Origin of the sequence: Actibacterium sp. 188UL27-1, assembly GCF_016901225.1 — a bacterium.
GTDB lineage: Bacteria > Pseudomonadota > Alphaproteobacteria > Rhodobacterales > Rhodobacteraceae > 188UL27-1.
On the sequence record NZ_JAFEUL010000014.1, the window covers coordinates 56983 to 113420 of the forward strand.

Annotated in this window: 54 protein-coding genes, 1 tRNA gene and 1 pseudogene (1 of these 56 running past the window's edge); 31 read left to right on the forward strand and 25 right to left on the reverse strand. The window is 62.0% G+C overall.

From position 1 onward, the window contains the following. Positions 1-33, reverse strand: the 5' end (the start) of a protein-coding gene (locus IU397_RS23980) for a Gfo/Idh/MocA family oxidoreductase (RefSeq protein WP_204415981.1). 183 nt of this gene lie to the left of the window's left edge; the window shows 33 of its 216 coding nt (coding positions 1-33); its start codon is at positions 31-33; the stop codon falls past the left edge of the window. A 335-nt stretch (positions 34-368) separates the two neighbouring features. On the opposite strand from IU397_RS23980, the gene IU397_RS16600 reads away from it, so the two are divergent. Further along, positions 369-1427, forward strand: a complete 1059-nt coding sequence (locus IU397_RS16600; RefSeq protein ID WP_204415889.1) for a bifunctional transcriptional activator/DNA repair enzyme AdaA — start codon at positions 369-371, stop codon at positions 1425-1427. A 1-nt stretch (position 1428) separates the two neighbouring features. Then, positions 1429-2199, forward strand: coding sequence for an isocitrate lyase/phosphoenolpyruvate mutase family protein (locus IU397_RS16605; RefSeq protein ID WP_204415890.1), 771 nt, complete (start codon positions 1429-1431; stop codon positions 2197-2199). A gap of 58 nt (positions 2200-2257) precedes the next feature. Here IU397_RS16605 and rpoH read toward each other — a convergent pair whose 3' ends face one another. Next, the gene (gene rpoH, locus IU397_RS16610) at positions 2258-3151 is read right to left on the reverse strand and encodes an RNA polymerase sigma factor RpoH (RefSeq protein ID WP_204415891.1); all 894 of its coding nucleotides are present in this window, start codon (positions 3149-3151) and stop codon (positions 2258-2260) included. A 211-nt stretch (positions 3152-3362) separates the two neighbouring features. After that, positions 3363-4394: an RluA family pseudouridine synthase gene (locus tag IU397_RS16615; RefSeq protein ID WP_204415892.1), complete on the reverse strand. Its 1032-nt coding sequence runs from the start codon at positions 4392-4394 to the stop codon at positions 3363-3365. Here IU397_RS16615 and IU397_RS16620 point away from each other — a divergent pair. From IU397_RS16620 to IU397_RS23985, 3 genes and pseudogenes are all read left to right on the forward strand, one after another. Then, positions 4393-4704, forward strand: a complete 312-nt coding sequence (locus tag IU397_RS16620; protein ID WP_204415893.1) for a DUF6476 family protein — start codon at positions 4393-4395, stop codon at positions 4702-4704. The two genes, IU397_RS16615 and IU397_RS16620, sit on opposite strands and share 2 nt — an antisense overlap. Positions 4705-4767: 63 nt before the next feature. Continuing rightward, the gene (locus IU397_RS16625; RefSeq protein ID WP_204415894.1) at positions 4768-5721 is read left to right on the forward strand and encodes a glycosyltransferase family 2 protein; all 954 of its coding nucleotides are present in this window, start codon (positions 4768-4770) and stop codon (positions 5719-5721) included. 151 nt (positions 5722-5872) lie between these two features. Beyond that, positions 5873-6139, forward strand: a pseudogene (locus IU397_RS23985) (glycosyltransferase family 2 protein); the annotation flags it as partial. Positions 6140-6796: 657 nt separating this feature from the next. Here the strand turns inward: IU397_RS23985 and IU397_RS16635 are convergent. Then, positions 6797-6873, reverse strand: a tRNA-His gene (locus tag IU397_RS16635). 59 nt (positions 6874-6932) lie between these two features. Beyond that, positions 6933-7436, reverse strand: coding sequence for a GNAT family N-acetyltransferase (locus IU397_RS16640; protein WP_204415896.1), 504 nt, complete (start codon positions 7434-7436; stop codon positions 6933-6935). A gap of 42 nt (positions 7437-7478) precedes the next feature. Between IU397_RS16640 and IU397_RS16645 the strand changes: the two genes are divergently transcribed. Continuing rightward, positions 7479-7670, forward strand: a complete 192-nt coding sequence (locus tag IU397_RS16645) for a DUF6324 family protein (RefSeq protein WP_204415897.1) — start codon at positions 7479-7481, stop codon at positions 7668-7670. Here the strand turns inward: IU397_RS16645 and IU397_RS16650 are convergent. Further along, positions 7667-8653: a hypothetical protein gene (locus IU397_RS16650; RefSeq protein WP_204415899.1), complete on the reverse strand. Its 987-nt coding sequence runs from the start codon at positions 8651-8653 to the stop codon at positions 7667-7669. The two genes, IU397_RS16645 and IU397_RS16650, sit on opposite strands and share 4 nt — an antisense overlap. Before the next feature lie 126 nt (positions 8654-8779). Continuing rightward, positions 8780-9673 (reverse strand): LysR family transcriptional regulator, encoded by an 894-nt coding sequence (locus IU397_RS16655; protein WP_204415901.1) that lies wholly within the window; start codon positions 9671-9673, stop codon positions 8780-8782. Positions 9674-9764: 91 nt separating this feature from the next. Here IU397_RS16655 and IU397_RS16660 point away from each other — a divergent pair, with 91 nt between their 5' ends. The 12 genes from IU397_RS16660 to IU397_RS16715 all read left to right on the forward strand — a co-directional run bounded on the left by IU397_RS16660 (position 9765) and on the right by IU397_RS16715 (position 26556). After that, positions 9765-10172, forward strand: coding sequence for a RidA family protein (locus tag IU397_RS16660; RefSeq protein WP_204415903.1), 408 nt, complete (start codon positions 9765-9767; stop codon positions 10170-10172). Positions 10173-10377: 205 nt separating this feature from the next. Next, entirely contained in the window at positions 10378-11631 is a 1254-nt protein-coding gene (locus tag IU397_RS16665; RefSeq protein ID WP_204415905.1) for a sarcosine oxidase subunit beta family protein, read from the forward strand. 56 nt (positions 11632-11687) lie between these two features. Next, positions 11688-11942, forward strand: a complete 255-nt coding sequence (locus IU397_RS16670) for a sarcosine oxidase subunit delta (RefSeq protein WP_204415907.1) — start codon at positions 11688-11690, stop codon at positions 11940-11942. Further along, complete coding sequence (locus tag IU397_RS16675) at positions 11939-14854, forward strand: sarcosine oxidase subunit alpha family protein (RefSeq protein WP_204415909.1); 2916 nt, start codon at positions 11939-11941, stop codon at positions 14852-14854. Before IU397_RS16670 ends, IU397_RS16675 begins: the two co-directional genes overlap by 4 nt. Next, on the forward strand, positions 14847-15389 hold the full coding sequence (locus IU397_RS16680) for a sarcosine oxidase subunit gamma family protein (RefSeq protein WP_204415911.1): 543 nt from the start codon (positions 14847-14849) through the stop codon (positions 15387-15389). The genes IU397_RS16675 and IU397_RS16680 overlap by 8 nt, the downstream gene beginning before the upstream one ends. A gap of 47 nt (positions 15390-15436) precedes the next feature. Continuing rightward, positions 15437-17380, forward strand: coding sequence for a DNA primase (gene dnaG, locus IU397_RS16685; protein WP_204415913.1), 1944 nt, complete (start codon positions 15437-15439; stop codon positions 17378-17380). 118 nt (positions 17381-17498) lie between these two features. Beyond that, positions 17499-19490: an RNA polymerase sigma factor RpoD gene (gene rpoD / locus IU397_RS16690; RefSeq protein WP_204415915.1), complete on the forward strand. Its 1992-nt coding sequence runs from the start codon at positions 17499-17501 to the stop codon at positions 19488-19490. A 411-nt stretch (positions 19491-19901) separates the two neighbouring features. Further along, on the forward strand, positions 19902-20252 hold the full coding sequence (locus IU397_RS16695; protein ID WP_204415917.1) for a hypothetical protein: 351 nt from the start codon (positions 19902-19904) through the stop codon (positions 20250-20252). Between the two features lie 473 nt (positions 20253-20725). Continuing rightward, entirely contained in the window at positions 20726-22156 is a 1431-nt protein-coding gene (xrtT, locus tag IU397_RS16700) for an exosortase T (RefSeq protein WP_204415919.1), read from the forward strand. A gap of 19 nt (positions 22157-22175) precedes the next feature. Then, positions 22176-24233, forward strand: a complete 2058-nt coding sequence (locus IU397_RS16705) for a VIT and VWA domain-containing protein (protein ID WP_204415921.1) — start codon at positions 22176-22178, stop codon at positions 24231-24233. A gap of 95 nt (positions 24234-24328) precedes the next feature. Continuing rightward, positions 24329-25015, forward strand: coding sequence for a response regulator transcription factor (locus IU397_RS16710; protein WP_204415923.1), 687 nt, complete (start codon positions 24329-24331; stop codon positions 25013-25015). Beyond that, the gene (locus tag IU397_RS16715; protein ID WP_204415924.1) at positions 25000-26556 is read left to right on the forward strand and encodes an ATP-binding protein; all 1557 of its coding nucleotides are present in this window, start codon (positions 25000-25002) and stop codon (positions 26554-26556) included. The genes IU397_RS16710 and IU397_RS16715 overlap by 16 nt, the downstream gene beginning before the upstream one ends. 153 nt (positions 26557-26709) lie before the next feature. Here the strand turns inward: IU397_RS16715 and IU397_RS16720 are convergent, their stop codons facing one another. The 10 genes from IU397_RS16720 to IU397_RS16765 all read right to left on the reverse strand — a co-directional run bounded on the left by IU397_RS16720 (position 26710) and on the right by IU397_RS16765 (position 38723). Continuing rightward, on the reverse strand, positions 26710-28095 hold the full coding sequence (locus IU397_RS16720; RefSeq protein ID WP_204415925.1) for a carnitine 3-dehydrogenase: 1386 nt from the start codon (positions 28093-28095) through the stop codon (positions 26710-26712). Next, positions 28092-28739, reverse strand: coding sequence for a GDSL-type esterase/lipase family protein (locus tag IU397_RS16725; protein WP_239479879.1), 648 nt, complete (start codon positions 28737-28739; stop codon positions 28092-28094). Before IU397_RS16725 ends, IU397_RS16720 begins: the two co-directional genes overlap by 4 nt. Further along, positions 28736-29644 (reverse strand): 3-keto-5-aminohexanoate cleavage protein, encoded by a 909-nt coding sequence (locus IU397_RS16730; RefSeq protein WP_204415926.1) that lies wholly within the window; start codon positions 29642-29644, stop codon positions 28736-28738. Before IU397_RS16730 ends, IU397_RS16725 begins: the two co-directional genes overlap by 4 nt. Before the next feature lie 153 nt (positions 29645-29797). Continuing rightward, positions 29798-30844 carry a lipocalin-like domain-containing protein gene (locus IU397_RS16735; RefSeq protein ID WP_204415927.1) on the reverse strand — a complete coding sequence of 349 codons (1047 nt, stop codon included), beginning with the start codon at positions 30842-30844 and terminating at the stop codon, positions 29798-29800. Continuing rightward, positions 30834-33251, reverse strand: a complete 2418-nt coding sequence (locus IU397_RS16740; protein ID WP_204415928.1) for an ABC transporter permease — start codon at positions 33249-33251, stop codon at positions 30834-30836. Before IU397_RS16740 ends, IU397_RS16735 begins: the two co-directional genes overlap by 11 nt. After that, a complete protein-coding gene (locus IU397_RS16745; RefSeq protein WP_204415929.1) occupies positions 33248-33904 on the reverse strand; it encodes an ABC transporter ATP-binding protein in 657 nt (218 codons plus the stop codon). Before IU397_RS16745 ends, IU397_RS16740 begins: the two co-directional genes overlap by 4 nt. A gap of 126 nt (positions 33905-34030) precedes the next feature. Continuing rightward, positions 34031-35749, reverse strand: coding sequence for a methionine--tRNA ligase (gene metG / locus IU397_RS16750; protein ID WP_204415930.1), 1719 nt, complete (start codon positions 35747-35749; stop codon positions 34031-34033). A gap of 101 nt (positions 35750-35850) precedes the next feature. Continuing rightward, a complete protein-coding gene (locus tag IU397_RS16755; RefSeq protein ID WP_370541714.1) occupies positions 35851-36513 on the reverse strand; it encodes an MFS transporter in 663 nt (220 codons plus the stop codon). A gap of 464 nt (positions 36514-36977) precedes the next feature. Then, positions 36978-37505 carry a group II intron maturase-specific domain-containing protein gene (locus tag IU397_RS16760; protein ID WP_204415932.1) on the reverse strand — a complete coding sequence of 176 codons (528 nt, stop codon included), beginning with the start codon at positions 37503-37505 and terminating at the stop codon, positions 36978-36980. A gap of 648 nt (positions 37506-38153) precedes the next feature. Beyond that, positions 38154-38723 carry a YceI family protein gene (locus tag IU397_RS16765; RefSeq protein WP_204415934.1) on the reverse strand — a complete coding sequence of 190 codons (570 nt, stop codon included), beginning with the start codon at positions 38721-38723 and terminating at the stop codon, positions 38154-38156. 143 nt (positions 38724-38866) lie between these two features. Here IU397_RS16765 and IU397_RS16770 point away from each other — a divergent pair, with 143 nt between their 5' ends. Then, positions 38867-39910: an aldo/keto reductase gene (locus IU397_RS16770; protein WP_204415936.1), complete on the forward strand. Its 1044-nt coding sequence runs from the start codon at positions 38867-38869 to the stop codon at positions 39908-39910. Between the two features lie 272 nt (positions 39911-40182). Beyond that, positions 40183-41907, forward strand: a complete 1725-nt coding sequence (locus IU397_RS16775) for a hypothetical protein (protein WP_204415938.1) — start codon at positions 40183-40185, stop codon at positions 41905-41907. On the opposite strand, the gene IU397_RS23405 is transcribed toward IU397_RS16775, so the two are convergent. Together IU397_RS23405 and IU397_RS23410 are read right to left on the reverse strand one after the other, a co-directional pair. After that, a complete protein-coding gene (locus IU397_RS23405) occupies positions 41897-42193 on the reverse strand; it encodes a LysR substrate-binding domain-containing protein (protein ID WP_239479880.1) in 297 nt (98 codons plus the stop codon). The two genes, IU397_RS16775 and IU397_RS23405, sit on opposite strands and share 11 nt — an antisense overlap. Continuing rightward, a complete protein-coding gene (locus IU397_RS23410) occupies positions 42193-42528 on the reverse strand; it encodes a LysR family transcriptional regulator (protein ID WP_239479881.1) in 336 nt (111 codons plus the stop codon). The genes IU397_RS23405 and IU397_RS23410 overlap by 1 nt, the downstream gene beginning before the upstream one ends. 422 nt (positions 42529-42950) lie before the next feature. Between IU397_RS23410 and IU397_RS16785 the strand changes: the two genes are divergently transcribed. Both IU397_RS16785 and IU397_RS16790 read left to right on the forward strand, forming a co-directional pair. After that, a complete protein-coding gene (locus tag IU397_RS16785) occupies positions 42951-43160 on the forward strand; it encodes a hypothetical protein (RefSeq protein ID WP_204415939.1) in 210 nt (69 codons plus the stop codon). After that, entirely contained in the window at positions 43157-43975 is an 819-nt protein-coding gene (locus IU397_RS16790) for a siderophore-interacting protein (protein ID WP_204415941.1), read from the forward strand. Before IU397_RS16785 ends, IU397_RS16790 begins: the two co-directional genes overlap by 4 nt. 159 nt (positions 43976-44134) lie before the next feature. Here IU397_RS16790 and IU397_RS16795 read toward each other — a convergent pair whose 3' ends face one another. Continuing rightward, the gene (locus IU397_RS16795) at positions 44135-44995 is read right to left on the reverse strand and encodes a helix-turn-helix domain-containing protein (RefSeq protein ID WP_204415943.1); all 861 of its coding nucleotides are present in this window, start codon (positions 44993-44995) and stop codon (positions 44135-44137) included. 108 nt (positions 44996-45103) lie between these two features. Here IU397_RS16795 and IU397_RS16800 point away from each other — a divergent pair, with 108 nt between their 5' ends. Together IU397_RS16800 and IU397_RS16805 are read left to right on the forward strand one after the other, a co-directional pair. Further along, a complete protein-coding gene (locus IU397_RS16800) occupies positions 45104-46021 on the forward strand; it encodes a fatty acid desaturase (protein ID WP_204415945.1) in 918 nt (305 codons plus the stop codon). 35 nt (positions 46022-46056) lie between these two features. Continuing rightward, on the forward strand, positions 46057-46956 hold the full coding sequence (locus tag IU397_RS16805) for a DMT family transporter (protein ID WP_239479882.1): 900 nt from the start codon (positions 46057-46059) through the stop codon (positions 46954-46956). Positions 46957-46996: 40 nt separating this feature from the next. On the opposite strand, the gene IU397_RS16810 is transcribed toward IU397_RS16805, so the two are convergent. Then, on the reverse strand, positions 46997-47530 hold the full coding sequence (locus tag IU397_RS16810) for a hypothetical protein (RefSeq protein ID WP_204415947.1): 534 nt from the start codon (positions 47528-47530) through the stop codon (positions 46997-46999). Between the two features lie 168 nt (positions 47531-47698). Between IU397_RS16810 and IU397_RS16815 the strand changes: the two genes are divergently transcribed. Next, on the forward strand, positions 47699-48574 hold the full coding sequence (locus tag IU397_RS16815; RefSeq protein ID WP_239479883.1) for a 1-acyl-sn-glycerol-3-phosphate acyltransferase: 876 nt from the start codon (positions 47699-47701) through the stop codon (positions 48572-48574). A gap of 23 nt (positions 48575-48597) precedes the next feature. On the opposite strand, the gene IU397_RS16820 is transcribed toward IU397_RS16815, so the two are convergent. Both IU397_RS16820 and IU397_RS16825 read right to left on the reverse strand, forming a co-directional pair. After that, positions 48598-49281 carry an NUDIX hydrolase gene (locus IU397_RS16820; protein WP_204415949.1) on the reverse strand — a complete coding sequence of 228 codons (684 nt, stop codon included), beginning with the start codon at positions 49279-49281 and terminating at the stop codon, positions 48598-48600. 35 nt (positions 49282-49316) lie between these two features. After that, positions 49317-49721: a DUF983 domain-containing protein gene (locus IU397_RS16825; protein WP_204415951.1), complete on the reverse strand. Its 405-nt coding sequence runs from the start codon at positions 49719-49721 to the stop codon at positions 49317-49319. A 592-nt stretch (positions 49722-50313) separates the two neighbouring features. On the opposite strand from IU397_RS16825, the gene IU397_RS16830 reads away from it, so the two are divergent. From IU397_RS16830 to IU397_RS16845, 4 genes are all read left to right on the forward strand, one after another. Next, positions 50314-50901 (forward strand): RNA polymerase sigma factor, encoded by a 588-nt coding sequence (locus IU397_RS16830; protein WP_204415995.1) that lies wholly within the window; start codon positions 50314-50316, stop codon positions 50899-50901. Next, positions 50898-51281: a hypothetical protein gene (locus tag IU397_RS16835; protein WP_204415953.1), complete on the forward strand. Its 384-nt coding sequence runs from the start codon at positions 50898-50900 to the stop codon at positions 51279-51281. Before IU397_RS16830 ends, IU397_RS16835 begins: the two co-directional genes overlap by 4 nt. Positions 51282-51285: 4 nt before the next feature. Beyond that, positions 51286-51807 carry a periplasmic heavy metal sensor gene (locus IU397_RS16840; protein WP_204415955.1) on the forward strand — a complete coding sequence of 174 codons (522 nt, stop codon included), beginning with the start codon at positions 51286-51288 and terminating at the stop codon, positions 51805-51807. A gap of 82 nt (positions 51808-51889) precedes the next feature. Then, positions 51890-52414: an ester cyclase gene (locus IU397_RS16845; RefSeq protein ID WP_204415956.1), complete on the forward strand. Its 525-nt coding sequence runs from the start codon at positions 51890-51892 to the stop codon at positions 52412-52414. A 138-nt stretch (positions 52415-52552) separates the two neighbouring features. Here the strand turns inward: IU397_RS16845 and IU397_RS16850 are convergent, their stop codons facing one another. Further along, on the reverse strand, positions 52553-53995 hold the full coding sequence (locus IU397_RS16850; RefSeq protein WP_204415959.1) for a hypothetical protein: 1443 nt from the start codon (positions 53993-53995) through the stop codon (positions 52553-52555). A gap of 61 nt (positions 53996-54056) precedes the next feature. After that, entirely contained in the window at positions 54057-54272 is a 216-nt protein-coding gene (locus IU397_RS16855) for a hypothetical protein (RefSeq protein ID WP_204415960.1), read from the reverse strand. Positions 54273-54445: 173 nt separating this feature from the next. Between IU397_RS16855 and IU397_RS16860 the strand changes: the two genes are divergently transcribed. Further along, entirely contained in the window at positions 54446-56011 is a 1566-nt protein-coding gene (locus IU397_RS16860; protein ID WP_204415962.1) for an alkaline phosphatase, read from the forward strand. Positions 56012-56128: 117 nt separating this feature from the next. After that, positions 56129-56398 (forward strand): DUF2312 domain-containing protein, encoded by a 270-nt coding sequence (locus IU397_RS16865; RefSeq protein ID WP_204415964.1) that lies wholly within the window; start codon positions 56129-56131, stop codon positions 56396-56398. The last annotated feature ends 40 nt before the right edge of the window (positions 56399-56438 follow it).

A 56438-nucleotide genomic window follows, 5' to 3' on the forward strand; every position in this document is an offset into this window, starting at 1 on the left:
CCAGCCCGCATGCAGATGGTTCGGCAGGGGGATGTAGACCGCATCGACCCCGCGTTGGCCGACAGGGCATCATAGCTGCCATGGATCCGCAGATCGGGTCGAAAGGCCTTAACGCCAGCGATATTCTCTGGGTTTGACGTGGCAAGTGCAACAAGATCAGCATCTTTTGCCGTGTGAATGGCGGGGGCATATGCTACCGCGCAAATTTGGCTGCACCCAAAATGCCCCAGCGGATTGTCCGTGTCATGCCGTCCCCCTTGCGTTTGCGGCAGGCTATCCAAGCGGTTGACCGCCCCCAACCGGAAAATCCCGAAATAGCTGCCCGTTTTCCGGCGGACGGCATCCCGCGCGCGCGTTAAGGTCTGGCCATGCTGTTTGTCTTGCCCAGTGATGACACGCTCTATCAGGCGCTTTTGGATCGCGACCCGAGTTATGACGGGCGTGCCTATGTGGGCGTCACGACCACGGGCGTTTTTTGCCGGCTGACATGTCCGGCGCGCAAACCAAAGCGCGAAAACAGCGTTTTCCATGAAACCGTTGCTGCCTGCATGGAGGCCGGGTTTCGCCCCTGCAAGCGGTGTCAGCCCCTGGCCGTTTCCGATCAGCCCGTGGTCACTGATCTGATCGGGGCTTTGCAGGAGAACCCGGCCCATCGCTGGCGCGAGGGCGACATCGCCGCCCGCGGCCATGATCCGTCAACGGTGCGGCGGGTGTTCAAGCGTCAATTCGGGATGACCTTTTTGGATATGGCGCGATTAACCCGCCTGCGCCTGGGGGCCGAGGCGCTGACCGAAGGTGGGCGGGTGATCGATGCACAATTGGATGCCGGGTTCAGTTCCGCCAGCGGTTTTCGCGCGGCGTTCGCCCAGATGCTGGGGGTGCCGCCGGGCAGCTTGCGGGACGATGCGATGCTCAAGGCCGATTGGATCGACACGCCGCTTGGGGCGATGATTGCCGTTAGCGACCGCCATGCGCTGCATGTATTGGAATTTCATGGGCGCAAGGCGCTGCGCACCGAATTGGCCACCTTGCAAACCCGCAATCGCACCAAGATCGGGGTCGGGCGATTTGGCCCGACCGATCAGATCGCGGGTGAGTTGGAGGCGTATTTTGCCGGGCGCTCTGCCGCCTTTGATACCCCACTGGCCCTGTCGGGTACGCCTTTTAACCGCACCGTCTGGGATGCTTTGCGGCAGATCCCGGCAGGGCAAACCTGCAGCTATGCCGAACTGGCCCAGGCCATTGGCCAACCCACCGCCACCCGTGCGGTGGCCCGCGCCAATGGTGCCAATCAGATTGCCATCGTTATTCCCTGTCACCGCGTCATTGGAACGGATGGCACGCTCACGGGTTATGGCGGTGGGCTGTGGCGCAAACGCTGGCTCAATGATCACGAACGCACATTCACCACGCAAAAGGCCCCCTGAGATGACTTTGAAAGAAAATGCCGAAGCGCTGTCCGCCCTCCATGTCAAAGGCGATCCGCTCGTTTTGTACAACATCTGGGATGCGGGCAGCGCCCGTGCGGTCCAGGCGGCAGGCGCCCGCGCGGTTGCCACAGGCAGCTGGTCCGTGGCCGGGGCGCAGGGCTTTGACGATGGGCAGACCCTGCCGATTGAGATGTTGATCCTGTTGGTCACGCAGATCACCCGGGTCAGCGATGTGCCTGTCACGGTGGATTTCGAAGGTGCCTATGCGACCGATCCACAGGGTTGCGCCGATAATGTGGTTCGCCTGATGCAAACCGGCGCCGCCGGGATCAACTTTGAGGATCAGGTTGTGGGCGGTACGGGGTTGCACAGCATTGATGAACAGGTCGCCCGCATTGCAGCCATTCGGCTGGCTGCGGACGGGCAGGGTGTTCCGCTGGTTTTGAATGCACGCACCGACCTGTTTTTGAAAGAGCCGGATCCGGCCAAACATGCCGGTCTGATGGGGGATGCCCTGACCCGCGCCTCTGCCTATCAGGGGGCCGGGGCAAGCTGCTTTTTCGCGCCCGGTTTGACGGATGACCGCCTGATCGCCGCTTTGTGCGAAACAGCGGGTCTGCCGGTCAACGTCATGAAGGGCCCAAAGACATCGGATATCGCGACCCTGGCCAGCCTGGGCGTGTCACGGGTCAGTTTTGGCCCCGGACCATTCAGATCGGCGATGAAGACCTTGGAAGCCGATGCAAAGGCAGCGTTGGGCATGTCCTGACAGCCCGATGGGCCGATCACATTGTCGAGGATGATCCGACCGGCCCAGCCAATCTTTGTCAGGCGACCGCCATGCCCTTTTCAGAGGCGAGGTCCCGCATCCGTTTCTGCAGCTTTTCAAAGGCGCGCACCTCGATCTGGCGAATGCGCTCGCGGCTGACATCATATTCCCCGCTCAGCTCTTCCAGCGTCATCGGGTTATCGCGCAGGCGGCGCTGCTCCAGAATGTTGCGTTCCCGCTCGTTCAACACATCCATGGCGTTGGCCAGCAGTTCGCGGCGCACGGTCAACTCGTCGGCCTCTTCATAGGCGCCGGCCTGATCGGCATCTTCATCTTCCAGCCAATCCTGCCACTGGGTTGTCGTATCCCCGTCTGATCCGACGGTCGCATTCAGGGACGCATCCCCACCCGACAACCGCCGGTTCATGGAGATCACTTCCTGCTCGGTCACGTTCAGATCGTTGGCGATCTTTTGCACATGTTCGGGCCGCAAATCCCCGTCTTCCAATGCGCCTATGCGGTTCTTGGCCTTGCGTAGGTTGAAAAACAGCTTCTTTTGCGCGCTGGTCGTGCCCAGTTTCACCAGGCTCCACGAACGCAGGATATATTCCTGGATCGAGGCGCGGATCCACCACATCGCATAAGTGGCCAGGCGAAAGCCCTTTTCCGGGTCAAACCGCTTGACGGCCTGCATCAAGCCGACATTCGCCTCGGAAATCACCTCGGCCTGGGGCAGGCCATAGCCACGATAGCCCATGGCAATCTTGGCGGCCAAACGCAGGTGGCTGGTCACCATCTGGTGGGCGGCGTCGGTATCCTCACGCTCAACCCAGGCCTTGGCCAGCATATATTCCTGCTCGGGCTCCAGCATGGGGAACCGGCGGATCTGTTGCATATAGCGGGATAATCCGCCTTCGGGTGTGGGGGCGGGAAGTGTCGAATAATTACCCATCTGATCCCTCCTTACTTTCTTCGTTAACTATTAGCTAGGTAACTGAACTGCGCCGTTCAAGTTACGTGTCGTAACTTTCGGCATCTTACGGTATGCAATGCTCAGAAATCCTGAAGAAACCCTGAATGTTTCAGGGCCGCGCGAGATTGTGCGAAAGATGACCAAACGGGCAGGGGGCTGCCCGCGGTCACGTCAGCAGATCGCCAGACGTTTAATCGGCCAGGGCGGCGATCAAATCGTCCATATCCCGGGGCAATGCCGCCTCAAACGCCATTGCCGCACCACTGACCGGGTGGATGAACCCAAGCGATGCGGCATGCAGCGCCTGACGGGCAAACCCTGCGGCAGCCGTAACGCCCGCAGCCCCCACTGCCTTGGCCGACAGCTTGCGCCGCCCGCCATAGACCGGATCGCCAATCAGGCCGTGGCCGATATGGGCCAGGTGAACGCGGATCTGATGGGTGCGCCCGGTTTCCAACCGACACGCCACCAATGCGGCCACAGCAGGCGTGCCGAACCGCGCGACCACACGCAGCCGCGTCACGGCATGCCGCCCGCCCGTCCACAGCACAGCCTGCCGCTGCCGGTCGGTTTTGTGGCGGGCCAGTTGCGTGGTGACCCGCAACATATCCCCGCTTTCCCAATGGGTGCCGCGCAGGCCGCGGATGCGGGGATCGGCGGCCTCCGGCACGCCATTCACGACCGCCAGATATTCGCGGTCGACCGTGTGGGCGGCAAACTGGTCAGTCAGACCGTGATGGGCCGCATCCGATTTGGCCACAACCAACAGGCCGCTGGTATCCTTGTCGATCCGGTGGACGATGCCGGGGCGCTTTTCCCCGCCGATCCCGCTCAGATCCCCGCCGAAATGGTGCAGCAGCCCGTTGACCAACGTGCCGGAGGGGGAGCCTGGCGCCGGATGCACCACCATCCCCGCGGGCTTGTTCACCACCAGCAGGTCGGGGTCTTCATGCACGATCTCCAGATCCATGGCCTCGGCCACGGTCTCAACCTCCGCGGCGCCGGGTACGGCAATCTCGATCACGTCGGCTTCGTTCACCCGGATCTTGCAATCGGTTAGCGCAACCCCGGCGCGCGTGACCACGCCGTCTTCAATCAACCGTGCCAAGCGGGTCCGGCTCAGCGCTGCCGCCTCTGGCACATCCCGCGCCAGCGCCTTATCAAGGCGCGCGGGCGGGTGCGGCCCGATCACGATTGTGACGATGCGACAAGGGGGCGGCATGGCAGACACTCCGGACGATGGCCCCACACCGGGCACCCTTCGCTTTCTCAAGGTTCTGGTCACCGGCCTGACGGCCATCATGGCCCTTGGGATGGTAACGCTGGTTGTGCTCTTTATCACCCGGTTTCCCGGGGTGCAAAGCGTGCCGCTGCCAGACACAATCACGCTACCGGACGGCGCCACGGCTACAGCCTTCACGACCGGTCCGGATTGGTACGCTGTCGTGACGGCACAGAATCAGATCCTGATCTTTGACCGCCAGACCGGCGCGATGCGCCAAGAAATTACCATCCGACCGCAGACAGACTGATTTTGTGAAAATAGTTTCGCGCCCCGGCACGTAGATCCCGCAGGGGTTTGACAAGGTGCGATTATGACAGAAACCGATTTCACGGTCGTCGTGATGATGCGAGAGCCGCGCGATATCGCGGCGCGTTTCATTGAATATTATTTGCGGGCGGGGGCGGCAAAGATCCGTCTGTTTTTTGACGGCGATCCGGTCGCCTTGCGGGATCTGGCCACGGATCGGGTGGAGATCACGGCCTGTGACGATCAGTTATGGCAAAAGATCGGTGTCAAACGGCGCAGCTCGGTCGAGGAGCGTCAGTGGGACGTGGCCTACCATGCGTTCAAAACGCTGCAGACCGATTGGATGCTTTTCGTTGATGCGGATGAATATGTCTTTGGGGACCGGCCGATTGCCGATTTTCTGGCCGCGATCCCGACGGGCCATGACGTGATCCGCCTGCCGACGGCAGAGGCGGTCTGGTGCCGCGCCGACAGGTCGAATGACCCATTTTCAAGCACGGCCTTTCGATGCGCGCTCCCGTCAAAATGGGCGCCGCTGCGGCGCCTGATCTATCTGCGGTATTACAGCTTTTTCTCTTGGCGCGGCCTGATCGGACATGCGGAAGGCAAGCAATTCATCCGTAAAGGAGCAAAGATCGACGGGTTGACCTGTCACCAGGCGCGGCTTGGCTCCCAGATGGTTGGCCTGTGGGCGCCCGAGATCGGGCCCGACTTTCATCATATTTATCTGGGTCATTTCGATGCGATCGGTCTGGATCACTGGCGAGAGAAGTGGCGGCGCAGGCATTCGGGGGAGGCGATCTATATCACCCTCTCCCCCGCGCGGCGGCGGCAGATGGCCACGGTGGAACGGGCCGGGGCGGAAGGCACCGATGCCTTTCGCCGCCTGTTTCGCAAGCTCTATGGCCTGTCGTCGTTTCAGTTTGCGGCGTTGCGGCTTTTGGGCTGTGCGTTTCGCCGCGACGTCTTTGGCGAGATTGGGATGGGGCACCAGTCCCGCACCGAGACGACGATGTAGACGGCCTGTATAATGGGCCAATCCCGCCCGGATCTGCCCCGAATTGACCCCTTTTGCCGCCTTTAGGTGCCATATTCGGTTGCTTTGCTATGCGGAACGTAGGCAGCACAAGCAGGTCAATATGGGATCGGAATTCAGCATTGTGGTGATGATGCGCGAAACGCGCGAGATCGCAGAGCATTTCATTGCTTACTATCTTCACCTCGGCGCTGCGCGGATCCGGATCTTTTATGATGGTGATGCTGATGTTCTGCAAGGTCTGGCCGGGGACCGGGTGCAGATCACCACATGTGATAGCTCCTTCTGGCACAGCATCGGCACCACCGCGGATGCTGGGTTCAAGACGCGCGCCTGCGCCGTGGTCAACCATGGCTTTCGCACACTCGACACGGATTGGATGCTGGCGGTGGACAGCGATGAATTCGTCTTTGGTGGCCAGCCCATCGCGACATTGCTGAAATCCTTGCCCGACGAGGTTGAGGTCATGCGCCTGCCCGTGGCAGAGGCGGTGTGGCGGCCAGGTGATGCGTCTGACGCGGCCTTTTCCAGCACTGCCTTTCGCGTGGCCTTGCCTTCCGGTTTGACGGCCCTGCGCCATGCGCTTTACCCGCGCAATGCCCGGTTTCTCACCCGGCACGGCTTGTTGGGCCATGCGGAAGGCAAGCAATTCATTCGCCGCGGGGCGCAGATCGACCGGCTGACATGTCACCGTGCCTATCGGGGGGACTGCGCGGTGGGGGAGTGGGCACAGCGGATCGATCCCGGCCTGCGTGATCTTTATGTCGGGCATTTCGATGCGATCGGTTTGTCTCGTTGGACCCAGAAATGGCGCAGCCGATCCTGCAGTGATACCGCCCATGACCGGCTGTCCCCGTCCCGCACCCGGCAGATGCACGCGATTGCGGCGGCGACCCGCAGCGGTGCGACCTCGCCCCGTCAGATGTTTCGCGACCTCTACCGGCTATCCAGCTGGCAATATGCGGTCTTGTCCATGCTGGGATGCGCGTTCCAGCGGTCGATCTTTGCAGACCTGAACGTCGCTTCGCCGGATGGGGCGCTTAAAGATGTAGGTTGGTGGTACCACCTCCCCGGCTCGAACGGGGGACCTCTTGATCCACAATCAAGCGCTCTAACCTACTGAGCTAAGGCGGCACAGGTTTGTGAGATAAACCGCCCATTGGGCCAATGCAAGTCACTTTGCTCAAGGAACGTCACCGGTCCGTCAGGTCAATCTCCCAACGCTGTTCGATCAGATCGCAGCCAAAAGAGTGTACCGCCTGCTCGGCCAACATCGTAAAACCGTTGCGGGCATAAAGCGCGCAGGCTGCCTGGTGGCTCTTGTGAGTCCAGAGTGTCAGCCGCTGAAATCCCGTGTCCCGCGCATGGTCCAGACAGGCATCCAACAGACGTTGCCCAAGGCCCAATCCCCGTGCCGCAGGTTCCAGCAGGAACAGGCGCAACTTTGCCGTTTGGGCATCCTGGCGCACGCAAAAGATCGATCCCAAACGCTGCGCGCCGCGCACCGCAATCCAGGCCCGCTCCACGCGGTGATCGCGGTTGCGCAGGAAATCCACCAGGATCTCTGCCACCAGCGGCTCGAACGTCCAGTCAAACCCCTCGTCATCGGCATAAAGCTCCCCGTGCCGCATGATCAGCCAGCCCGCATCGCCAATCTCGATATCCCGAAGGCGCACAGCCTCTTGTCCCCGTTCCATCGCCGCGCTACCCCGATTGTCCAATGACAACAGAGGTGACCCATGGGCATCAACAAGGAAAGCGATATTTCGGCCAACCTGCAGATCGGCCCAACCAGCCAGGGCATGGTGCGCCTTTATATCGAAGGTGACGGGATCGAAATCCCCCTAGACTTCGACCCCGACGAGGCCCGCGAGATCGCGGAAGAGATCCTGGCTGCCGCAAAAACGGCCGAGGCGGGGACCAAACGCTAATCTCGGCTGTCATAGATGATGTTGCAGGTCGCCCCGTCGCGCACCAGCATCACATCGTTGTCCCAAGGGTGCTGGCCTGCATCTAGGTTTCGCATCATCCGGGCCATGTATTGCAGAGAAAACGCCGTCATCCCGGCAATCGTCTCCTCCACCGCCTGGTCCATCACAGCATCGGTGACCGTTTCGCCACTGGTGGCGGCATCGATCACCGCGGCCCCGTGCAGAAAATACCTGACCCGGGCATCTGTCTGGGCATAGAGGTCCGGGGTCATCCCCTTTTGCCCCACCAGTTCGACCTTGGCGTGAAAATATCCAGCACAGCGCAGCAGACTGTCATTCTGGCTGATCTTCCCGTCCCGCCAAAGCTGGGTCAGGTCGGTCAGTTGGCCGCGGGCGGTGGGATCTTCGACAACCACATCCAGCGGCACTTCCAGTTCCACTTGCTTGTCCGGCGCGCGGGTCTTGTCCAGAAACACGAACCCCACCGAATAGCGCCCCGGCGCAGGCACCCGGGCCGACACCGTATAACGGTCGGTGAAGTAATCCTGCTGCAGCGGATCCTGCAACACCTGCGTGGCCCGAAAGGTGTGAACGGGTTTGGCGTGAAAAACGACTTCCCCCGCGGGATTGCGGATGTTGATGTATAACTCCATCTCCTGCGCGTTCTCGGGCAGGCCCGGATGATGCTTGCCGACATTGGTCAACCGGATCACCGCGTCGATCTGCTGGCCCACTAGATAGATTTTGCCGGGCCGTTCGCTCCAACCACCCCGGGCGTTGCGGGGCAGGGTCTTGTCGACCACATAGGCCTCTATCAGCCGGATCGGATCCATGGTGGCCTGGGCGTCCTCCAGGGTCATATCGTGCTCCTCCAGGGTGATGGTTTGCCCGTCGCGTTCAATCTGTTGCGCGTAAAGTTCCGTGGCGGCGATTACATCGAGGGCGCATGCGGCGGTGACGAGGGTGTGACGTAGTCCAATCATGAAATCGTCTCCAAGTTGTCGCTCTCGCATACCGAGATACATATTTGAACAGCGTTCATATTTCAGATGCGGCGCATCCTGTCAATGCAAATGAACGCCGTTCAAAAAATCTCAATGGGAACCGGCTCACGTCAGTGTTTCCACCAGCAGATCCAGAAATCGCCGTACCCGGGGCTCCAGCAGGCGTTTGTGGGGGTAAAGCGCAAACAGCGACACCTCACCGCAATCGGTCTGCGGCAGAACCTGTTCCAATCGCCCGGTGCGCAGGTCTTCGGCCACCAGGATCTGCGGCAGCAATGCAATTCCCAAGCCGCGCAAGGCCGCGTCCCGCAACCCTGCCGCACTGTCGATGTATAGACGGTTTTGCCCCGTTGCACGGGCCCATGCCCCATCTGCGTCCTGCAGCCGCCATCCCTGCCGCGCGCCCTGGCTGGCAAATTGCAAGACAGTGTGCCGGGTCAGGTTTTCAATTCGGGCGGGACGATCGTGATCAGCCAAATAGCCTGGTGCCGCGCACAGCATGGTCGCCCCGGCCCAGATCCGCCGCGACACAAGGCTGGTATCGGGCAGGACCGTCCCGATGCGGATCGCGATGTCAAATCCGTCTTCGACGATGCTGTCGACCCGGTCAGACAAGCTCAACGCCACCCGCATGTCAGGCCATTGCGCCAGAAACGCCTGCACAACGGGCAAGATCAACTGACGCCCCAGGGCATCGGGCGCCGATACGCGCAGGGTTCCGCGGGGCGCACCGGTGCCTGCGGCCAGGCTCGCATTGGCCGCTGCGATGGCGTCCCGGATCTCAACGCCGCGATCAAATAGCACCCGGCCTTCCTCTGTCATATCCAGGGACCGGGTCGTCCGGTTCAACAGGCGGGTGCCGTATCCCGCTTCCAGCCGCGCGATTGCCTTCCCAGCGGCAGAGCGGGACAGGCCAAACCGCCGCCCGCCTGACACAAAGCTACCGGCCTCAACCACGGCCAAAAACACCATGATGTCATCAACACCTGATCCCTTCATCGCCAGGCCCCTCTCGTTCGCTTCAGTGTAGAACGTAAATCGTCAATGGTTCGACATAGATGCTCTCCACCACCAGAGAAAGGGACCCCCCATGTCGACTGCCATCCAACGCTTGAACCCGCCTGCATTGCCCGATGCGGGCAAAATTGGATATTCCCAGATCTCAATCGCGGATCCGGCGCGGATTGCTTTCGTCTCTGGGCAGGTCGCTTGGCCTGTAGACGGATCAGCGACGCCTGCCAACCTGGCCGATCAGACCACGCTCATGATCGCTCACCTCCGGTCGGCGCTTGCAAGCCTCAACGCCCAGCCGTCGGATATCCTGAACTTGCGTCTTTATCTGACCGAGATCACGGAAGAGGGCCAGCAGCAGGTCATGGGCCAACTCCTCTCGTTCCTTGACGGCGCCCGGCCCAGCCTCACCGGCATCGGTGTCAAGGCCCTCGCCGCACCGGACCTGAAGATCGAGGTGGAGATGGTGGTTCAGGTCCCTGCCTAACCCGTATTTCTGTCCCTTCAGTGGCGGCTCGATGTTTAACGCCCTCTGATCGCATCGCACGGTGCGTATGTATGCTTTGTGCATGGGTTCTGCATACGCTGTGTAGCGCTTGTCGGTCACAGGCAGGGGCGTGTCGCGACAGGGCCTTGCAAGCCAGGGCTGAGCTTGGTTTGCTCAAAAGAACAGACCGGGAAAGGCGCGGCGCATGCGGTATAACGCACTCAACATCCTACGCGAGGGGCTGCGTGGTAATCGCGGCTGGCGCCCCGCCTGGCGCAAGCCCGAGCCGCGGGGCAGCTATGACATCATCATCATCGGCGGTGGCGGCCACGGGTTGGCGACGGCCTATTATCTTGCGGCTAAACATGGGCTTAGCAATATCGCCGTGCTTGAAAAGGGTTACCTTGGATCGGGCAATATCGGGCGAAATACCACGATCGTACGGGCCAATTACATGCTGCCCGGCAATTCTGAGTTCTACAGCCATTCCCTCAAATTATGGGAGGGGCTGGAGGAGGAGTTGAACTACAATGTCATGCATTCCCAGCGGGGGATCATCAATCTATTCCACTCCGACGGACAGCGCGACGAATTTGCCCGGCGCGGCAACATGATGATCAGCCAAGGTGATGATGCCATTCTGCTGGATCGCGGTGGCGTGTGCGAAATGCTACCCTATCTGGACTATGAGCAGACCCGTTTCCCTGTATATGGTGGTCTTTATCACCCCCGTGGCGGCAATGCGCGCCATGACGCCGTCGCCTGGGGCTATGCAAGGGGCGCTGACAGCCGGGGTGTCGATCTGATCGAAAATTGCCAAGTCACTGGAATCGATATCGAAAATGGCCAGGTGACCGGTGTGCAAACCACGCGCGGCCAGATCCGCGCACGCAAGGTTGGCATCGTCGTGGCAGGCCGCTCCAGTCAGGTCGCGGCGATGGCCGGGATGCGGTTGCCGATTGAGAGCCATGTTTTGCAAGCCTTTGTTACGGAGGGATTAAAGCCCTGTATCGACCATGTGGTGACCTATGGGATGGGCCATTTCTACATCAGCCAATCCGACAAGGGGGGGCTGGTTTTTGGCGGCGATCTGGATTTCTACGCCTCCTATGCTGCCCGTGGAAACCTTCCCATGGCCGAACATGTGGTCGAAGCGGGCATGACCCTCATGCCCATGATCGGCAAGGCCCGGGTGCTGCGCTCTTGGGGCGGGATCATGGACATGTCGCCCGACGGCTCTCCGATCATTGATCGCACTGATATCAAAGGGCTTTATCTGAATTGTGGCTGGTGTTACGGCGGGTTCAAGGCGGTGCCGGCCTCGGGCGATTGCTTTGCGCACCTGCTCGCCACTGATCAGCCGCACAGGGTCGCGACGCGCTACCGCCTTGACCGGTTCGAGACGGGTATTGGCCTGATGGACGAGGAGGCGAGCGGTGCGCAACATAACTTACACTAAGCCGGATAACCGATTGGTTTTAAACAGTTTATTGATCAAAGCCAAAGGCATACGTGATGCGGATTAACTGCCCCCTTTGCGGTTTGCGGGACCTGCGGGAATTCTCGATCAAGGGGGACGCCGTGGCGCTCGACCGCCCGGCCGAAGATGGCGATTGGCATAGCTATCTGCATCTGCGGGACAATCCATCGGGGGAGACCCGCGAGCTGTGGTTCCATGGCCAAGGCTGCGGGGCCTGGCTGGTGGTGCACCGGGATACGACGACCCATGCGATCAAATCGGTCACGTTGGCCGCAGAGACCACACCATGAGGGTGGTCGGCAAGGGCCGGGTGGACCGGGACGCCCCGCTGAATTTCACCTTCGACGGCAAAGCCATGCGCGGATTTCAAGGCGATACGCTGGCATCCGCTCTCATGGCCAACGGTCAAAAGCTCGTCGGGCGGTCATTCAAGTATCATAGGCCCCGCGGTATCCTGACCGCCGGATCCGAAGAGCCCAATGCCCTGATGGAGATCGGGGCCGGGGATGACTGGATCCCCAACACGCGCGCCACGGTTCAGGAGTTGTATCAAGGGCTTACGGCGCGCAGCCAGAACCGTTGGCCCTCGCTTGATCGTGATGTGTTAAGCGTGAATGACCTCTTTGCGCCATTCCTGGGCGCCGGTTTCTATTACAAGACGTTCATGTGGCCCAAGACCTTTTGGGAAAAGGTCTATGAACCCACGATCCGCAAGGCGGCTGGGCTGGGGATGCTGCCGCAGGCCCATGACCTGATCCGCCATGAAAAGGCATTTGCCCATTGTGACCTGCTGGTGATCGGTGCTGGCCCGACCGGCTTGATGGCGGCGCGGGCCGGGGCCGAGGCGGGCGCCGACGTGATCCTGATCGATGATCAGACCGAACCCGGCGGGCGGCTTTTGTCAGAGATTGAGGAAATCGACGGGCTGCCGGGCTGGCGCTGGGCGCGGGAGCAGGCAGCGGAGTTGCGCCAGATGGGCGTGCAGATCATGCCCCGCACCACTGTCACTGGCGCCTATGATGGTGGGGTCTATGGCGCGTTGGAATTGGTCGGGCATCACTTGGCGGAGCGACCTGAACACCTGCCGTTGGAATGTTTCTGGCGGATCACCGCGCGGGCAACTGTCCTGGCGGCGGGGGCACTGGAGCGGCCCATCGCCTTTGCCAACAACGACCGGCCGGGCATCATGATGGCCGGTGCCATGCGCAGCTACCTGCACCGCTGGGGCGTTGTCCCAGGGCAGGATGTGGCAGTGTTCGGCAGCACCCAAAGCGCCCGCCGCACGGCGCGGGATCTTGTCGAGGCAGGCCTGAATGCGACGCTGATCGACCCGCGCGAGGAGGCCGGGGCGCCGCCAGACGTGCGCCTGATCGCAGGGGCGCAGATCAGGGACACGAATGGCCGCAAGGGCGTGACCGGCATCCACTTGACGACGGGCCGGATGATCCCGTGTGATGCCGTGGCGATGTCTGGCGGATGGACACCGTCGGTGCACTTGACCTGCCACATAAACACGCGCCCGGTCTGGCAGGAGGATATCGCCGCCTTTGTCCCGGCCCCCGATGCCGTGCCCGGCCTGATTGCCGCCGGGGCCTGTAACGGGACCTATGACACAGGCGGATGTCTGGCCGCGGGGCTGGAAGCGGCGGGCGTGGCTGTGGAGAAGCTGGGATTGCGTCCCTCATTCACCGATCTGCCGAAGGTCGAGGGGACGCCCGCACAGGATCACCCGATCTGGCATGTGGCGGGGCCGGGGCGGGCGTGGCTTGATTTCCAGAACGATGTGACGACCAAGGATGTGACCCTGGCGGCACAGGAAAACTTCGTGAGCGTCGAACATATGAAGCGCTACACGACGCAAGGGATGGCGCCGGATCAAGGCAAGAACTCGAATATCGGGGCGCTGGCTGTGCTGGCGGACGTGACGGGGCGCAGCATCCCCGAGACGGGAACGACGACCTATCGCCCGCCTTTCGTGCCGGTGACCCTGGGCGCCATGGGAGCAGGGGCCCGTGGCAAGGGCTTTGCGCCGGAGCGTCTGACCACCAGCCATGCCAGTAGTGTGGCCCGGGGTGCGCCGATGATCGAAGCGGGGCTTTGGTATCGCCCGTCCTATTTCCCGCAGGCGGGGGAGACCACCTGGCGGCTGTCTTGCGACCGGGAGGTTGGGTATGTGCGGCAGGCCGTCGGGATCTGTGATGTCTCGACCCTCGGCAAGATTGACATCCAAGGGGCGGATGCCGGTGCGTTTCTGGATTTCATCTATACCAATCGGTTCTCGACCTTGAAACCCGGGCGGGTGCGCTATGGCCTGATGTTGCGTGAGGACGGTCACGTGATGGATGACGGGACGACCGCCTGCCTGGGCGCGGGGCATTATGTGATGACCACGACGACTGCGGCTGCGGGCGCGGTGATGGCGCATCTGGAATTCGTGCGCCAGGGCTTGCGGTCGGACTGGGATGTGCACCTGACCTCGGTCAGCGAGCAATGGGCGCAATTCGCGGTGGCCGGGCCCAAGTCGCGCGATCTGCTGAACACGCTATTGGATCAACCTGTCGATAACGACAGTTTCCCGTTCATGGCCTGCGGGACGGTGCGGGTTTGCGGTGTTGACGGGCGGCTTTTCCGTATCTCGTTCTCGGGCGAGCATGCCTATGAGGTCGCCGTGCCCGCCCGATATGGTGATAGCCTGTTTCGGCTGCTGGTAAGCCAGGCCGAGGCGATGGGGGGCGGGGCCTACGGGATGGAGGCGTTGAATGTCCTGCGGATCGAGAAAGGGTTCATCACCCATGCAGAGATTACGGGGCGTGTGACGGCGTTTGATATCGGCATGGACCGGATGATCTCGGCCAAGACAGATTGCATTGGCAAGGCGGCCTCCCGCCGCCCGGGCCTGCTGGATCCCGCGCGTGAACGGATGGTTGGATTAAAGCCGGTCGATAGCGGCGACCTCACCGCTGGCGCACATCTCTATCCGGTGGGAGAGAAGGCCGTGCCCACCCAGGACCAAGGCTATGTCACGTCGGTGGGATATTCGCCGACGCTCGGCCATTCCATCGGTCTGGGATTTGTCCATCACGGGCCCGAGCGTATGGGGGAGGAGTTGCGGATGATCGACGCCTTGCGCGATGTGGAGATCCCGGTGGTGATCTGCGATCCGGTGTTTGTGGACCCTGACGGGGGGCGCGCCCGTGGTTGAACTGGTCGCCCAAATGCCGCTGGACGGATTGGATGTCAGTCTTGGTGACGCACGGCTGGTGGAGATGGATCTGGGGCCGGTAACCCTGTTGAGCGCTGGCCAGGACAGTGACCTTGCCCAAGCGTTGCAGGCGGCCCACGGGTTGAGTTGGCCCGCGCCGGGGGGCGTGGTTGAGCAGGGTGAAGCGCGGATCCTGTGGTTTGGGCTTGGGCAGGCCTTGCTGATCGGCATTGTGCCGAATCCGAGCCTGGGTGATCATGCAGCCCTCACGGATCAGTCCGACGCATGGGCCGCCATGGCGCTGTCCGGGCCGAATGCGCGATCCGTACTGGTGCGGCTGACACCGCTTGATCTGCGGGACGGCGCGTTTGCCGTGGGTCGGACCGCGCGGACGATGCTACAGCATATGGGATGCAGCCTGACGCGGACGGGGGCGGATGCCTACCTGATCCTCGTCATGCGTTCCATGGCGGCAAGTGCTGCCCATGATTTGACCGATGCGATGGCGATGGTGGCGGCCCGACAGACAACCTGAGACCGACCGCCCCTCGACTCCGCAGGCCCGGCGGCGGATAAAAGGGAATGTCCTTGCCGCCTGGATTCTTGGATGAGTTGCGCACGCGCCTGTCGTTGACCGATGTGGTGGGGCGCAAGGTGATGTGGGACACGCGCAAATCGAACCAGGGCAAGGGCGATATGTGGGCGCCCTGTCCGTTCCACCAGGAAAAGACGGCCAGCTTCCACGTCGATGACCGCAAGGGGTTTTACTATTGCTTTGGTTGCCACGCCAAGGGCGACGCGATCAGTTTTGTCCGCGAGACCGAGAATGTGGGTTTCATGGAGGCGGTCGAGATCCTGGCCGGAGAAGCCGGGATGCAAATGCCCGAACGTGACCCCCGCGCGCAGGAAAAATCGGACCGCCGTGGCGAATTGGCCAAGGTCATGGAGGCCGCTGTGCGCTGGCTGCGGTTACAGTTGAAAACCGGGGCCGCGTCCGATGCGCGCGCCTATCTGGACCGGCGGGGCCTGGGCGACAAGACGCAGGAGCGGTTCGAGATCGGATTTGCCCCCGACCAACGCCAGGCCATGTGGCAGGCGCTGACGGGGCAGGGGATCGAGGGACAAAAGATTATTGATGCGGGCCTGGCTGCCGAACCGGATGGTGGCGGCCAACCCTATGATCGGTTCCGTGGGCGCATCATCTACCCGATCCGGGATCCGCGCGGACGCTGTATTGGCCTGGGTGGACGGGCCATGGCGGCGGACGCCCGGGCGAAATACCTGAACTCGCCCGAGACTGAGCTTTTCGACAAGGGGCGCAGTCTATACAATCACAGCCCCGCGCGGGAAGCAGCGGGCAAAGGCCAACCCCTGATCGTGGCCGAAGGATACATGGATGTCATCGCGCTGGTTGAGGCGGGGTTTGAGGCCGCAGTGGCCCCGCTGGGCACCGCGGTCACGGAGGATCAGTTGCGCCTTCTGTGGCGGATCGATCCGGAGCCGATCATTGCGCTTGATGGTGACAAGGCGGGTTTGCGTGCGGCGATGCGGCTGATCGACCTCGCCTTGCCGCTATTGGAAGCGGGTCAGTCCCTGCGCTTTTGTCTGATGCCCGAGGGGCAGGACCCTGACGATCTGATCCGCGCCGCGGGGCCGCCTGCCATGCAAACACTACTGGACAAGGCCGAACCCATGGTGCGGCTTTTATGGCGGCGGGAAACCGAGGGCGCCCAGATCGACAGCCCGGAACGCCGTGCGGCATTGGACAAACGCCTGCGTGCCGCGGTCAAAACCATCGCCGATCCATCGATTCGCAGCCATTACGGTGAGGAGATCCGCCGCCTTCGCGCAGAATTGTTCGGGCAGGGCCGCCGGGATTTCGTGCCGCGCAAACGGGGCTGGACCCCGCCCGCAACCGCCCAGGCGACGACGCGCGCCTCTGTCCTGGCCACCGGGGATGCCGTGCTGCAGGAGCATCTGCGGGAAGCCGTGATCCTCGCCACATTGATCACGCATCCCGCCCTGAGGGCCGAGTTTGCCCATGTGTTGGAAGAGGTGTCCCTGACCGGGCCCAACCATGCCAAGGTTGCAACAGCGCTTTTGCGGTGTCCGCCGGACGCCGATCTGGCGGGTTTTCCCGCAGAAATCGACCGTGAGGTCCTTGAAACGCTGTTGAACGCTCGCCACGTGCAACTTTCGCCGTCGATGCGCCATCCGTCGGATACTGATCTGGCGCGGATGTGCCTGACCGAAGAACTCGCGAAACTTGCAGCCGCCCGGGGCGCGGAACGGGAAATCAGTGATGCGATGGACGAGCTTTCTGGGGTCGCCAATGAAGGGGTCGATTGGCGATTGGCACAGGCCGCAGCGGCCCGGCAAAATGCGGTTCGCGGAATGGAAGCCGACGTGACGGAATTTGAGATTGCCCCCAACGGTGCCCGTCTGGACCGGGAAGAACGGTCTGCCCTGGACAAGCTGTTGGACGGCATCACCTTTGGTAAGTCCGGCAAGGATACTGAAGGATAATGGAATCTTTGTCCGGATCCGGGTAACGGTGTGGACTTAGGGGTGATTCGCTCTATTGATTCGGTTGGATCGGGGCGTGGTGACAGTGCCCGGTAGGGCGCGCGGACAGGAGTAGTCGATGGCAGCCAAGGACAACACGGACGACCGCAAGACCGACGAGACCGACGCCGAGATGTCTCTCGATATGAGCCAAGCCGCTGTGAAAAAGATGATCGCGGAAGCGCGTGAACGCGGCTACATCACGTATGATCAGCTCAACCAGGTTTTGCCACCCGATCAGGCCAGTTCTGACCAGATCGAAGACGTGATGTCGATGCTATCCGAAATGGGCATACAGGTCACCGAAGAGGAAGAGGGGGACGAGGACGACAGTAAGGGATCGACCGAACTGGTCGAGGCCTCGTCATCGCGCGAGGTCACCGTTGCGCAGACTGAAACCGAAAAGCTGGACCGAACGGATGATCCGGTGCGGATGTATCTGCGCGAAATGGGTTCGGTCGAACTGTTGAGCCGCGAAGGCGAGATCGCCATCGCCAAGCGGATCGAGGCTGGTCGCAACACCATGATCCAGGGGCTGTGCGAAAGCCCGCTGACCTTCCAGGCCATCACGATCTGGCGCGACGAATTGCTGTCCGAAGATATCTTGTTGCGCGACGTGATCGATCTGGAAACAACCTTTGGACAGGGCGTTGAAGGCGACGAGACCGAGCCGGTCGTTGCCGCCGTCCCCGAAGCCGCGCCCAAACCCGAAGCAGCCACAGAACCCTCTGAAGAATTGGATGCCGATGGTAATCCCATCATCAAATCCGATGACGAAGATGATGAGGACGAACAGGCCAATATGAGCCTGGCGGCGATGGAAGCTGCACTTAAGCCGCGCGTTCTTGAAACGCTGGATCTGATCGCCCGGGACTATGCCGACCTTGCCGAGATGCAGGATCTGCGCATGTCGGCCACGCTGAATGAGGATGACAGTTTTTCCAAAAAGGAAGAGGAGCGTTATCAGACGCTGCGGTCCGAAATCGTCGTGCTGGTCAATGAACTGCATCTGCATAACAACCGGATCGAAGCGCTGATCGATCAGCTTTACGGCATCAACCGCCGCATCATGTCCATCGACAGCAATATGGTGAAGCTGGCGGACCAGGCTCGTATCAATCGGCGCGAATTCATTGAAGCCTATCGAGGCTATGAGCTTGACCCGACCTGGATGGAAAAGATGAGCGAAAAGCCCGGTCGCGGTTGGCAAGCGCTCATGGAACGCTCCAGTAGCAAAGTCTCGGACCTGCGGACCGAGATGGCGCAAGTCGGTCAGTATGTCGGTGTCGACATCCCCGAATTCCGCCGCATCGTGCAGCAGGTTCAAAAGGGTGAGAAAGAGGCGCGCCAGGCCAAGAAAGAGATGGTTGAGGCCAACCTGCGCCTGGTGATTTCCATCGCCAAGAAATACACCAACCGCGGCTTGCAATTCCTGGACCTGATCCAGGAAGGGAATATTGGCCTGATGAAAGCGGTCGATAAGTTCGAATATCGCCGCGGCTACAAGTTTTCGACTTATGCGACCTGGTGGATCCGCCAGGCGATCACCCGATCCATTGCCGATCAGGCCCGCACGATCCGGATCCCGGTCCATATGATCGAGACGATCAACAAACTGGTCCGCACGGGTCGCCAGATGCTGCACGAGATCGGCCGTGAGCCAACGCCGGAAGAGCTGGCTGAAAAGCTGCAGATGCCGTTGGAGAAGGTCCGCAAGGTGATGAAAATCGCCAAGGAGCCGATCAGCCTTGAGACACCCATTGGTGATGAGGAAGACAGCCAACTTGGTGATTTCATCGAGGATAAGAATGCCGTCCTACCGCTGGATTCGGCCATTCAGGAGAACCTGAAAGAGACGACCACCCGGGTTCTTGCCTCACTTACCCCCCGCGAGGAGAGGGTTTTGCGGATGCGGTTCGGCATCGGCATGAACACCGACCACACACTCGAAGAGGTGGGCCAACAGTTCAGCGTGACCCGCGAACGGATCCGCCAGATCGAGGCAAAGGCGTTGCGCAAGCTGAAACATCCAAGCCGCTCGCGCAAGCTTCGCAGTTTCCTGGATCAATAGAACATGCAGCCGCGTTAAGCGGACCGTAAAGGATTTGTCGGGCAAGGCGAACGAATTGCCCGACATATGGGACGCCACCGCTTTCGCTGAGCTTTCGGAATTGTGGGTTGGTGTGACGGACCGAACGGAGGTTCGATGGGTGCGGATCGGATGCGCCCCTTTGGTCGGTGAACGACCAATGCGCTAAATTGACTGACGCCTAATCTGTTCCCATATGGCCATATTCGACGCGGCCCTTTGCGACGTCATAACATGCTGACCCGGTCCAAGACTGACCTTAGTTTACGGCTCCGCCCAGTCCGATTGGACGGCAAATGGGCTCCGAAAGTTGGTCTGCGCGCCCCTGTCCATTTGAGCTGGGTGATTGGCGGACAAGCCGCGTGGAAACCTTGGCGACGGATGGAGGACGGAATGAGAAAAATCAGCATTACTTTTGCGATGGTTTTCGGATCAACGGGTGCATTGGCCGCCGCTGATTTCGTCACGGCGGGTGACGCGGGATATAACGCAACATGCAATGCCAGCGGTGCCATCTTGATGCCCGTCAATCCTGCACGCTCGCCCTTATATCTTGGCGCCACGTGCGATGCGTTCGACCCGGCAATTGGTGACGGAACCTGGGGATGGTCGGAGGCCGGTTTCGTGGCGCAAATCTATGGATCCCGATTTCCCTTTCCCAAGCAGCAGCCGCCTTGTCTGGACGATCCTCAGATCGGGCAGGCCATGCGAGCCTGCACGGAGCCGCCTATCGTTTCCCCATGATTGTTTTTTAGACAGCCCCAATTTGTGCTTTGAAAGTATTGGCCGAATTGGGCGGCGACATGCGAATATTGAAGTGAGTTGGCGGGTTGCTGATTTTCCCGGTAGTGGTTGTCATAGGCGGGGTCCTGTTGCCGCGAGAGGTGACGGTGGCGCACTGTACAAAGATTGATGCGCCAGCAGCGGCGATTTTTCCCCATTTAAAAAATCTCAAGGCGACAAAGGCGCAATCACCATGGCTGGTACTCCATCCGACCACAGAAGTAATCTACGGCGACAATCACTTGGGGCCTGAGGGCCAATATGGGCGCTGAGCCGATGTGGCGCTGGATGGGCCTTGACCATGAAAAACCTAACCAATCTAAACGCGTTGGTTAAAAGTTAACTCGGGGACCGTCAGAGCCACCGGACGAAAACCATCAAAATCTGCACAAACTGCGCTGATCGGCTGCACATGAGCCGATCAGATCGGGGTCATGACCCACCGACCCCTTCCCACGCTGGCCTTGGCCAGCTGCGCGCTCGCCTCGATCATCCTGGCGATTGAGCCGGTTCGCTGGCTGATCAACAGCTGGACCAGCCCGACATATGACAGCAATGGCTATGTGTATCTGATCGGGATCGTTGGTTTGGTGGCTTGGTCGGTCCTAAGTGGACCGTCCCGCACAAAGTCGGGCGCGCCGGTTCTGATTTTGTTGGCCTTGGCGGCAGGCATCCGGTTGCTGGGGCAGGTCCTGGCGATCAACACCCTGGGCGCGCTGGCGCTGATCGTGGATATCTATGCCATTGCCCGGCTGCTGGGTGTTGCGGATCGGCCGTTTGCCCTGTCGCCCCTTTGGCTGGCGGTTTTGTTTCTGTTCACTTTGCCGGTCGAGGTGATCGCACAGCGCTTGATCGGGTATCCCTTGCAATTGATCTCGGCCGATCTGGCCTGCAGTCTGCTGGGCGTAGTGTATCGCGAGGTTAGCTGCACGGGCATTCGCATCACGGTGCAGGCGGTTGATGTGCTGGTTGATCTGCCATGTTCGGGTGCAACGGGCCTGCTTTTGGCACTGGCGTTTGCTGCTACCATGAATGCAATCTACCGGCCGCGCCTGATCACGGGCTGCGCCCTTGGCGGGGCCATTGTCGGCCTGGCGGTTGCGGGCAATGCGTTCCGGATCACCGCGCTGGCCATCGGTCTTGAGCAGGGTTGGGATGTGATGGCGGAGCCCGCCCATTCCCTGATCGGCCTCGTCACGCTTGCCCTGTCGCTGTTGCCGGTCGCGTTGTTCTACCGCCCGAAGCCTGCGCCGATGCGCAGGGAACTGACCCTTCCCCACATCCCGGATGCTGTGCGGCTGGGCGTGGGGGCCGTTGGTGTGGGTGCTGCACTGTTGATTGTCACAGCCCCCGCGCATCCCATTGATGTCTCCTCTCGTCCGCACCCGCTGTCGCTGCCTGCGCAGATTGGTGGTCACCTGGCCGAACCCGTTGCGCTGACCGCGTTTGAGCAGCGGTATTTCGAGGCCTATGGCGGTCAGGCCGCCAAGGCGCAGTTTGGCCCGCTGGGAATCAATCTGGTCTCTACCCGCTCGCCGCTGCGGCACCTGCACGCGCCTGAGGTCTGTCTGCGCGGCCTGGGCTACACCGTCGAATTTCGCGGCACCCGACTGACCGGCACGCCCTATTCCGTCTATCGCGCGACGGGCCTACAGGGCGACGTCTGGCACGTCTCCGTCACCTATGTCTCAGATGCGGGCCACGCCACGGCCAGCATTGGCGAGGCCATCTGGCTGTGGCTGGCCCATCCCGGCAGCACGTGGCGCAGCGTGCAGCGGATCACGCCTATGGCCATGGCAGATGCCGACCGTGCGGCGTTCGAACTTGCGGCCGTCGCTGCCCTTGATCTTCCCCAAACCCATTGATCCCAAGGAGTACCCGTCCATGAAACCCTCCCTTTTGTTTTGCCTCAGCGTGGCATTTGGAATGGCCTTGGCCACCGCGACACTCGCACGCGGCATCGATGACCTGTCGGGCCGGGTCGTCGGCACCGCCGAAGATGGCCAACAGGTTGAACTGCCCCTGCTGCAGGCCCATTACGATGTCAGCATCCAGGGCGATATGGTCACGGTGATGCTGACCCAGACCTTTGCAAACCCGTCCGACCTGCCTATGCGGGCCGATTATCTGTTTCCCCTGAACCAACGCGCTGCCGTTTTCGCCATGGAGATGGAGGTGGGCGACGAGGTCGTCCGCGCCAAGATCCAGAAGAAAGCCAAGGCCAAGGCGACCTTTGAGAAGGCGGAGAAAGAGGGGAAGGCCGCGGCCCTTTTGACCCAACACCGCCCGAACATGTTCACCCAATCCATCGCCAACCTGATGCCTGGCATGCCGGTGGCGGTGACCCTCAGCTATGTGCAGCCGGTGCCGCTGATCGATGGAGAGTACCAGTTGGTCGTCCCCATGGTGGTCGGTCCGCGCTACCAAAGCACGCCGGAACCCGCCACTGTTGCCTCCGCCGACCCGGAGGCACCCGTTGTTGCAGACGGTTGGTCAATCAGTCAGACCCCCGCCCAGCCGCCAGTGGCCGGGCTTTCGCTTCCCGATACCCTGGCCGAGGATCGCGTTTCGATGGAGGTGCGCATTGCCGGCGGTCTGCCGGTCCAGCGGGTTGTCAGCGACACCCATGAACTGGCGCTGCTGTCGCTGCCCGACGTCACCCAGGCCCGTTTCGCCAAGGGGCGGGAGATCGACAATGCCGATTTTGTTCTGCGCTATACCCTTGGCGGTCAGGACCTGACCACGGGCGCGCTGACCCATGCCGAACGCGCGGGCGGCTATGTCTCGCTCATGGTGGCACCGCCGAACTTTCCGGACACGGCGCTGGCCACACCGCGCGAGCTGGTCTTTGTGCTGGATACGTCAGGCTCCATGTCCGGCCAGCCGATGGAGGCGTCCCGACGGTTCATGCGGGCTGCGATCCAGGGCCTGCGCGATCAGGATTATTTCCGGATCCTGCAATTTTCAAACGTGACCGGGCAAATGGCCACCAGTTCCTTGCCTGCCTCGCCCGAGAACCGGCAAGCCGCCCTTCGGTACCTCGACGGCTTGAATGCCGGGGGCGGGACAGAGATGAATAACGCCATCAATGCCGCGTTTGACACGGTGCAACCCGATGGCGCGATGCGGATCGTGGTTTTCCTGAGCGATGGCTATATCGGGCGCGAAGCGCAGGTCCTGAAATCGATCCGCGACCGGATCGGCGCAGCCCGGATCTATGCCTTTGGTGTTGGCACTTCGGTCAACCGGTATCTGCTGGAGGCGATGGCCGATGAGGGGCGCGGATACGTGCGCTATGTCGATCCGACGGCAGATGCATTCGAGGTGGCGGAAACTATGGCCCGCGACCTAAAAACCCCGCTTTTGACGGATATCGAGGTGGATTGGGGGGATCTCAAAATCACCGATACAGTGCCCCAGCATATTCCCGACCTGTTCGCCGGGGGCTCGGTCCGTGTCTTGGCGTGGTATCAGGGCGTGGGGCGCGGCGAGGTGACGATCCGCGGCAAGGTTCAGGGGCAGGAGGCTATTCTGCCTGTGCAGGTGAACCTGACCAACCAGGCACAACCCGATGCGCGGTCTCGGGCGCTGCCGCTGATATGGGCGCGTGCACGCATCGCCGATCTGGAACGTGCCTATGCCGTGCGTGACGGCAATCCTAATCGGATCGAGGCACAGATCACCGATCTGGGGCTGAAGCACAGCCTGCAAACCCGCTATACCAGCTTTGTCGCGGTGTCCGAGCAGGTGGTCAACGGGTCAGGTCTGCCGGCCCAGTCTGCCCAAGTGGCACAGGCGCAGGTCAAGGGTGTGAGCAAACAGGCCTATCCCAGCGGCTTTAGTGGATCCTCCACACATGAGCCGCAAACCTGGCTGGGTCTGCTGGTGCTGGCCGCGCTTGGCATGCTACGCCTGCATGGTCGGTGGCAGGCCCGGGCATGAGCTGCGTCGCTGACGACATGCAGTTGATCACCGGTGCGTGCCATCCGGCCTCACCATACCAAAAACAACCTGGGCGGGGGCCGAAGGAGAGGCAGATGAGCGCCAAGATCATGGTCGTCGATGATGATCACAACATCCGCGAGGTCATCCGGTTCGCGCTTGAGGATGCCGGGATGATCGTCAGCGAAGCCAGCAATGGCCAGGCCGCTCTCGCCGCCTTGTCCACGGCCCAGCCCGAATTGATGGTGCTGGATGTTGGCATGCCCGAGATGGACGGGTTCGAGACCTGCAAGGCGATCCGACGCTCCTCTTCCCTGCCGATCCTGTTCCTGACGGCCCGGGATGAAGAAATCGACCGCGTTCTGGGTTTTGAACTGGGCGCTGACGATTTCGTGCCCAAGCCGTTCAGCCCGCGCGAATTGGTCCTGCGGATCAAGGCGATCCTGGCGCGGTCCAAAGGGGCGGGGGATCCGACGGATCTGTCCCATAATGATCTGACGATGGACAAGCCCAAGCATGAGGCGCATCTGGCTGGCGACCCCCTGGTGCTGACAGGCATCGAATACGGTGTGCTCCATGCCTTGCTGCAGGCCCCCGACCGGGTGCTGAGCCGCAATCAGTTGATCGAAGCGGTTTATGGTGCGAACACCTACCTGTCTGACCGGACTGTTGACAGCCATATCCGCAATGTCCGGCAAAAGGCGGCTGCCTTGGGCTATCCGGATGTGATTGCAACGGTCCACGGTGTGGGCGTGAAGCTGGGCACATGTCAGAAAGGATAGTTCGCAAATGGCGGCCCAGCCTGGCCCTTGTCATTGCGGCTGTCTGTCTGGCCCTGGTCGCCTTGCCGGTCGTCGGCGTGCTAGCGGCGCGCCTGACCTCCAACCAGTTCGTGCGCGAGACGGAGCGGAGCCTGCTGGCCCAGGCTGTAATCTACGCCGAAGCCTATGCCATCGCCTATGCCGCTTATGGGGATAAACCACGCCACGGTCGGTTCCTGACTGCAGAACAGAAAGAGGCGCGAGCAGAGCATTATACGCCGATTACCCCGTCCCTTAGCGTGTTTCAGGGTCGCATCCGGCAGCCACGGCCAGACGGCACACCCCTGATCCATCCTGTGACCGCGCCGTATGATGCCATTGATGCACCACTGAGCGATCTGGCCAAGCGGATCCAGAAAAGCAATCTGGCGGGCTATCTGGCGCTTGATGCCTTTGGTGGTGTCATCGCCGGCAGCAGCGATGAACGCTACAGCCTTGCCAATGTGCCCGAGGTGCAGGACGCCTTGCGTGGCGAGGTCCGCTCGGTCCTGCGCAGCAAGACCAAGATTGAATTTCATCCCTTGAATTCGATCAGTCGCAATACCCGTTACCGCGTCTTTGTCGCGATGCCGGTTGTGGTGCAGGACCGTGTGGTTGGCGCGGTGTATCTTTCGCGCACACCGCTGGACCTGCAGAAATTTGTTTACCAGGAGCGGATGACCCTGCTGCTGGTCGGTGCGATTATGATCGCGGGCTCTGTCGCCTTGGGCGGTTTGTTGTGGCGGCTTGTGTCTCGCCCGATCCGGGGATTGCGGGAGCAAAGCCAACAGGTGGCACAAGGCGAACGGTCCGCCTTGGAACCCTTGGGCAGCTATGGCGTCAGGGAAGTGGCGGATCTGGGGGGGTCGATCCTGTCGATGTCAGCGGCGCTCGGCGACCGCTCGCGCACGGTGGAGACCTATACAAATCACGTCACCCATGAGTTGAAATCGCCCGTGACCTCGATCATCGGTGCAGCTGAACTGCTGGAGACCGGTGGCGCCGCCATGCCCCAGGAACGCCAGGCGCGACTGGTTCGCACGATCTCGACCGAGGGGCAGCGGATGACGACGCTGCTGGGACGGCTGCGGGAATTGGCTCGCGCCAAGACCGTTGGGGGACTGCCAGGAACGGATTTGGGAGAGGCTGTCCGCGCGGTGGCTCCGGGCCTGCCGAACCTGGTTATCGACAATGGTGTGGCACACGGGACGGAGGTGCCCCTGTCTGAGGAAGGGGCGGAAATCGTTTTGACCCAATTGATGCGGAATGCCGCGGAACATGGGGCAGCGACCGTCCGATTGTCATGGTCCGATAATACGCTCACGGTCGAGGATGACGGGAGCGGTGTGTCCGCGGCCAATCGCGATCGCCTGACGGAGCCCTTTTTCACGACCCGCCGCGATGGGGGCGGGACGGGCATGGGCCTGGCCATCGTGACGGCTGTCCTGGAAGGTCGCGGGGCGCGGTTGGATGTGGGGGCGACCAACGCATTGGGCGGGGCCACTTTCCACCTGATCTTCTGACTGCCTGGGGCTGGCAGCGCTCCCGCCCCTTTTGACCGCATCAAAGATGCGTCCAAAAGCGTTGGGCCAAGCGGCGGCGCCGGATCCGTTCCGGACCGGGACGCCGCCGCCTCACCGCGTCGATCAATCTGGCTTCGTCTGGCCCCCATATGGCTAAGTTTGGGTTGGAAGCCGTGCCATGGCGGCGGCGACATCATCGCGAGGTTCACAGGCGCGGCGGGTTTCGAGATTGACGTGGATCAACAGTTGTTCTCCCGTCGCCAGGGTCCGGCCATCTGTGTGGATCATTTCGTGGAACATCCGCAGTTTCTTGCCTGCCGCCTCAAGCACTTTGGTCTGGACATGGAACTGTTCGCCGGCATGGGTTTCGGCCAGGAACTTGATCTGAATGTCCACCGTGAAGAAGCTGAGCCCGTCGGCGATATAGGCACCGTCGGCACCAGCCATCCGCATGATCGTATCACCGGCATCCGAGAAAACCTGGCCATACCGGCTTTCATTCATGTGACCGTTATAGTCCGTCCAGTCGATCGGGACGGTGCGGTCAAGTGTGATGAGTGGGTCGTCGGTGAGCGCTGGATCCTTTTGGAGCCGCCGGTCGATTTCGCTCAGCAGCGTGCCTGCGCCCGATCCCCGCCCTTTCAGGGCGCGCAGGATGGCGACGAGGTTGTCGTCTCGGACGCGTTCGAGATCACGGATCGTGCGGTGCCCGGACTGCGCATCTGACTGGCCCGCGATTTTGTCGATCAGCCGTTGGTCGAGATCCGGTACATCCGTCAATTTGCTCCAGGGCGCGGCAAGACACGGGCCAAACTGTTCCAGAAAATGAGCCATGCCGCCTTCGCCACCGGCCACACGATACGTCTCGAACAGCCCCATCTGGGCCCAACGCAGCCCGAACCCGTAGCGCATGATGTCGTCGATCTCTGCCGTTGTGGCGATGTCATCTTTGACCAGCCACAGGGCCTCGCGCCAAACAGCTTCCAGCAGGCGGTCTGCAACATGGGCGTCGATTTCGCGCTTGAGGTGCACAGGCCTCATGCCAAGGGCATCAAGGATCTCAGCCGCGCGGGTGCAGGTTGGCCCATGGCCGACAAGCTCGACCACCGGCAGCAGGTAGACCGGGTTGAAGGGATGAGCGACGACGATCTGATCTGGACGTGCGGCGCCCTGTTGCAACTGGCTTGGTTTGAAACCGGAGGTGGAGGAGGCGATGACAGCGGCCTGCGGGCAGGCCTCCTGCACCTGGGCCAGGACGCGATGCTTGGTCTCCAACCGTTCGGGTACGCTTTCCTGGATCCAGTCGGCCCGCGCCACGGCATCGGCAATGCTGTTGGCGAAACGCAGCGTCCCTTCGCCGGGCAGAGCGGCGTCATACAGCCCGGGCAGGGACCGGCGGGCATTGGCCAGAACAGCCTCGATCCTGCGCGCAGCGTCGGGATCCGGGTCATGGACCACGACATCCCATCCCATCAGAAGGAACCGCGCCGCCCAGCCGCCCCCGATCACGCCGCCGCCCAGAATGGCCGCCTGGTTCATGGCAAAATCTCCCTGACTTTGGCCGCCATGGCCTGTCCCAGAATGGTGTGACTTTCGCGACTGAAATGGACGCCGTCCAGGGGATCCACGGCGATATGGACACCGGCATCCACAAAATCCGCGCCATTGTGGGCGGCGCACCGGGCCATTTGACTGGCCAATCCTGCGCAGCGGGCAGGCGCACCGCGAAAGACCTCGGCCAGATCGCCACGCTCTTCGACCGCGGGCGGGCACAGGACGAGGATGCGTGCCGCATAACCGGTTGCCGCAGCCTCCCGTATCAGCCTAGCCGTGCTGAGGGCGATGTCCTGCGCCGTCAGGCCAAAGCGGTGCTTGCTGTCATTCGTGCCAAGCGCAAGGATCAGCAGGTCGATGGGCCGGTGGGAGGCGAGGATGGCGCGCAGCGTACCCAAACCGTTGAGATGTTCACCTTCGATCGGGTCGGCATGGACGGTGGTGCGGCCTGGCAATCCTTCGACCACGACATCCCAGTTCGGGCCCAACTTGCGGGCCATGACCCCGGCCCAACGGTCGGATTTACTGAAAATCGGGTCATCTGACAGATCCGCCATGGGACCTGTGCCAAAGGTGTTGCTGTCGCCATAGATCAGGATGCGGCGCATGGCGGATCTGTCATCGGTCATACGGGTGGGCGCTTTTGCAGGGCCAGTTTCGTGCGCACCTCAGCCGGCGTCATGATCCGAGCTCCCATGGCCTTGATGATTGTGACGGCGCGGGTAACCAGCGCCTCATTCGTGGCCAGTTGACCCTTGGCCAGCCACAGATTGTCTTCAAGCCCGACGCGGACATGACCCCCCGCCAGCACCGCCGCTGCGACGTAGGGCATCTGGTTGCGCCCGACGGAGAAGGTGGACCAGGTCCAGTCGTTGGGGACGTTGTTGACCATCGCCAGAAAGGTGTTCAGATCATCTGGCGCACCCCAGGGCACGCCCATGCACAGCTGCGCCAGGGCGGGGCTGTCCAGAACGCCGTCATTCACCAATTGTTTAGCGAGCCACAGATGGCCGGTATCAAAGACCTCGATTTCAGGCTTGACGCCCAGGCCCGTCATGGTGCGGCCCATGGCGGCCAGCATGCCGGGCGTATTCGTCATCACGTAATCGGCTTCGGCAAAGTTCATCGTGCCGCAATCCAGCGTGCAGATCTCCGGCAGGCATTCGGCGATATGGGCGACTCGGTTCTCTGCGCTGATCATATCCGTGGCATCGGTCAGGGGCAGGGGCTGTGACGGGGGCCCAAAGACCAGATCGCCCCCCATGCCGGCCGTCAGGTTCAGGATGACATCGGTGTCGGCATCCCGGATGCGTTCCGTGACCTCCCGGTAAAGCCCCAGATCACGAGACGGTGCGCCGGTTTCGGGATCGCGCACATGGCAATGGACGATCGCCGCCCCTGCCTTGGCGGCGGCGATGGCGCTGTCGGCGATCTGCAGCGGCGACCGCGGCACGTGGGGACTGCGATCCTGGGTAGCGCCGGAGCCGGTGACGGCACAGGTGACAAAGACCTCCTGGTTCATGGTCAGCGGCATTGCAGTCTGTCCTTTGGTGCGATCAGACCGTCAGGACCAGGGGATTGCAAGCGGATCATGTGGAGGACAAGCGTTCGGGCGCCATGGCTGAACTGGGGTTTGGGGGTGCTGCCCCCCGTGACATCTCCACCAAAAAGAAAGCGGGCTCGCAGGTCAGTATCCTGTCATCTCAAGATATCCCCGGCCGGGATGGGAACCTTCGATCCGCACGGGACCTTCCCAATAGGGAAAGGACAGGCCCATCCAGCTTTGTGGGTTCAGGGCATCAATCGTGACAGCGATCCCTTTGTCGGGCAGATCAACCTGCCACCGGGTGGGAACGTCGCGGCCTGCCACTTCGCTCGTTTCAAGCGGGGTCAGGGTCAGCGCACCATCGCCATAGGAGGTCGGTTTGCCATCGGGCGCGATCCAGGTAGCGGACGTATACCCCGCGCCATCGTCACGCAGGGCAAAGCCCATCAGCTTGGTGCCATCGTCGAAGTGGAGCGAGATCCAGTCCCATCCCGTCTGGTCCGCGGCCAGTGGTTGGGACGACCATTCGCGGTCAAGCCAGCCTTGACCCGTGACCTCAACCGGTCCGCCTGGCAGGTGGAGCGTGCCGGCGATCTGGTAGAAAGGCTGGGAATAGTAATAGCTCGCCTGTCCTGCCGCCGATTTCACCGAATAGCCCCCTTGACCCTGGGCGACCAGCGGCCCGTCCGCGCGCAGCCCCAGATCATAGCCGAAATCGTCTCCCTGGGCGCTGAGTGTCAGGGCGTTCAACCCGTCCCCGGCAGAGCCTTGCATGGCCCATTCATCGATCCAGGCGCGGAAGGGATCGGCGATCACCCCGGCTTGGCCCACTCCGCCGCGGGCAAAGCGTTCGGCAGTGAAATGCGCGTCTGGCGTTGTCAGCCCGACATGGCCCAGCCAGACCTGCGGGTCCTGCCAGCCCTGGCTGGTCTCGGGTGCCAGGGCGGACCGAAAGAGGGTCCATTGGATGCCGTAATCCCGGCCATCGGCGCCCGTGAGATTCGCCGTCAGATACCACCATTCGATCCGGTAATCCGGATGGGCGCCGTGATCGGTGGGAAAATCGAATGGTGTGCCGCGTTGCGGCGTCGCAAAACCGTCTGCCGTGCTGCCGAGCCCGGCAAATCCCTGCGCCCAAAGGGTGACGGGCCACAGGAGGGTGAGCAGGATCAGGACCTTAGCGTTCATGGGCGAAAACCTTCAGAAACTCTGCCGGCGCCGTCCGCCGCAATCGCCGCACCGGCAGGGCCGCGGCCAACAACGCGGCGATCAGGGCCAGTGCAAACAGGCGCAACCACTGTCCGGGAAAAAGATGCATGGGCAGGCGCCAACCGAACGCCTCGACATTCACGACAGCCAGCAACGCCCAGGCGAGGGCCAGCCCGGTGGGCACCGCAACAACAAACGTGGCCGCCGCCAGGACAAGACTGCGCCCCAGTTCCAGCCGCGCCAGTGTCGCCCGCGTCAGCCCCAATGCCCAGACCGGGGCCAGTTGCGGCAACCGCAAGCTGGCCAGCGTCAGCAGCGACGTGAAGATCGCGAAACCCGCCACCGACAGGGTCAGCACGTTCAATGCCCCGGTGACCGAAAATGTTTGCTCGAACACCCGGACCGAGACCTGTTTGATCGCCGCCTGATCGGTGATTTGTCCCGGTTCTAACCCAAGGTCCTGCACCAGTGCCGCGGTCAGCCCATCGATCTGGTCGGGTGGAATGCGCAGGCCATAGCGCAGCCGCGGCACATCCGGATGTCGCTCTATCAGTTGGTCGATGGCGATCACGGCCTGCCCGGACGGGTTCCCGTAGTCGGAATAGATCCCGACGACGGTAAATGCCCAACCAGGTTCCACGGCCAGCGTATCGCCCAACCCATAGCCCGCGCGCCGCGCCAGTTGTTCATTGATCAGGACGGCAGCGCCCCCTGCGACCTCGTCCCAAACTGTTGGCGTGGCCTCCAACATGGGCCAGCTGTCACGATAGGTGGCGTGATCAACGATGCCAAAGACCTGGCCCGGCGCACCATTCAGATCCGCCATGACCGACCAGATGGGCAGGACCGCATCGACGCGGCCGTCCAGAAAGGCCCGAAGGCGGGTTGCCTCTTCCTCGTTGCGGGTGGTGACGTAAAGCTCTGATGCCAGCCGCTGATCCAGCCAACCGAGGAAGGTCAACCGAAAGCTCGATACCATCGTGCCCACGCCGATATTCGTGGCCAATGCCAGCAGTAATGCCATCAGCGCCAGGGAGAGCCCGCGCAATTGCTGATTGGTGTCGGCCCAGAACCACTGCGCCCGGATGGAGCGGGCGCGCCCTTGCGCCAAGCTCAGCAATCCGCGCAAAACCACAGGCAGGCACAGCGCAGCCCCCATCAACAGCCCGCCCAGCAGGGCAAACCCCGCGATCAACCCGTCAAACAGCACCGTCGCCAGCAGGCCCGCGATCAACAGCCCGACCCCGGCCATAGCCTGAACGGCAATCGCGCGGGCGGAGGTCCGTTCCCAGGCGCGCGGTTGGGCACTGGCCAAAAGCGGCATCCGCGCCACGGCCCATAGCCCACTCGCCGCAGCCACGAGGGTGCCCAACACCGCGATCCCGATCCCCGTCAGGGCCCAAAGCGGGCGAAAGCTCAGATCGCCACTGACGCTCGCCCCATAAAGGCCGCGCAAGGTCGCGGCGACATCCGGCAACAGCGCTCCCGCGATCACATAGCCCAACGCGATCCCTGCTGCACCGGCCAGGCAGGCCAGCACCAGCAACTCCACCAACAGCAACAGCAACAGCCGCCGCAGAGGTAAACCCACCGCGCGCAGCGTGCGAAACATGCCGCGGCGTTGCTCGAATGACAGGCCGATGGCGGCATGGACAATGAACAAACCCACGGCAAAAGACAGCAGGCCAAACGCCGTCAGGTTCAGGTGAAAACTGTCGGTCAGGCGGGCGATGTCACCTTCGGCGCCCCGGGTCTGCTGCACCAGGTCCGGCGCGACCTCGGCCAGATCAGGTTGACGGCGCGGCTGTTCGGGCGCCAGAACCAGCCGGGTGATCTGGTCTGGTATGTCCAGCAGTGTGGCGGCGACGCCGATATCGGCCACCAACGTGCCCGGGGGAAGGCTCACAGCCGGACGCAGCAGGGGCAGATCGGCCACCTCTGCCAGATCGGCCAGCATTTCGGGCGCCACAAACCCGGTGCCGCCGTCTTGGAGCATGGCCTGCGGGTTCTCCTGCACCAGCTGCGCAAATTCAGGGGGCAACGTCCCGGGGGGCGCCGAAAACGGCTCCAACCCAATCACATCGATCGCTTGGTCCGCCCGCTGGATCCGCCCCTCCACAACCGGAGAGACCAACCACCCCGCCTGCCGCAATGCCGTAAAGGTCGCCAGGGGGATCGGGCCGCCATCCCGGCGCTGCAATTCTTGCAAGTCCGTTCCGCCAAAGAATACCGCGGCCCGGTCATAACTGTTGCGCGCCTCGGCATTGATCGCCTGAACGGCCGACCACAGGGCGGTTGCCAGGGCCAACCCGATCAGCAACGTGGCCAATTGCAGCGGTTGCCTGCGCCAATGGGACAGCAGGGCCTGCAACGCCGCGCGCGTCACGCCAGCCGCCCCGCCGACAGATGCACCCGGCGTTGCATCCGTGCCGCAATCGCGCTGGAATGGGTGACCATCAACAACCCCGCACCGGTATCGCGCACCAGATCCAGGATCAGGTCCATCACATCCGCCGCGGTTGCCTCATCCAGGTTGCCTGTGGGCTCATCCGCCAGCACCAGGGCGGGGCGGGCTGCCAGGGCGCGCCCGATGGCCACCCGCTGTTGCTGCCCGCCAGACAGCTGTTCCGGATATTGGCGCACCAGCCCGTCCAGACCCAAACGTGTCGTCAGCGTCGCGATCCAATCGGCATCTGCCGTGTCGGCCAACCGCGCCTGAAAGGCCAGATTATCGGCCACGCAAAGCGATGGGATCAGGTTGAATTGCTGAAAGACAAGTCCGATCCGGTCGCGGCGCAACGCGGCCCGGCCGGCATCATCCAACGCGCCGATGGACTGCCCGTTCAGCACGATGTCCCCCTGATCGACATGATCCAACGCGCCCAGCAAATGCAGGAATGTGCTTTTGCCACTGCCGGACTCGCCGGTCAGCGCCAAGGTCTCTCCCGCCGCCAGCGAAAGGCTGACCCCGTCCAGAACCTGGACCGCGCCCCCCGCCACCGGATAGGCCTTGTGCACATCGCGTGCCTCAATCAGCATCAGTAACTCCGTCGATGCGGACCTAGCCCGCGACCAGCCACAGCAAAGCGCCAACTTGCCCCATTATGTGTTCAAAAATATCCCCGCCGGAGGCTCCGAAACCGGCAGTGGGACAAACCACCTTGGTCAGTTGTCAGACCCCGCAAACCGCGCCGCCCATTCTTCGCGCTCCTCGTCCAGGACCTTGCGGAACAGTACATCGGGCACGTCAAACCCATGGCCGGGCGGCAGGCGCGACAGAGCTGTGGTCAAATCGCCGGGCCAGATCGTTTCCTCGGTCCGCATCGCGGCCAGCATCGCCGCGGAGGCATCGGGAATGAACGGTGCGGACAAGACCGCGTAGACCCGGATCAGGTTCAGCGCCAGCCGCGTATCAGCCGCAGCCCGATCGACATCCGTCTTGATGGTCGACCAGGGTGCCGCAGCCTGCAAAAACTCGTTGCCCGCCACCCAAATGGCCCGCAACTCCGCGGCGGCCTTTCGGACTTCCATGGCCTCCATATGGCCGACATAGGTCGAGATCCGACCTTCCAACTCGGCAATCAGTGCGGTGCCGCCATCGCCAATTTCGCCCCCCGCAGGCACTTCCTGGCCGAATTTCGACCGGCAGAATTTGGTGATCCGGCTCACGAAATTGCCCAGCACATCGGCAAGATCCTTGTTCACACCGGCCTGGAATTTCTCCCAGGTAAATTCGGTATCCGACGTCTCGGGCGCATTCGACAGCAACCACCAGCGCCAGTAATCGCTCGGCAAAATCTCCAACGCGTCATCCATGAACACGCCGCGCCCCAGGCTGGTGCTGAACTGCCCGCCTTCATAGTTCAGGAAGTTGAAGGACTTGATGTAATCGACCAGCTTCCAGGGTTCGCGCGATCCCATGATGGTGGCGGGAAAGCTCAGCGTATGGAACGGCACATTATCCTTGCCCATGAACTGCACATACCGCACATCATCGGCGCCTTCATCCGTACGCCACCAACGCCACCACGCCTCATCTTCGGTCCCGTTCGCATCGGACCATTCGGCAGCGCAGGCCAGATACTCGATCGGCGCGTCGAACCAAACGTAAAAAACCTTGCCCTCCATCCCCGGCCAGGGCTCTTCACCTTTCTGCACCGGCACGCCCCAATACAGATCCCGCGTGATCCCGCGATCCTGCAACCCGTCACCATCGTGCAGCCACTTCTTGGCGATGGATGTTGTCAGGATCGGCCAATCCGTCTTGCTGTCGATCCAGGCATCCAGATCATCTTTCAGCGCAGACTGTTTCAGGTACAGGTGCTTGGTCTCCCGCACTTCCAAATCGGTAGATCCCGAAATGACACTGCGCGGATTGATCAGATCGGTCGGGTCCAACTGCTTGGTACAATTCTCACACTGATCGCCGCGGGCCCGCTCATAGCCGCAATTGGGGCAGGTGCCTTCAATATACCGGTCCGGCAAAAACCGCCCGTCGGTGTTTGAATAAACCTGCTTCTCCGACCGTTCCTCGATAAATCCGTTCTCTGCCAGAACTCCGGCGAAATACTGGGTCAGCCGCTTGTTCTGCACCGATGACGACCGCCCGAAATGGTCGAATGACAGACGGAACCCGCGGGACAGTTCGGCCTGGGTCTCATGCATCTGGGTGCAATAGTCTTCGATAGCGAGCCCCGCCTTGGTCGCCGCCAACTCCGCCGGGGTGCCATGCTCATCCGTGGCACACAGAAACAGCACCTCAGCCCCACGCTGCCGCATGAACCGCGCATAAAGGTCCGCCGGCAATTGCGATCCCACGAGGGTCCCCAAATGCTTGACCCCGTTGATATAGGGAATGGCCGAAGTGATCAGGATGCGGGTCATGGCCTGTCCTTTGTCGCGCAGTTTGGGGGGAGTTAACCCAACCGCTGGGAGAGTGCCAGCGGCGCCTGAAAACCGCACGCAAAAGATGGGCAGGGGTGGCGTTAAGGGTGGCCATCCTTGGGTGGGGCCTTGGCCTCCCGTCCCTTGCGGGGCAATCGCCCGATCAGGAACGATATGCGCGGCGCGTAAACATAGCGGGTCCGCTCGGCCCGTGTGGGCCGCGCCAGCATCCGCACCAGGCCAAACCCGACCAGCATCGGATGCCCTGCTGAAGTCAACACAAACGGCGATGTGGGGCCGAGCGCCTCCAGCAGCGCTGACGCCACCAGTGGTGACGCAATGGCACCCACGGCGAAGAAAAACAAAATGGCGACGCAGAGCTCCACCCGCTCGCTGCTATTGGCAAAATCATGGGCATGGGCGGCGGCGATGGAATAAATCGGAAAGGTCGCAAATCCAAACAGGGCAGCGGCCGCAGGAACCAGCCCCGGCCCCACTCCCGCGCTGCCCACGGTGACCGCGCAGGAGGCGATGCCCAGGACGGAAAACCAGATCAGCACGCAGCGCCGGTCATATTTGTCGGCCAGCCTTCCCGCCGGGCTCTGTGCGATTGCACCGTCCGCGACGAACGCCGCCAGGAACAGGTCAATCCGCTGGTCTGTCAGCCCGACCTCCCGGCCATAGACCACCCCGATCATCCGAAACGCCGCCGATGTCAGTCCGGACACGACAACGGCCAGAACCGCCAGCGGAGATTTGGCCAAAGCCAGGGCAGGGCGCAGGCGCGGAGCCCGGGGTGTTTCAGGCCAAGTGAAAACGGATCGGACCTTTATCGCCGTGCCTGGATTTTAGAGTTGAGATGATGCGGCTTGCTCCATTGCTGGAGTAGGTTTCATGGTCCCCGTTCTGCGAACGGGATGTGCGAGTTTCCCGGCATTCAGCGCTCCATGGGCTGGCTAGCCGGCGGTGGATTGCATGGTTTCGAGCGCGTGGTATAGGCGCCAGAACTGGGATGCGCCCTGCATGGCAGGTTCGCCACCGGTTCGTTTTCAGTCCATCCGTTTGGTATTCTGACACCTCGATTGCGATAGTGACGCGTGCCCCCATCCAAGACCCGCTTTGATATGGCCTTGCCGTCGCGCCAGCGGTTCCGCATCGGAGAATGCGGGCGGGCGCGGAACGTGGCCCGCAGTTTCTTTGCCCCGGTCATGCGGTGCTTCTTTTGAAGTCACTGGTCGATCCGATGCGGGAGCCGGTGGTCCAGAGACTGGAACTCATCGCGGGCACCGGTGGCGTATTGGACGTCATTCCGCCATCCGCAGATCAGAGGGTTGAGCGACCAGATCAGATCCTTGAACGGGAGCACGAGCGTGGCTCGTGACGTCCGTTTCCTGATCTTCCGGCGCAAAGCCTTCACCGTTCCCTTCGGTATGCGCAGATTGCCCACCCAATCGCCGTTGCGATACGACTTGGTGCGAACAATGCGGTATCCAAGGAAGATGAAGCCCCCTTCAGGGCGGGTGATCAGGGTCTTCTCCGCTGAGAGTTCCAGACGCATTTCGTCCCAGAGGAACTGCGCCAGGGCCTCTCGCTCGGCTTCCGCCTGTTGCCGGGAGCCGACAACAAGCACAACGAAGTCGTCCGCGTAATGCAGCCTGTAGAATGTGGGCTTGCCGTGGTGTCGGTCGAACCGGCGGCGGCCACCACATCGTTGGGTTTGCACGCGGGCGCGGCATCCACCTGTCATAGCGCTCATCGAGCCGATGCAGGAAGACATGCGCCAAAAGCGGTGATAGCACGCCGCCCTGAAGCGTGCCTGTTGCCGAATGCCCAAGGCCGCCTTCAATCATGGTGCCTGCCTTCAGGAAGGATCGGATGAGCCTCTTGCCCTTCAATCCTGCACCGCGTCATGCCGTCAGTGTCCGGTGTCTGACTGCCCCGGTTCCGGGCCAGCCTGATCCAGGCCTCGATCAGCTTCTGCGATCACAGATCAGATTGAATAGGTCGGAGAAGGTCACCTGTCTGCCTGATCTGCCCCTGCGCAGGACAAAAACGTGAGGCCTTCCACCTCACTGAAATGCGCCCAGCGCATCTGACCCAAGCTGCCCATCAGGCGCGGCGTCCACCATCAGCCGATGAAGAAGCCCAGGAAATGCACCGATCCCAGCAGACCGATCTGCGCCGTGGTGAACTCCAATTCCAGACCGGACAACGCATCCAACGGCCTTCCTCTGCCCGAAGAGATCTAAAGCAGGACAACAGATAAAAACAAGGCCGCGAAGGAGATCATGAGGCACCTGCCACGCCCATGGATCTGGCCGGTCCACGCCGCAATCGCCGCCTTGATCTGGATCTGGCATTTGCGCCATCTGGCCTGCTCAGGCGGGCAGGCCAGACCCGATGCTTACCGCTTTGTGATACGCGCCTTGATGCGAATATCGATCTTTGGCCCGACATAGCTTCGAAACCCGCTGGCACCAAAGGCGTTGCGATCCACCGATCCGCTCAGCAGAATATCCAGCGTCTGCAGATCTGCTGGATCCGTCTCGGGCGTTCGGAAAAACCGGGCATTCAACCGCACGGGCCGGGTCACCCCCCGGATGGTCAACCGCCCGTCCACTACCGCGCCGCGCCCGGCCCGCGTGAACCGGTTGCTGACGAACCGAATGCGCGGATGCCGCCCGCTATCCAGCACCTTGGGTCCGCGCATGGCCTGGGTGGCAAAGACGAAACCGGCTCGCGCCTTGGCCACGTTCAATTCCACCACCGCCGTGCTGGCGGACAGGTTGTTAAAATCTACGGTTAGATCCGCGCGGGTTATGGGCATCTGGCCCTGAATGTCGCGTCCCTCGAACGTGTAGGTGAACCCGACCGCGGATTGGCCGGGATCGAGGGCATACTCAGATGGGGCCGCCGCCGCAGGGGCGCTGCCAACGAAAAGCAATAAAAGAACAATGCGTAAAACGGAAATCATGAACTCTCTCCTTTGGTTCATGCCTTCTACGCATGGCGGTCGCGTTTGATTTTGTGGGCGCTGTCACCGTTGCGTGACTTTCGCCTTGCCCCCGTCGTCTCACGCCATAGGCTCCGCGCGACATTTGATGCGGGGGATGCGCCATGAAACGCAACATGTTGGGCAACAGCGATCTTGAGGTCACGGATCTGTGCCTGGGATCCATGACCTGGGGGACCCAGACGCCAGAGGCTGGGGGCCATGCCCAGATCGACCGCGCCCTGGATGCCGGTATCAACTTCATCGACACGGCCGAGATGTATCCGGTAAATCCCGTGCGCGACGAAACCGTCGGCCTGACCGAACAGATCATCGGCAATTGGATCGGGCGCACTGGGCGGCGCAACGATTTTGTCCTCGCCACCAAGATGAGCGGAGCGGGCCGTGCCTCTGTCCGCGGCGGGCGTGGCATTCAGCCCGGCGATCTTGAAGAGGCACTGGATGGCTCTCTCAAGCGGCTCCAGACCGACATGATTGATATCTACCAGTTCCATTGGCCCAATCGCGGCTCCTACCATTTTCGGCAGAATTGGAGCTATGATCCGTCCGGCCAGAACCGCGCCCAGACCGAGGATCACATGGTCGCCGTCCTTGAAAAGCTGGCCGAGATGCGGGCCAAGGGCAAGATCCGCCACTTTGGCCTCTCCAACGAAACCGCCTGGGGCACGTGCGAATGGCTGCGCCTGGCCCGGCTGACCGGCGCGCCCGAGGTCATCTCGATCCAGAACGAATATTCCCTGCTCTGTCGTCTCTATGACACGGATCTGGCCGAGCTGTCAGTGAACGAAAACGTGGGCCTTCTGGCCTTCTCCCCCCTTGGGGCGGGTCTGCTGTCCGGCAAATACCAGAACGGCGCGATACCCGATGGCAGCCGTCGCGCGATCAGCGAAGGGATCGGTGGGCGCTGGGGAGACCGGACCGCCGTCGCCGTTGATGCCTATCTCGCCGTTGCCCGAAAACATGACCTTGACCCGGTGCAAATGGCGCTCGCCTGGTGCTGTACCCGCCCCTTCATGGGGTCCGCCATCTTTGGCGCAACCACGATGGATCAACTCGACCACATTCTCGCCGGCAAAGACCTCGTCCTATCCGACGACGTCCTGACCGACATCACCGAGACCCACAAAGCCCATCCCATGCCTTACTGATATCACGACACACCGCATGCGTTCAAAATCGGCCTTGTGCATACGCGCCTATTCGTTTTGGCTCTCCGCTCGTCAGCTTTGCCAAGACGGATATGCCCGCGGCTGCGTTCACCAACGGCCTGCTTACATCATCGTCCCCCAAACAGAACGGTGTGCTGCCGTCGCGACTACGTCACCGTTCGGAGATGCGACAGACATTTTGCCCACCAAACATGACGACGAAATCACCGCCATAACGCGCTTAAAGACAATGACATCGGGATCTCTTCACCATGGCAAAGCTGATATATGTTGTAGGCCGAAACGCCCTGGGCAAAGACACTGTCGGTAGACTTGAAGCCGTCGCAGACGCGCTGACACCTGATCATATCGCGTCAACGTCCCAAACACTGGTCCAGGTGGAGGGCAAACTGGGTCTCGCCATCTCGGGCTTCAGCCCCCTGGTGACGGTCCAGGCCAGAAATGTTCTGTTGGGCTTGGTTCTGGATGCCGCCAAGGACAACTGGTCAACGGCGGAGCACGCAGCGATCGATGGCAATTACGCCATTTTCCGGGATTTCCCCGAAGCCTTTGAACTCCTCAGCGACTGTGTCGCGTCCCGGACCATCTGGTATTACTTCGATGATGACGTGCTCATTGCGTCAACTTCTCAGCGGGCCATTGTCAAATATCTTGGCAATTTCGTTTTCGATGCCCGGGTCATCCCGTGGGTCTTGTCCAGCGGATCGCTTGGGCCTGAGCTGTCTTGGGACGCCCGCGTCAAAAAGGTACCAAACAACACCAGACTGTCCCTCGACAAGAGCGGCTGGCGGCTGTCACGCGACACGCGAAAGACACCGTTCCGCTTGAATGATGCCAATCCGTCTGATCAGAAAGACGCCCTGCGCAAGCAGATCGCCTGCTCTATCAAAGACCTCGCCGCGCTTGATTTCGAACGCTGGGCCCTGTCCCTGTCAGGCGGGTATGACAGCCGGTCGATCCTTTTGTTTCTGCACCAGACAATCGGTGTGCCAACATCGCTAAAGGCCATCACATACGTCATGCGCGGTCGCGCGGAAGAAGAAGGGACGGACGGTAAGCTGGCACAGGCCCTCGCCCGGCTTTTTGGGATCGAACATCAATATCTCGAAAAAGACACTGCAGCGATGCCTGTTGCGCGCCTGATCGACCGTTTCTTGTTCTGCGGTGAAGGGCGGATCGATCACTTCCGCGGCTATCTGGACGGTATGGAAAGCTGGCGGGACCTCCACAACAGCGCGACCCAGGGCCTCATTCGCGGTGACATGGGATTTGGCCAACGGCATGTCAGGACCGAGCGAGAAGTGCGAGGCACAGTGGGCAGTCTGCTTGCCGCCGACTTTCGGAATGTGCCGCGGATCCTTGGAAAGCATGCCACCGCTGGGCAGGTCTTGTCGCAAGAGCTTGGTCGGCAACCCGATGAAACGCTGCAAACGTGGCGCGACAGGCTCATGCATCATTTCCGGTTGTCTAGCGTGACCGCCGCGTTGGCCGACGTCAAATATCCCTATCTGGAACAGATCAGCCCACTCTTGTCTGAAAAAATTCTGACGGTCGTCCGCACGCTTCCAGACAATGCGCGGGCAAATAAGGCGTTGTTTCGTCAGATCGTCGCTGAATTCGACGTCGATATTCCGGTCGCCTCAAAAGGCACGGGTCAATCCTTGCGGCGTCTCCTGCGGCAGCCGGAATTCCATACCTATCTGCGCCAGCAACTGGCCCAGCCATATGTGGAAACTGCGCTCGGCGCCGACCTGACCAAAGCCATCCTTTCGGAGTTCCGCGCAGGCAAGGGTTTTGGGCGTTTGCTGTCACTCTGGGGTTTGCAAGGCATGGTATACAGCGCGCTGGATCTATTCTCCGCTCAGGGGCGCGCGCGTTTGCGTTCTCCAAGGCTTGATGGACATATCCTTGCGTTCCGCGCCATCGTCGTGGCGAAAATGCACCGCAACCTCTCGAATGACGATTTCAGCTTTTGAGTGCGACACCGCGTTCAGCAAGGAAGGACGGCAGGATCGTTACTCCGATATTTTGCGTGGCAAAGTGGTAAAGCACATCCACGCTATCGGCCTCGATCTGGGCCCGGCCGGTGACCTTTTCGGTCTTTCCCTTTGGCGACGTAAACTCAGTCGGATCTGCCCGCTGCTGATAGCGGATCCAATCCCAATCTTCCAAGTCAGATGGCCGTCTTGGCGTCCTGCGGGCCCGTGCGTAATCCGTACCAGCCACCAGATACCGCCGCCCATCCGCCAGCTTGCGCGACATCATCGCACTCTTGTCCAGCCAGCCGCCAAAAAGGCAAGCAACGAAAGCCGCAAGGCCCCCACCGGCTCCAGGGAAAGGGCGTTGAGTTCGTTCAGCCCCGCCTCAGCACTGCGTACCATGCCGACAACGCGGGCATAAAAGATCCGGCCTCCATTCGTCAGCGTGATTTTCCGCGTCGTGCGATAAAGCAGGGTCACGCCAAGATAGGCCTCTAGCTCAGATACCGTTTCGCTGATCCGTGAGGGGGCAAGACCAAGGTCCTTGGCTGCCGCGCGAAATGACCCCTCATCGACCACAAGTGCGAGGATTGCCATCTGTCTTAGGTGATCAATCATTGTTCTGTCTTGCGGACCATTTTCCTCTGAAATCAGCGAATATTCGAAGCAATCCAAGAAACCCGGCCTTCATGAGAAGCACGGGGAGGCGCGGGCCATCTGCCAATCGCCACCCCCCCCCGGCGGTCACCCGCATGCAACGTCACGGAGGATGACCAATGTTTGGCGCTAAGCACCGAACTTAATCTGAAATTCGCAGATGCACGCGAATTCCCGGATACAGGCTCCTCGTTTGTCGGTGATTGCCACGACGGCGCAGTCTACGCATTGGACATGACGGGTGAAACCACCCCTGCGCAGGTCGCCCCTCAGTCCGGTTTCCGGTTTGAGCAACGCAACCACCTACACCGAGGGGGATCTATCCAAGCGGTCCGGACGGCGTTAAAGACTGGTTGGCCTCAGACGCTGCGGGCACTTACGAGATGCTGTTTCAACTGATCGGGCAAGGCGGCTTTGCCTTGACCTGCGGCAAGTGCCATGCTGCAGGCACAGACATCGCCGTCTTTGACCTCTATCGTGTGGCAGGGGACAAAATCGTCGAACACTGGATGAATGAAGAAGAGATTGGCCCCGTGAAACATGGGGAAACTCCGGCAAGTTCTAAGCCAGAACCGAAAGGCACACCCGCATGACACTTTTATCCAAGGTCACCCAGGCTGCACGCAACGCAATAGGCCGTCCCAGCCCACGGGTTCTGACGGTAAAAGACGCATGGTTTCTGACACCGAACATGATCCGTGTCGTCTTTGCCGGGCCGGAGCTTGCTGGATTTCCCACAGGCCGCGAGGGCGGCAATTGCAAGCTTATGATCCCCGATATCGGAGAGACGAAAGAGGGTTTTGCCGCGCGGTTGCAGGGCGGTCTGCCCCCCGTCAAACGCACCTACACCGTCCGCAAATTTGACGCCGCAACGGGGCGACTGACCATCGATTTCGTCGCCCATGGTGACAACGGCCCCGCATCACGTTGGGCCAGCCAAGCGAAACCCGGTGACTTTCTTGGATTTGCCGGCCCAAGCGCGCCCAAGGTCCCACATTTTGAGGCCGACTGGTATCTGATCGCCGCGGACCCGTCCGCCATTCCGGTCGCGGCTGCTACATTGGAAGCCATGCCGCGCGACGCAGAGGGTGTCGCGATATTTGAGGTGACCTCACCCGAAGACCGCCAGAACATCGACATACCCGGCGGCATCGATGTCCATTGGCTCATTCAGCCGGATCCGCATGTGCCTTCACAGGCGCAAGAAGACCTCATCCGATCCTTGAACTGGCCCGCTGGTCGCGTGCAGACCTGTATCGCGGGCGAATCCGGGGTGATCCGGTCGCTTCGTGGCTTCCTTGCCACCGAAAAGAACGTCGCGCGCGGGGATACCTACATCTCGGGTTACTGGAAGATCGGGTTGGTCGAGGACGAACATCAAAAGGTCAAACGGGCAGAGGCCGGGTAAACCACGGCCCGCGCGGTAACAACTCCAGACCTTTGCACCCGATGAGTGCGGTCATGATTAGTGTCATCGTGCCATCTCCACTGGCCGTGTTCCTCTGCGGATGGCGCTTTAGCGACTTGCGGGTCTTTTCCCCTTTGGTCAGATCTGGCGCGGCGCGGCTCAGGGGATCGCGCTTTCCAGCTCTTCTAGCAGGCCCGGGGCGTCACGGTCGCTGACCTTGGCCTCGCGGACCAGGCCGTCGAAATGGCGGGTCAGGATGCGGATCCGCTCCGTATCGCGGAAGGCCAGGTAATGTGATCCCAGATAGAGCACGGCCAGCAATGGCCCGAACACCGTGATCGGCGCAGAATACAACTGCTGTGCATCGTAAAAGCTGATCCGCAAACTGGGATAGAACTGGTCATGGGCATGCCGCAGCCAGGCCAGCTGCGCCTTGCGCATCCCGGCAGGGGCCCCGTCATAATACCCTTCGGCCCGGGCAAAGGCGCGCAACTCATGTAGCGGCATCGCAATTTCGATATCCAGCTCCCCGGTGCGCAGGATACCCAGCCGTTCCTCCGCCAGTTGGATCGCGGCTTCGGTGCTGCGACCCAGATGGGGGCTGTATTCCCAGACCAGCATGTCGCGGGTCTTCAGCATATCGGGCAGGGTGGCGGGCACATGGCGGATCTTGTAGCCTTTCGCCTCCTCGTGCCAGGTATAGATCTGCTCATCGATCAGGGCCCGCTGCGCCTCTGACACGGTAACGGAGGCGGCCACCATATCCGCCGCGCGCTCGGGCCGCTCCGACAGGCCCAGCAACCAATCCGCACTGACCCCCAGCGCGCCCGCGCATTCCCCCACGATCTGCGCATTGGGTAGCCGCGCATCGCTGGCCGTCAAAACCTGGCTGATGGTCGAACGATTGACCCCGATCTGCCGCGCCAACGCCGCCTGGCTGATCCCCGTTTCGGCAATGGCCCGGGACAATCGTTGCCGAAACAGGTCGGCACGATCCCGCTTATCCACTTTTTTCATCATATGCTAATTTTTATCACCGATTTTGCATTTTGTTAACGATATATGGTCTTCTGCAACCCTGCTGCTGTCATCTAACTGACAGCTGACGGAAACAACCGAAAATCTGTAATGACACTTGCGCGTTCCGGCCCCGCAACCGCGTGGCCCACCCTTTGCCTTATTGCCTTATGCTATCTTCTTTGGCTCGGTGCCCTGTGGCCCCTGGCAACCCTGTCGCCGACATTTGCGGTGCTTGTGATTGCCGTCTCGGTCGCGTTCCACGCCTCCCTCCAGCATGAGGTGATCCATGGCCATCCCACCCGCCTGATATGGCTCAACACGGCGCTGATCGCCCCCGCCCTGGCCCTGGTGATCCCCTATCTGCGGTTCCGCGACACGCATCTGGCGCATCACCGCGATGCCCGCCTGACCGACCCCTATGATGATCCCGAAAGCAATTTCCTGGACCCGGCCATCTGGTCGGGCCTGCCGCGCGGCATCCAATATATCCTGCGCGCCAACAACACGCTTGCCGGGCGCATCGTGCTGGGGCCTGTCGTGGGGCAGGTCATGTTCGTGCTGTGGGATCTGCGTGCCATCCGCGCCGGGAACCGGGCCGTCTTGCGCGGATGGCTCTGGCATATCCCGGCGGCGCTGGTCGTCCTGGCGCTGGTGGGGGCCGCGCCGCTGCCGGTCTGGGCTTATCTGTTGGGCGTCTACCTTGGCCTCGGCCTGCTCAAGATCCGCTCCTTCCTCGAACACCGCGCCCACGATATCAGCCGCGCTCGATCCGTGATTATCGAAGATCGCGGCCCCTTGGCCCTGCTGTTTCTCAACAACAATCTCCACGTCGTGCACCATATCCATCCCGGCGCGGCCTGGTATGAACTGCCCGGGATCTATGCGGCGGGCAAAGACCGGTTCCTGCGCATGAATGACGGCTACATCTACCGGTCCTATGCCGAGGTCGTGGGCCGCTACCTGTTCCGCTCCAAGGATCCGGTGCCGCACCCCCTCATGCCGGCTGACACGACCCGGCAACCCTAGCATCGCCCGCGCGGCTCTGACAGTGTCGCGCGGATATGATCGAGCTTTGGATCCCCCTCACAATCGCTGCCGCGTTCTTTCAGAACCTGCGGTTCATGCTGCAAAAACGGCTCAAGGATATGGGTCTGTCCGCGGCGGGGGCGACCTATGCGCGGTTCGTCTTTTCCCTGCCGGTGGTGGCCCTTGGCGTTGCGCTTTATGCGGCACAGACCAGTCTGCCGCCGATGTCGGCGCTTTTCTGGCTTTGGGCGCTGCTGGCTGCGGCGTCCCAGGTGCTGGCGACCGTCTGCGTGGTGGCGCTCTTTGCCTTGCGCCAGTTCGCCGTCGGCATCACGTTCAAAAAGTCCGAAGTGCTGCAAACCTCCTTGGTCGGGCTTGTCCTGCTGGGGGAAGCTGTCAGCGGAACGGGCCTCATCGCGCTCCTGATCGGGCTGGTGGCGCTGGTTATCCTGTCCGACGCGCCCGCTGCGATGGGCAGGGGCCGGTTCTTCAACCGGGCCGCCGGGCTGGGCCTGCTGTCCGGGGCGTTCTTTGCCTTGGCGGGCGTGGCGGTGCGGGGTGCAACCCTGGCGCTGCCGACCGATGACCTGATCCTGCGGGCCGGTGCCGCGCTGCTGATGGTCACGGCCCTCCAGGTGGCGGGCATGACGCTCTGGTTCCTGTGGCGGGACAGGGCGCAGATCGGGCATGTGCTGCGGGCCTGGCGGGTGGCGGGGGCTGTCGGCCTCACCGGCATGCTGGGCAGCCTGTGCTGGTTCGCGGCCTTTTCGCTCCAGACCGCCGCCTATGTCTATGCCCTGGGCCAGATTGAACTGATCTTCAGCCTCCTTGGCGGCATCCTGATCTTTCAGGAGATCCCGACACGGCGCGAAGTAGCAGGCATCGCCCTGCTGATGCTCAGCATCCTGGGTGTCGTCTTGGCGGCGGGTCCATGATGGCGGGCAGGGCGGTCATCCGGCCCACCACAATCCGGCGTCAGCTGCGCCCCGTCCGGCGAAAGATCCGGGCAACCTCCTGAACGGCATCAGTTTGCTTGTCGCTCAACCCGGCATCGCCGGTGAAACCCTTCACCATTTCCAGCACCGGGTTCAGCGCGTCTTGCCCGCCCAGCCGCAACAGCTTTTTCGCCAACCGGCTCACCGCGGCATCGATCGTACCGCATTCCGAGACGAGCCAATGGCCCAGGATCATCGCCTCCTCGGCTGCGGGTTTGTCCATGCCATAGGTCGATTGCACCGACCGCAACAATGTCTGCTTTTGCTCTTCGGTGGGGAATTTCCCCATCTCCAGAAACGCGATGGCCAGCGCCGACCCCGCCAGACGCTCTTCATCAATCGACTCGACTGGGTGTTGATCCGCCCGCCTGCGAAACCCGAACCGCCGGGCCGCGCCCAGGACATCAGTGGCCATATCCGTCAGTTCACGGGTGGCATGCGCGGCATCTCGCGCACGGCTTAACCAGAAGTATAACGCGCCAGCGGCAGCCAAAACCCCCAAAAGAATATGCATATTAACGACCTTTGATCAGACAAATGTATTCCGCGTTGAGCTTACCGTTTGACGATGACACACTCAATCAATGTTGAGTGCATTTGCGCAGGTTCCAAACGGGAACAAACTGTTTTGGTCGCGCGTTGAATGTCACTTCGTTGTCATGTGGTTGTGATGGTTGAGCCCATGAGAGATCGCCTAGACCCTTTGATCGCTGAACGCGCGCCGTGGCTTTTTGCGGATCGGCCGGGCACCCAACAGGTGCGCCGGGTGCTGGACCGCGTGCTCAGCTACAACCGCACGGTCGAAATCGCAAAGCAATTGGAACACACGACCGGCCCGCAATTGATGGACCATGTCGCCAGCCTCATCGCGCGCGAAGTCACCGTCGATGGACTCGACAGGATACCGGCCAAGGGTCCGGCCCTTGTGGTCGCCAATCATCCGACCGGCATCGCCGATGGGGTCATCATGTGGTCGGTCCTGGCCAAGCGGCGGCCTGATCTATTCTACTACGCCAATGTCGACATCTTGCGCGCCGTGCCGCAGCTTGAAAGCATGATCGCCCCCGTCGAATGGCGCGTCGAAAAGCGCACCCATGGAAAAACACGGGAAACGATGGCCTATACCCGTCAGGCCATCACCGATGGGCGGCTCGGCGTCATCTTTCCCTCGGGCCGCCTGGCCAAGCGTCGCAATCTCAGCCTGCATGAACGCCCCTGGATGGCATCGGCCGCCATGATCGCGCGCAAGTTCGATCTGGATGTGATCCCGATCAATATCCGGGCGCGGAATTCCGTCCTGTTCTACCTCTTTGACATGATCCACCCGACCCTGCGGGACATCACCCTGTTCCACGAGACGTTGAACAAACACCGCCAACCCTTTGATTTGACCGTCGGACGTCCCATTCCGGCCCGGCAGCTATCCAAGAATTCGGGTGAGGCGATCGAGGATTTGCGCGCCCGCACGCTGCGCCTGGGTGGGCGCCATGCACCCGCCGTGTCCCTTGTCGCGCAAACCCGCCGTCCCCGATGGATCAAAGCCGCATTGGCCAACTGACCCACCGCGCGGCGCGGGTCGGATCAGACCAACCGTTTGACCGTTGAAACCGGGTCGTCATTCTCAACAAACGGAACCGACGCTGGCGGTGCATCGATTGTCAGCAGCGGCTCAACCTCGGCCAGCACCACCTTGGTGATAAAGGCCAGATCAAAGCTCCGTGCCTGTGTGATCGGCACCCATTGCAGATGGGTCAGCTCATCTGACGCATCTGAGAAGCCATTGATATCGCCGGATAAACCCTTGGCCGCGGTCAGGAAAAACCGGGCGTCAAACCGCCGGGGCCGTCCAGGCGGCGTTATGGCGCGAAAAACGAACCGCAGGGATGCGGCAGTCGGGCGATAGCCGCGCGCGGCAAAGCCCTGCCAATCGGCGGGGGCATCGGGCCACGGCCCCGGCGCGCCCAACACAAGGCCCGTCTCCTCCCACAACTCCCGAATGGCCGCGGCGACCAGGGCCGGGGCGCGTTCGGCTGGGGCGCACTGTCCCAACCTGTCCCGGCAGGGCTGTGCCAGTAGATCCAGCAATGGGATGTCCGCATCGCCGGGATCCACGGCCCCGCCCGGAAAGACAAACTTGTTGGGCATGAACACGGCATTGGCGCCGCGCTGCCCCATCAGGATCTCCGGCCCATCCGCACCGGCGCGGTGCACGATCACGGTCGCGGCGTCGCGCACCTGGGTTTTATCCATGGTCTGTGTGATCATCACGGGCGCGGTCCTTTCGACAGGTCCGCCTGCGGTTATCCGGATTTGCCGAAACCGTGCATCCGCTTGGACCATTGCAACGCGATCAGCATGCCTTTGATCCGCGGCAAAAGGAAGAGAGACAACGCCACGCATCCCACCGAAAAGACGGCAACCGTCACCAGAGGGTCAGGCCGCAACTGCACGAAAAAAATGTGCAGCAAGGGCGCCATCAAATGCCCGACGATCAGGATGGTGATATAGGCCGGGCCGTCATCGGCGCGGTGGTGATGCAGTTCCTCGTTGCAGACCGGGCAGGTGTCGCGGACCTTCAAAAATCCCGACATCATCGGACCAGCGCCGCAGTTCGGGCACCGGCGGCGCCATCCGCGCTTGAGAGATTGTTTCAGATCGCGCGGGGCGACCGTGTCGTCGGTGGTGGGCGGCGCTGCCTGGTCCATGATGCGTCCTCGGGCAATTTACGTCGCAATATCGCAGCGTCGCCGGTTTTGCGATGAGGCGATCCGCCCCCGCGTCTGCATGTCGCTGTTCCTGCGGGGACACGGCACCGTCGCCGTCCATCCGGGGCAAAAAATACACCCACCCGCGACGGAGCCGGTGGGGACCGCCGTTAAATGACCATTGCGCGGCAAAACCCGCCGCTGATTGAAACGCGCGGCCCTGACGGGGCGGGCGACCCGTTTGGAGGTATGACATGCGAAAGATGGGTCTACTGGCCGTTCTTATTCTGGTTGGTCTGATGGTGGGTCCCAGGGCCAAGTCCCAATGGAACCATGAGCAGGGCCCGGGATCTGAGAGGTTCGATGTTGCAGCCGTTGCGGAACTTGGCGGTCCGGAACGTGTGCCTGACACCATCGCAGCACTGGGCACGGTGGTCTTGGCCCACCGGATCACATCCGGGGACATATGGCCGACCGGCTGCGACGCAGTCACGGGCGGTTCTGCGCCCCGACCCGCTCAAGCCCGGACCTGAACCCGCGCGGGGCAGGCGGTGTTGACCATCGCCACCCCCCGGCGCTAGGCCTTTGGACCATGGACATGCCGCTCGATGCCTTGTCGAACATATCAGATGACCTCTTGCTAGCGCGGTTCGCCCAGGGAGATCAGGGGGCGGCGCGTGTTTTGACTGTGCGGCTCACCCCGCGCGTCCTGGCCGTGGCGCAGCGCATGTTGGGGGATGCGGCCGAGGCAGAGGATGTGGCCCAGGAGGCGATGATGCGATTGTGGAAGATGGCGCCGAATTGGCAGGCGGGCACGGCCCAGGTCTCAACCTGGCTCTACCGGGTGGCCGCAAATTTATGCACGGATCGGCTGCGGCGCAGTCGGCGGCGCGGGGTGTCGCTGGATGCCGTGCCCGAGCCCGTGGATGACCGCCCCGGCGTGGAACAGGATTTGCAGATGCGCGCCCGGGCCGATGCCTTGCAGGCCGCGCTCATGACCTTGCCCGAGCGCCAGCGCCAGGCCGTGATCCTGCGCCATCTCGAAGGCCTGGCCAACCCGCAGATCGCCGCGGTGATGGACATTAGCACCGAGGCGGTGGAAAGTCTGACCGCCCGCGGCAAACGTGCCCTGGCCCTGGTATTGACGGGCCAGAAGGCAGCATTGGGACTGGACCTATGACGGATGACAGATCAGCGAAAGACCGGGGCCTGGATGACGGGGCGCTGGAGGTGTTTTTCGACGCGGCACGCCGGACGGGCCCTGCGCCCTCCGACGATCTGTTGCGCCGGGTCATGGCCGATGCCGCACAATCGGCACAACCGGCCGTATCAGCCCGGCCCGCCTTGCCCTGGTGGCGCAGCGCCTGGGCGAGCCTGGGTGGTTGGCCATCCATGGCTGGTCTGTGTACCGCGACGATTGCCGGCATCCTGATCGGATACAGCCCGCCTGCCGCGCTGGATGTATTGCTGGCGGATCTGCAGGGGGAGCAGGTGGCAAGCTTTCTAGTGGATGACGCCTTTTTGACTGTTTTCGAGACCGACCTGATGACGGATGACTGAGCCTATGTCGCATGACCCCACCCCACCGCCTGCCGCAGGGTCGCCCCGCTGGATCCGGATTGCCCTGGTCGCCTCGCTCGCCGTCAACCTCTTGATCCTGGGTGCCATCGGGGGGGCTGTCCTGTCGGGCAAGCCGGGCCCGGGTGGCAGGTCCGGGGATGAGATACGCCGCCTTGGCGTTGGTCCCTATGGCCGTGCCCTGACGTCGGAACAGCGCGCGGTCTTGCGCGACCGGATGGGCGCCCGCCGGGCCGATCTGAGCCGGACGGGCAGGGCGTTGCGGCAGGACTTCCGGCAGACGCTGATCGTGTTGCGGGCCGATGATCTGGACACTGCGCGGCTGGCCGAGATGCTGCAACGCCAGCGGGCGGGGGCCCAAGCCTTGCGGGATGTGGGACAGGACCTCATGATCGAGGTCATCGGGCAAATGAGCGTCGCGGAACGCCGGGCCTTTGCCGACCGGTTGGAGCAATCGCAAAAACGCCGTCCCCGCGGGGACCGCAAGGGCGCTGACCAGGATCGCTGATCCCTTTGCGACGTAAGGTGCCATTGCCCTGTTGCGGGGCGCGCGCCACCTATGCGCAAGGGTTCATGGGAAGGATGATAGGATGAAGGGTTCGCGCCCCGAGCAAGCGGTTTTGACCCGCGACACGGATATGAGCCAGACCGAGGCGACCCGCGCCGTGATCGAAGGCATGGTCGATGGGCTGAACGATCACCGGATCGACGATATCGGCCAGTTCTTTGCCGAGGGCTTTCGCTGGATGGGCAACTTTGGCTGCGGTACCAAGATCGGCCTTAAGGAGTTTCAGGACAACTGGCAGCGCCCATTTCAGGCGGCTTTTTCCGACAAGGTCTGTGTCGATGAGGCGCGGATATACATGGGCGAATGGGCCGCCGCCTTTGGCCGGCAGGAGGCCACCCATTCCGGGGCATTCATGGGGGTCGCGCCCACCGGCAAACGGGTGGAGATCAGGTATATGGATTTCTGGAAAGTCGTCGATGGCAAGATCGTGGACAATTGGGTGATGGTCGATTTTCCCCATGTGCTCAGCCAGCTTGGCGTGGACGTCTTCGATGGGCAGGGTTGGGACGCGTTCGACCGCAAAGAGAAAGATCCGCCGCGTCCCTGAATTGGAACGGATGCGCCACGGATTCTGTGCCTCCGGCGGGGATATTTATGAACACATAATGGGGCAGTTTTGCCAAGGTTTCGGCGAAGGCGCCATTCATGGCGGTTTTGCATGGGATCGGGCCATGGCAGATGGCAGTCAGGACTGTTTCCGGGACCGTTTGCTTTTGGTGGTCCTCCGACGTTTGGCAAGATCAGCGGCGCGTTTGCGGATCGCCGCAGCGAGGGACGGTGCATCGGGCCGACCTGTCATCTGGCCGTGAAGATTGTCCAGAACACCTGCGATGCTATGGCTGGCCCTATCTTCGGGGTCCAGCCTGCATGCCGCATGATACGCGTTCTGCAGCGCCGTCAGGCGAAAGCGCAGGTCCATCTCGGATGGCCGCTGGGGGCCGATATCAGCGAGGATCGGCAGCAGATCGGTGGGCGCGGTGGCGGATTTGCAGATCTGCGTGTGTCGCCGGGCAATTGGCGACAGCACGGCCTGCCGCTGCGCCTCGCCTCGGCGTATCGTGATGTGATGCTGGGTGACCGGGAAATCCGTGGCAGCAGTGGCGGCGATCCAGGTCTGCTCCAGCCGCCGCGTCGCCAGCGCCTGAAGATCCAGCCGGTGGGCCTGATCGACTGCCATGGGAAAAAGACCGATCGCGTAAGACTGCCCGATCCCGTCCGTCTGCAGCACCTCGGTAAGATCGCGCATCACGGCCCAGATCCGATCCGGCGACGTGGCTTTCCGGATCCGCGCTTCTGCAGCCGCCACGGCCTGGTGGAGATCCGCGGCCGATCGGGCCCAGGCCTGGGCCTCCGCCGCGGTTTCCTGTGGCTCGGGTTCCCCGATCCCGGCTTCCAGCGCGGCCTTGTAGGCGGCTTCCCCCTCTGTCGTGGCCTCCCGAACCTCCGTCGGGTCCCAGCAATCCAGCGCCTTGATGAACCGGGTCTGCGCGAGCTTGCGATGGGCCATCGCGGATTGCAAATCCACCCCGAAATGCCGCGCATAGTCAAACAAAAGCGCCCGATCCAACCTCTTCGACGGATAGCGATGGGCATAGCGGTCCGCAGCCTCCCACGGTTGGGTCGGCCCTTCCGCGAACCAACTCCACCCGCATTCCGCCATCCCCTGATCCACATCAATGCGGCGCACGACCGTCCCACCCTGGCGCAGGGTCAGCCCATGCCGTTGGAGGGTTTTGCGCTCAAACAGGCTCTCGATCGTGACCATCGTCAGGCCCGTCCGCAACCGGCCCATATGGTCCGGCAGATCGTCATGGCCCCAATGCTCCACCAGTGTCACACCGGAACTGCCCGCCGGTTCACTGACCGTAACCCCCCAATAACAGACCGACACGGTATCGCCGAGTTCGGCCCGTCGCGCCTGCGCGTCCAAACTGTCCTGGTGGTAGATGTCATTGGGGCGCCGCATTTCGCCCTGGATCACGATGGACCGGCCCTGGGTTGCGCGGAACACCCCTGTGACCAAGGCCGCGACCTCATGGAAAGGGGCCAAACAGATCGTGGCCAGAACCACCTGGTCCTGGTGGGTCATATCGCCCACTTGGTAGGTCAGGTGAATGTCTCGGGTCATGGCCGGCCTCGCGTGATGCCGCGCTAGCCTGACGGTGAATTTTGGCGAATTTCGGGCAGGCTCAGCTCAGGATCAACCCCATCACGACCATAATCAGCCCCAGGGCCGAAATCCCGAACGCCCCCAGATTGAACGCCACGGCCTTTTGCAGCCGCGCCCGCAATGTGTCGTCATCCAGGCCGGCCCGGCGGGCGCGCGACACATCCACGATGCACCAGATGATGCCGGCCAGCCCCACGACAGACAGCAACGCGCCGATCCAGATAAGACTTTCCATCCGCTATCTCTCCTCCCGGTCGGGCTAGCGGGTTTTGCCAAAGGGGGCAAGCACGCGCGCCCTGTTGCAAAACCGTCACCGCACGGTCACCCACCGGTCAAGCGGCGGTTCCATGGTGAGGATCCAACGATATCGCCGCGCACGGTCGCGGCCCCAACAGAAAGGTTCCAGCCATGCGCCAGTATACCCGCCTGTCCCGCCGCGCCGTTCTTGCCGGTGGCACCGCCTTCACCACAGCGCTTGCCATGCCCGGCATTTCCCGCGCCGCCACGCGCCCCACCTTTACGCACGGGGTGCAATCGGGCGATGTCGATATCTCCTCCGGCATGATCTGGACCCGGACCGACCGTCCGGCCCGCGTGATGATGGAAGTCTCGACCACCGAGAGCTTTGCCAATGCCCGCCGCCTGACCGCGATGGATGCGCTGCCCGAAAGCGACTTTGCCGTCAAACGCCTGATCCAGGGCCTCCCCTCGGATCAAGAGATTTTCTATCGCTTCACCGCCGCCGATCTGAGCGACATCAACACGGTGTCAGAGCCCCTGGTGGGCCGGTTCCGCACCGCGCCGTCGGCCCGGCGCAACATTCGCTTTGCCTGGTCCGGTGACACGGCAGGGCAGGGCTGGGGCATCGATGATGAGGGTATGGCGACCTATGCGACCATGGCTCGCCACGAACCTGACTTTTTCATCCATTCCGGCGACACCGTCTATGCCGACGGCCCAATGGAGGACACGGTCGAGAAAGACGGACAGGTGATCTGGACCAACACCAACCTGATCGATGAAAAGCGCAAAGTCGCCGAAACCTTGGACGAATTCCGCGGCCAGTGGAAATACAACATGATGGACGCGCATGTGCGCGCGATGAACGCGTCCGTCCCGACTTTCTTCCAGTGGGATGACCACGAGGTGGTGAACAACTGGTCCGACAGCAAGGATATGATCGCCGACGAACGCTATACCGAAAAGTCGGTGCATCTTCTGACCGCCCGGGCCAGCCGCGCCTTCCACGAGATGACGCCGATGCGGGTGAGCCAGGCGGAACCGGGCCGGGTCTACCGCAAGATCAATTATGGCCCGCTGCTCGACGTCTTCTTCTTGGATCTGCGCAGCTATCGCGGCCCCAACACTGCGGACATGACCGAGACATTGACGGAGGAGCAGCGCGTGCTGGGCGCCGAGCAGATGTCCTGGCTCAAGCGGGAGCTGGCGCAATCCACCGCCACCTGGAAGGTCATCGCCTCGGACCAGCCCATCGGTTTGATTGTGTGGGACAATTTCCGCGAACAGTCTGGCTCCGAAGGGATTGCCGACGGCACCGGTGGCCCCGCCATGGGGCGCGAGGTCGAGGTGGCAGAGCTGTTGCGGTTCATGAAAACCGCCAACATCACCAACACGGTCTGGCTGACGGCGGATGTGCATTACACGGCCGCCCATTACTATGATCCCAACACGGCGCAGTTCCAGGATTTCGAGCCCTTCTGGGAGTTTGTGTCGGGCCCGCTCCATGCCGGCACCTTTGGCCCCAACGCCTTGGACGCCACATTCGGCCCGGAGGTGCGGTTCGTGAAGGCGCCGACGGAAGAGCAGGGGATCAACCTGCCGCCATCGATGGGGCTGCAATTCTTTGGCCTGGTGGATATCGACGGCGCGACCGAGCAGATGACCGTGCGCCTCATGGACCGGGCCGATGCCGAATTGTGGTCGGTTACGCTTGATCCGCAGCGGAGCCTCTGACTACGCATGTTGATTTGGCGGTCTGGCCCCTGGGGGCAGGTCGCCCGTTCCGGTCTTGCCTCACACCGGGGGCGGCGCTAGGGAGAGCCCCCGATATCCCGCAAAGAGGCAGCAGCGATGAACGATGACGTGACCGAAACCAGTGGCGACGTAACCTACCGGGTGACGGCGGACGAGTTGCGCCAGTTCATCGAGCGGTTCGAGCGGCTGGAGGCAGAAAAGAAAGACATCGCCGACCAGCAGAAGGAGGTCATGGCCGAGGCCAAGGGCCGTGGCTACGACACCAAGGTGATCCGCAAGGTCATCGCCCTGCGCCGCCGGGAGCCCGACGATATCGCCGAGGAAGAGGCGGTGCTGGATATGTACAAGCAAGCGCTGGGTATGTGAACCCCGTGGATGCGAAACCGCAGGCTTTATGGATGCGCGG

Bases quoted from the DNA above. Each gene is read 5' to 3' on its own strand.
- IU397_RS16600 (WP_204415889.1), top strand. From the start codon at position 369: ATGCTGTTTGTCTTGCCCAGTGATGACACGCTCTATCAGGCGCTTTTG.
- IU397_RS16605 (WP_204415890.1), top strand. From the start codon at position 1,429: ATGACTTTGAAAGAAAATGCCGAAGCGCTGTCCGCCCTCCATGTCAAA.
- rpoH (WP_204415891.1), bottom strand. From the start codon at position 3,151: ATGGGTAATTATTCGACACTTCCCGCCCCCACACCCGAAGGCGGATTA.
- IU397_RS16620 (WP_204415893.1), top strand. From the start codon at position 4,393: ATGGCAGACACTCCGGACGATGGCCCCACACCGGGCACCCTTCGCTTT.
- IU397_RS16615 (WP_204415892.1), bottom strand. From the start codon at position 4,394: ATGCCGCCCCCTTGTCGCATCGTCACAATCGTGATCGGGCCGCACCCG.
- IU397_RS16625 (WP_204415894.1), top strand. From the start codon at position 4,768: ATGACAGAAACCGATTTCACGGTCGTCGTGATGATGCGAGAGCCGCGC.
- IU397_RS16640 (WP_204415896.1), bottom strand. From the start codon at position 7,436: ATGGAACGGGGACAAGAGGCTGTGCGCCTTCGGGATATCGAGATTGGC.
- IU397_RS16645 (WP_204415897.1), top strand. From the start codon at position 7,479: ATGGGCATCAACAAGGAAAGCGATATTTCGGCCAACCTGCAGATCGGC.
- IU397_RS16650 (WP_204415899.1), bottom strand. From the start codon at position 8,653: ATGATTGGACTACGTCACACCCTCGTCACCGCCGCATGCGCCCTCGAT.
- IU397_RS16655 (WP_204415901.1), bottom strand. From the start codon at position 9,673: ATGAAGGGATCAGGTGTTGATGACATCATGGTGTTTTTGGCCGTGGTT.
- IU397_RS16660 (WP_204415903.1), top strand. From the start codon at position 9,765: ATGTCGACTGCCATCCAACGCTTGAACCCGCCTGCATTGCCCGATGCG.
- IU397_RS16665 (WP_204415905.1), top strand. From the start codon at position 10,378: ATGCGGTATAACGCACTCAACATCCTACGCGAGGGGCTGCGTGGTAAT.
- IU397_RS16670 (WP_204415907.1), top strand. From the start codon at position 11,688: ATGCGGATTAACTGCCCCCTTTGCGGTTTGCGGGACCTGCGGGAATTC.
- IU397_RS16675 (WP_204415909.1), top strand. From the start codon at position 11,939: ATGAGGGTGGTCGGCAAGGGCCGGGTGGACCGGGACGCCCCGCTGAAT.
- dnaG (WP_204415913.1), top strand. From the start codon at position 15,437: ATGTCCTTGCCGCCTGGATTCTTGGATGAGTTGCGCACGCGCCTGTCG.
- rpoD (WP_204415915.1), top strand. From the start codon at position 17,499: ATGGCAGCCAAGGACAACACGGACGACCGCAAGACCGACGAGACCGAC.
- IU397_RS16695 (WP_204415917.1), top strand. From the start codon at position 19,902: ATGAGAAAAATCAGCATTACTTTTGCGATGGTTTTCGGATCAACGGGT.
- xrtT (WP_204415919.1), top strand. From the start codon at position 20,726: ATGACCCACCGACCCCTTCCCACGCTGGCCTTGGCCAGCTGCGCGCTC.
- IU397_RS16705 (WP_204415921.1), top strand. From the start codon at position 22,176: ATGAAACCCTCCCTTTTGTTTTGCCTCAGCGTGGCATTTGGAATGGCC.
- IU397_RS16710 (WP_204415923.1), top strand. From the start codon at position 24,329: ATGAGCGCCAAGATCATGGTCGTCGATGATGATCACAACATCCGCGAG.
- IU397_RS16715 (WP_204415924.1), top strand. From the start codon at position 25,000: ATGTCAGAAAGGATAGTTCGCAAATGGCGGCCCAGCCTGGCCCTTGTC.
- IU397_RS16720 (WP_204415925.1), bottom strand. From the start codon at position 28,095: ATGAACCAGGCGGCCATTCTGGGCGGCGGCGTGATCGGGGGCGGCTGG.
- IU397_RS16725 (WP_239479879.1), bottom strand. From the start codon at position 28,739: ATGACCGATGACAGATCCGCCATGCGCCGCATCCTGATCTATGGCGAC.
- IU397_RS16730 (WP_204415926.1), bottom strand. From the start codon at position 29,644: ATGCCGCTGACCATGAACCAGGAGGTCTTTGTCACCTGTGCCGTCACC.
- IU397_RS16735 (WP_204415927.1), bottom strand. From the start codon at position 30,844: ATGAACGCTAAGGTCCTGATCCTGCTCACCCTCCTGTGGCCCGTCACC.
- IU397_RS16745 (WP_204415929.1), bottom strand. From the start codon at position 33,904: ATGCTGATTGAGGCACGCGATGTGCACAAGGCCTATCCGGTGGCGGGG.
- metG (WP_204415930.1), bottom strand. From the start codon at position 35,749: ATGACCCGCATCCTGATCACTTCGGCCATTCCCTATATCAACGGGGTC.
- IU397_RS16760 (WP_204415932.1), bottom strand. From the start codon at position 37,505: ATGAGCGCTATGACAGGTGGATGCCGCGCCCGCGTGCAAACCCAACGA.
- IU397_RS16765 (WP_204415934.1), bottom strand. From the start codon at position 38,723: ATGATTTCCGTTTTACGCATTGTTCTTTTATTGCTTTTCGTTGGCAGC.
- IU397_RS16770 (WP_204415936.1), top strand. From the start codon at position 38,867: ATGAAACGCAACATGTTGGGCAACAGCGATCTTGAGGTCACGGATCTG.
- IU397_RS16775 (WP_204415938.1), top strand. From the start codon at position 40,183: ATGGCAAAGCTGATATATGTTGTAGGCCGAAACGCCCTGGGCAAAGAC.
- IU397_RS23405 (WP_239479880.1), bottom strand. From the start codon at position 42,193: ATGTCGCGCAAGCTGGCGGATGGGCGGCGGTATCTGGTGGCTGGTACG.
- IU397_RS23410 (WP_239479881.1), bottom strand. From the start codon at position 42,528: ATGATTGATCACCTAAGACAGATGGCAATCCTCGCACTTGTGGTCGAT.
- IU397_RS16785 (WP_204415939.1), top strand. From the start codon at position 42,951: ATGCTGTTTCAACTGATCGGGCAAGGCGGCTTTGCCTTGACCTGCGGC.
- IU397_RS16790 (WP_204415941.1), top strand. From the start codon at position 43,157: ATGACACTTTTATCCAAGGTCACCCAGGCTGCACGCAACGCAATAGGC.
- IU397_RS16795 (WP_204415943.1), bottom strand. From the start codon at position 44,995: ATGATGAAAAAAGTGGATAAGCGGGATCGTGCCGACCTGTTTCGGCAA.
- IU397_RS16800 (WP_204415945.1), top strand. From the start codon at position 45,104: ATGACACTTGCGCGTTCCGGCCCCGCAACCGCGTGGCCCACCCTTTGC.
- IU397_RS16805 (WP_239479882.1), top strand. From the start codon at position 46,057: ATGATCGAGCTTTGGATCCCCCTCACAATCGCTGCCGCGTTCTTTCAG.
- IU397_RS16810 (WP_204415947.1), bottom strand. From the start codon at position 47,530: ATGCATATTCTTTTGGGGGTTTTGGCTGCCGCTGGCGCGTTATACTTC.
- IU397_RS16815 (WP_239479883.1), top strand. From the start codon at position 47,699: ATGAGAGATCGCCTAGACCCTTTGATCGCTGAACGCGCGCCGTGGCTT.
- IU397_RS16820 (WP_204415949.1), bottom strand. From the start codon at position 49,281: ATGATCACACAGACCATGGATAAAACCCAGGTGCGCGACGCCGCGACC.
- IU397_RS16825 (WP_204415951.1), bottom strand. From the start codon at position 49,721: ATGGACCAGGCAGCGCCGCCCACCACCGACGACACGGTCGCCCCGCGC.
- IU397_RS16830 (WP_204415995.1), top strand. From the start codon at position 50,314: ATGGACATGCCGCTCGATGCCTTGTCGAACATATCAGATGACCTCTTG.
- IU397_RS16835 (WP_204415953.1), top strand. From the start codon at position 50,898: ATGACGGATGACAGATCAGCGAAAGACCGGGGCCTGGATGACGGGGCG.
- IU397_RS16840 (WP_204415955.1), top strand. From the start codon at position 51,286: ATGTCGCATGACCCCACCCCACCGCCTGCCGCAGGGTCGCCCCGCTGG.
- IU397_RS16845 (WP_204415956.1), top strand. From the start codon at position 51,890: ATGAAGGGTTCGCGCCCCGAGCAAGCGGTTTTGACCCGCGACACGGAT.
- IU397_RS16850 (WP_204415959.1), bottom strand. From the start codon at position 53,995: ATGACCCGAGACATTCACCTGACCTACCAAGTGGGCGATATGACCCAC.
- IU397_RS16855 (WP_204415960.1), bottom strand. From the start codon at position 54,272: ATGGAAAGTCTTATCTGGATCGGCGCGTTGCTGTCTGTCGTGGGGCTG.
- IU397_RS16860 (WP_204415962.1), top strand. From the start codon at position 54,446: ATGCGCCAGTATACCCGCCTGTCCCGCCGCGCCGTTCTTGCCGGTGGC.
- IU397_RS16865 (WP_204415964.1), top strand. From the start codon at position 56,129: ATGAACGATGACGTGACCGAAACCAGTGGCGACGTAACCTACCGGGTG.